This is a genomic window from Winogradskya humida (assembly GCF_016862215.1).
Lineage (GTDB): Bacteria > Actinomycetota > Actinomycetes > Mycobacteriales > Micromonosporaceae > Actinoplanes > Actinoplanes humidus.
The window spans coordinates 1-49,293 of record NZ_BOMN01000048.1 but is presented as its reverse complement, the minus strand read 5'-3'; the positions used below and the strand labels follow the sequence as shown (position 1 = coordinate 49,293).

The following is a 49,293-nucleotide window of genomic DNA, read 5'->3' as shown; positions in this document are numbered from 1 at the left end:
TTCAGTATGAGCCTCTTAGAGCAAGAGACCGATGGCGTCATCATGACGCCGGACAACATCCGGACCAAGAAGCTTCCGCTCGTCGCCGAACTCGGTGTCGCTGTCGTCGCCCTGGTCGTCTCGGCGGCGCTGGTCCTGGGCACCGGCATCGGCAACTGGGTGCTGGTCGTGTTCCTCGGCATCGTCTTCTACCTGGTCGGGCTCTTCTTCGCCGCGAGCCGGGTCGAGGGCAAGCGGTCCGCGAAGAACAAGATCTGGCGCACCATGATCTACGCGGCCTGCCTGCTGGCGATCCTGCCGCTGGCCTCGGTCGTGTGGACGCTGGTCTCCAAGGGTGCCGCCCGCCTCGACGGCGACTTCTTCGGCTCGTCGATGAACAACATCGGTGCCCGGGACGCCAACGGTGGCGCGTACCACGCCATCATCGGCACCCTGGAGCAGGTCGGCATCGCCACCCTGCTGGCCGTCCCGCTGGGCGTCCTCGGCGCGATCTACCTCGTCGAGTACGGCCGCGGCAAGTTCGCCCTGACGGTCCGCTTCTTCGTCGACGTCATGACGGGCATCCCGTCGATCGTCGCCGGCCTGTTCGTGCTGGCGTTCTGGGTGCTCATCGTCAGCCCCTGGTTCAACGACGGCACACCGCGGTTCTCCGGATTCGCGGCGTCACTCGCGCTGACGGTGCTGATGCTGCCGACGATCGTACGGTCGACCGAGGAGATGCTGCGCCTCGTGCCGGGGCCGCTTCGCGAAGGTGCGTACGCTCTGGGCGTACCCCAATGGAAGACGATCTTGAAGGTTGTCCTCCCCACCGCGTTGCCGGGCATCGTCACGGGCGTCATGCTCGCCGTCGCCCGTGCCGCCGGTGAGACCGCGCCGGTGCTGCTCGTCGCAGGCGGCGCGGCGGCGATCAACATGGACCCGTTCGCGGGCAACCAGTCGTCGCTGTCGCTCTTCGTCTACCAGCAGGCGGGCGACGCCTCCCGCTATGCCCCCGACCGCGCATGGACGGCGGCATTGACGCTGGTCGCCCTGGTCCTCATCCTGACCATCGCAGCGAAGCTGCTCGCCCGCCGCAACCGGCTGTCCTGAAGTAGAGGTGTCCCCCATGGCCAAGCGCATCGAGGCGAGCAACGTCTCGTCCTATTACGGTTCCTTCAAGGCGATCGACAGCATCTCGATGACCGTCGAGCCGAAGACGATCACGGCCCTCATCGGCCCGTCCGGCTGCGGCAAGTCGACGTTCCTGCGGTCCATCAACCGCATGCACGAGGTGCTGCCGAACGCCCGCATCGAGGGCCGGCTGACCATCGACGACCAGAACATCTACGACCCGGACGTCGACGTCACCGCGGTCCGCCGGATGATCGGCATGGTCTTCCAGCGCCCCAACCCGTTCCCGACGATGTCGATCTACGAGAACGCGGTCGCGGGCCTCAAGCTCAACGGCGTCAAGAAGAAGTCCCTGCTGGACGACGCGGCCGAGAAGTCGCTGCGTTCCGCGAACCTCTGGGACGAGGTCAAGGACCGGCTCAACCGCCCCGGCGCCGGCCTCTCCGGCGGCCAGCAGCAGCGTCTCTGCATCGCCCGCACCATCGCGGTCCAGCCGCAGGTCGTCCTCATGGACGAGCCCTGCTCGGCGCTCGACCCGATCTCCACGCTGGCGATCGAGGACCTGATGTTCAAACTGAAGGACCAGTTCACGATCATCATCGTGACGCACAACATGCAGCAGGCCGCCCGGGTCAGCGACAAGACCGGCTTCTTCTCGATCGACAAGACCGGCGAGCCCGGCCGCCTGATCGAATACGCCGACACGCAGAAGATCTTCTCCAACCCCACGGAGAAGAAGACCGAGGACTACATCACCGGCCGCTTCGGCTGAGCCTCACGGAATCGTCACCACGGCGCCGCCGTCATCGGTCAGCTCCACCAGGGGCATGACCGGGACGGCGGCGTTTCTGCTCGCGCTCGCTGCCACCAGATCTTCCATTTTTCGGTACGCCACCAGCTGGTTCAGAGTCACTCGGGTCGGCGGGAGCATCGCCAGGCCCGCGGCAGCGTCCAGACTCACCCAGGTCGTCCCCTCGGTCTCACCGGAAACGTCCCGTGCCGTCTGAGCCTGCGGCAGCAGCGCGACAAAGAACCACGTGTCGAACCGCTTCGGCTCGAACTCCGGCGTGATCCACCGCGACCACGGCAACAGCAGGTCGTCACGCAGCCGCAGCTCCCGCTTCGCCAGCAGCGCGTCCAGGGTCAGCTCCCGCGCCGCGACAGCCGCCCGATCGGCCTCCCACTCGGGCCCGCTCACATCCCCGACCGTACGGTCCGGCTCGCCCACCGGCCCGGCCAGCAGAACCCCCGCCTCCTCGAACAGCTCGCGGATCGCCGCACCGACCACGGCCCGCGCCTGCTCGCCGGGCACACCGAGCCGCTGCGCCCAGTCCCCGCGAATCGTCTCGGGCCGGTCAGCCGCATCCACGCGCCCACCAGGAAACGCGTAAACACCGCCGAAGACCATCGTCCCGGCTCGTTTCAGCAGGTAGACGTCACGGCTCGACGGATCCAGCAGCACCACGGTCGCCGCGGGCCGCGCCACCGCCGGCGGACCGGAAAACTCACGTGCGCGCTTGACCATGGCGTCCGGCAACGGCATCGAAAGACTCACCCCCCGATCCTCCCACCGCCCGGGCGATGCCTGCCCCTCGACCGCCACCGGGAGATACCGTGGCGATCATGACCGCTCAGACCACCCGCTGGGGCATCCTCGGCACCGGAGGCATCGCCGCCACGTTCGCGTCCGACCTCCCGCTCGTCCCCGGCGCCGAACTCGCCGCAGTCGGCTCCCGCACCCAGGAAGCCGCCGATGCCTTCGCCACCAAGCACGGCGCCGCCCGCGCCCACGGCTCCTGGGCCGCCCTCGCCGCCGACCCCGACGTCGACGTGATCTACGTGGCCACCCCGCACTCGTCCCACCACGCCGCCTCGATGGTCTGCCTCGAAGGCGGAAAATCGGTCCTCATCGAAAAGCCGATGACCCTCGACCTGGCCAGCTCCGCCCAGCTCGTCCAGGAAGCCCGCACCCGCGAACTCTTCCTCATGGAAGCCATGTGGATGCGCTGCAACCCCGCCATCCGCAAAATCCGCGACCTCATCACCGAGGGCGCCATCGGCGACATCGTCACCCTCCACGCCGACTTCGGCCTCCAGGGCCCGTTCGAACCCACCCACCGCCTGCGCGACCCCGCCCTCGGCGGCGGCGCCCTGCTCGACCTGGGTGTCTACCCCATCCACTTCGCCGACCTCATGCTCGGCGCCCCGGAAACAGTCCACAGCTGGGCCACCCTCACCCCGGAGAACGTGGACGAGACCACCGGCATCCTGCTCGGCTACGCCTCAGGCGCGGCCGCCACCCTGACCTGCAGCATCGCCGGCGAATCCCGCAACGCCGCGACCATCACCGGCACCCGGGGACGCATCGAGATCCCGCCGGGCTTCTTCAACGCCCGCACCTTCGATCTGATCCGGGGCGGCGAAGTCGAAACCTTCGACCTTGATTACGAGGGGAGCGGCTACCAGTTCGAGGCGATCGAGGTCCAGCGCTGCCTGGCCCACAACTTCCCCGAGAGCCCGCTGGTCCCGCACACCACCACGCTCGAAATCATGACCCTGATGGACACCATCCGTGCCGAGATCGGTGTCAGCTACTGACCTCCTCCCGCACCGCTCGCCCCTGTCCCGCCGCCCGGGACAGGGGCATCTTTGTGTCCACCGTCACCCTAGATCAAATCTAGTCACCCCGCTAGCCTAGTCGCGGAGCAACCGATGCCCTTCGATGCAGCTCAACAACGGAGTGACGCGCATGAACAAGCAGCCGGATCCCACCCCCGCGACCTGGACGATCGAAGTATGCAAAACCCGGGCCGGACGCGAACCCTTCACCACGTTTCTTAACTCACTCAATCCATACCAGCGAGCAATTGCCGCTACCGCGATCAGGACAGTCCTCGCCACCCGAGGCCATGCCGTATGCGAAACGGAATGGGGCAAGCCCCTCGGGAAAGGCCTCTACGAGTTCCGCGTGCGTCGAACCCTGGCAGCGATCTGCAGTGAGGCGGGAATCGATCCCCCCTCCGGCATCCCTGGCGGTGGACGAGTACTACTTCGCATCTTTTTTGTCGTCTACGGAGATCGGATCGTGCTTTTACTCGGCGGCTACAACAAGGGCAGAGATCCGTCGCGGTTCCGCCAGCTACGAGAGATCAGGCGAGCCCGCTCCATCCTCAAGGAGTTCAGGCAAGACCAGTGAACCGCACCCACATGCGGCGCTAGTCTCTTGACAACCACATGTGTTATAACCCATAATCCCAGCGGGAGGGTTACCCATGAACCGTTCTTTCGATGAGGTCATGCAGGACTTCGTCAGCACCGACCCAGACGTTCTGGCGTTCACGGCCGCAGCCGAGGTTCACTTCAAGGCTGCCGACGAGCGCACCTTCGGGATGGGGGAACGCATCGCCGCACGCCGCGAGGAACTCAACCTGACACAGGAGGAGGTTGCCGAACGGTCCGGCGTGCGGCAGTCGGAGATCTCGCGAATCGAGCGAGGCAAAGCTAATCCCACACAGGCAACGCTTGAGAAGATCGTCAGAGCGCTCGGTGCCAAGCTCGTGATCGCTCCGCTGCCCTGAACGGATGTGAGGCCGTCACCCGAGTCGGGTGACGGCCTCAATCATGTGACGTGTGTGGTCAGGCGTGGAACAGCGGCCGCACGCAGAAGTAGACGACGCAGCTGATTGCCGCGGCGGCTGGGAATGTGGTGATCCAGGCGATGACGATGTTGCCGGCGACGTTCCAGCGGACGGCGTTGAGGCGTTTGGTGGCGCCGACGCCCATGATGGCCGAGGTGATGGTGTGGGTGGTGGAGATCGGGGCGTGCAGGACCAGCGCGTTGAAGTACAGGATCGAGCTGGCGACCACCTCGGCGGCGAAGCCTTCCGCGGGGCCCAGGTCGATGATTTTGCGGCCCAGGGTGCGGATGATGCGCCAGCCACCGGCGTAGGTGCCGGCGGCGAGGACGGCGGCTGAGGTCCAGAAGACCCACCAGGGAATGTCGGTGGAGCTGTCCTGGAAGCCGCCGGTGTAGAGGGCGAGGACGATGATGCCCATGGTCTTGGCGGCGTCCTGCATGCCGTGGCCGACAGACATGAAGGCGGCGGAGACGGTCTGGGCGATGCGGAAGCCCCGGTTGAGTTTGCTGGGGTTGCCGCGGCGGAAGATCCAGAGGATGGCGAGCATGACGCCGAAGCCGAGGATCAGGCCGGCGACCGGCGAGATCACCATCGGGATGAGCACCTTGTCGGTGATGGTGCCCCACTCGATTTTCGCGTCGGCGGCGAAGAAGGTGGCGCCGACGAGACCGCCGAAGAGCGCGTGCGAGGAGCTGGACGGCAGGCCGAAGTACCAGGTGAGCAGGTTCCAGACGATGGCGCCGCAGACGCCGGCGAAGACCACGCCGAGGCTGGGTACGCCCTCGGGCAGCTTGACCAGGCCGTCGCCGACGGTTTTGGCGACGCCGGCGCCGAAGTGGGTGCCGATGAAGTTGCCGACCGCGGCCATGGCGAGGGCGACCCGGGGGGTCAGCGCGCGGGTGCTGACGCTGGTGGCGATGGCGTTGGCCGCGTCGTGGAAGCCGTTGGTGTAGTCGAAGGCCATCGCGGCGATGATCACCGCGAGGGTGGCGACGAGCTCGGGGGACAAGGTCTAGGACTCCTTGACCGTGATGGTCTCGACCGTGTTCGCGACGTGCTCGAACGCGTCGCAGGCGGCCTCGAGCTCGTCGGCGACCTCTTTCATCTTGAGCACGGTGAGAGCGTCGTACTCGCCGGAGAAGAGGCGGACGAGCAGCATCCGGTACGCCCGGTCGCCGTCGTTCTCGAGCCGGTTGATCTCGATCCAGTACTCCTCGAGGCCCTTCATCGAGCGCAGTTTCGGCATCGCGTCCGCGGTGATCTTCGCCTGCTGGTCGAGGACGTTGACCAGCTCGTGCATCTCGCGGGGCAGGGACGGCAGCTCGGTGAGGCCGTAGAGGTACAGCAGGTTGCCGACCGCTTCGAGGTGGTCCATCACGTCGTCGAGCTGGGAGCCCAGGGAGTAGATGTCCGCGCGGTCGAACGGGGTGATGAAGGTCGAGTTGATCTTCTTGTAGAGCGTGTGGGTGATCTCGTCGCTGTCGTGCTCGACGTCGGTCAGCCGATCGCTGACCGACTGCACGTCGACCCCGGGCAGAGCCAGCTCATTGAGCAGCTCGGTGCCGCGCACGAGGTTCTGGGCTGCCCGGGTGAACAGCTCGTAGAAGGCGCCCTCGGTGGGGCGGAAGGAGAACTTCACGGCGCGGACCTCGCTGAAGGGTGGGCGGATTCGAGGGAATGCTAGGAAACGCCTCCCCGGTTGCCGAGCCCGCCTACCCCCGCTCAGCACCCGTTCAGAGTTCGTTCATCTCCAGTTAACCTTGAACGGTCGCTTATGTGGATCTTTCAGGCAGGTTGCGCGCTACGGGTTAACGGCGGTGGCGCGTCCTGGCGTACGGGATGCCTGCGCAGTTGCCGCGCCAGACCACTGAGGTCCGCGTCGGCGATCACATCGACCCCCGCAGCGAGCAGTTCCTGCCAGATGGCCCGGCGGGCGGTTCTGGTCGCGCCCGGCACCCCACAGATCCGGACCGTACGGTCATCCTCGTGCGCGGCGGCGACAAGACCGTGCAGGTGGTGGCGTTCCTCTGCCGGCATGACCTCGCAGCCGTCCCAGCCGAAGCGGCGCGTCCACGATTCGCTGAGCATCGGCACCAGCTCGGGCGGGGCAGCCGGGTTGCCGATGTCGTCGAACGAGCCGTCCGCGAACGCGTACCTGTCGGTTTCGCCTGCCAGCAGCTGCCGCACGTCCACGATCCCGGTCACGGACACCGTCACGGCCCCCGGCTCGATCTGGCCGTCCAGGCACCGGCTGAGCAGGGGCGCATGGTCTTTCAACTGCTGATCAAGCATCCTGTACGCCCGGAGCAGCGCAACCGCGTCCCGCGTCGGCCCGGCAACCTCGACCACCAGCCGGAACGGCGCCCGCTGATCCCGGCAGAGTCGACCGCCGCGGGCCCGGGCACGCGCGAACAGGGGCGACAGGACCAGGCGGCGCAGCGTACGCCCAGGCTTCGGATCTCCCGCCCCCAGGAACAACTCGCCGTTGGGCCCGGGCCGCACGGGCACGGTCAGCCCGGCCAGCCCGCGCCGCAGCACTTCGGGCAGCGGATCGCCGTAGCGCGCGTCGACAACCGCGTGGCCCGCCGGCAGATAGGGGCGCGGACGGCGGGCCGCCGCGATCCCGAGGGTCGCCGCACCGGTCACACCGGCAACGCCGGCCACGCCGCCGAGCAGGGCTGCCACGTCCTGCGCCACTGTCGGTCCCCCCTTTCTCCCGTACACGAATCGGGTCAAAGCAGATATAGTGCCCACCACTGTGTCACATGTGACATCCGTGCACGGGCAACGTCGCGCAGAATTCAGCCATGGCCGCCGCATTGGTGAACGAGTTCGAGACCGAGCGACCGCACCTGCTCGCGGTCGCCTACCGGATGCTGGGCAGCCGGGCCGAGGCCGAGGATGTCGTGCAGGAGGCGTGGCTGCGCTACGACCGCGCCCGTGTGGGTGGTGACGAGATTCGCGACGTGCGGGGCTGGCTCACGACTGTCACCGGGCGGATCTGCCTCGACGTGCTCAAGTCGGCCCGGGTGCGGCGGGAGGCGTACCCCGGTCAATGGCTTCCCGAACCGATCGTCTCCCCGCAGGAGGACCCCGCGGAGCAGGTCGCGCAGCGACAGGAGGTCAGCCTCGCCCTGCTCGTGGTGCTGGAGAAGCTCACCCCCGAGCAGCGGGTCGCGGTGGTGCTGCACGACGTGTTCGCGGTGCCGTTCGAGGAGATCGCCGAGGTGCTCGGGACGACCGTCGCGGCGGCCCGGCAGCACGCCTCCCGGGGCCGCAGAGCCACCGCGGAGGGCCAGGCGCGGCACACCGCGGACGTGGCCGAGCAGCGACGGGTGCTGAACGCGTTCCTGGCGGCGGCCGCGTCCGGTGATCTGCGGGCGCTGGCGGCGGTGCTCGCGCCCGACGTGGTGGCGATCAGCGACGGCGGTGGCGTGGTCAGCGCGGGCCGCAACCCGGTCTACGGTGCGGACAAGGTCGCGCGTTTCGTGGTGGGTCTGCTCACCCGCAAGGCCCGCAACCTCACCGTCGAGCCGGTGCTGGTCAACGGGGCGGCGGGCGTCGTGGTCCGCGGCGACGCCTTCGCGGTGATCACGGCGGCGATCAGCGGCGACGGTCGCATCACCGCTCTCTACAGCCAGCTCAACCCGGCCAAACTCGCCTCAGTCGGCGACGGCCGATAGCCATTTTCGGTACGCCGTGGCGAACGGCTCGGTGCCGTCGCCGAGCGCCCCGAAAAGCCGCCCGGCCGCGGCGCGGGCCTCGGTGACGACCTCGTCGGTGTAGCCGAACAGAACCCGGTGCTCCTCGAACTCGTCCTCGTCGCGCAGCTCGACCAGCCCGGAGTCGCGACGGCGCGAGACGTCCAGATCGAGGTCGATCATGTGGACCGTGTCACCCTCCCAGCGCGCCGGGGTGGTGATGTCGCAGTAGACCTCGCTGGTGCGCGGTGGCGGGTTGAACATGCCGGTCCACCACGCGTGATGCGGGACGAGCAGCACGAACGGGATCTGCTCGACGGACGGGTGGCCGTGGTAGACCGACTTCGTCCCGCGCGTCACGCCGACCCAGATCCCCAGGTCATCCTCGTTGAGGCGGCGAGCTGGGTAATCCCGGTGAGCCGAACCGTCGTACTTCGTGTAGACGACCCGGACCATCTCACTCCGCATGACAAGACCCTACTGGTGCGACGCTTCTGTCGGTGGTCCCGGGTACGGTCTTCGCTGTGACTGCCCCCGCCAAGTCCCGCCGCAAGCGCGCCTCCGCCAAAGACCTGCTCACCGCCGCGGTCGGCGCCGTGCCCGGTGGTTCCACCCGACCCGGCCAGGAGCAGATGGCGGAGGCGATCGAGCGCGCCGTCAAGGAGCGGGAGCACCTGCTCGTCCAGGCCGGCACGGGCACCGGCAAGTCGCTCGCCTACCTGACACCGGCGCTGCTCGTGGACGGCCCCGTCGTGGTGTCGACGGCCACACTCGCGCTGCAGCACCAGCTGGTCGAGCGTGACCTGCCCCGGCTCGCCGACGCGGTGGAGCCGGTGCTGGGCCGCCGCCCCACCTTCGCCGTGCTCAAGGGCCGCCACCACTACCTCTGCGTGGCCAAGCTCGAACACGCCGATGAGGAAGCGCCGACCGACACGCTGTTCGACGACGCTCCGCCGCGCGCGACCCAGTGGCTCGGTGAGGCGGGCAAGCTCGGCAAGCAGATCCTGCGGATCCAGTCCTGGGCGGAGAAGACCGAGACCGGCGACCGGGACGAGCTGGACCCGGGCGTCGACGAGACCGCCTGGCGTCAGGTCTCGATGCCGTCGCGTGACTGCCCCGGGGTCGCGCGCTGCCCGTACGGTGCGGATTGTTTTGCGGAGGCCTCACGCGTACGCGCCCGCGAGGCCGACATCGTGGTGACGAACCACAGCCTGCTCGCGGTCGACATGCTCGCGGAGCGCAACATCGTCCCGCCGCACAAGCTCCTGATCGTCGACGAGGCGCACGAGCTCGCCGACCGGGTCTCCTCCGCCGCCCAGGCCGAGCTGACCCCCGAGGCGGTCGAGCGGGCCGCCAAACGGTCCCGCACGCTGCTCCCCCAGGACGTCGCGGATTCCCTGGCCGAAGCCGCCGACTCGCTCACCGTGGGGCTCGCCGACATCCCGGCCGGCCGGCTCACCACCGGGCTGCCCCCGCACCTGCACCAGGCCGTGCTCCTCATCGAGACGGCCACCCGCCGGGGCCTCGAGACCATCGGCGACATCAAGTCGGACGATCCCGACCCGGTGCGCAAACAGCAGGCCAAGGCCACCCTCGACGAGCTCTCGACCACCGCCCAGCGTCTTCTGGAAGAGTCCGAGTTCGACGTCGCCTGGGTGGAGAAGAGCGACCTCGGCAACGGCCGCCGCGCGATCGTGGTCGCCCCGCTCTCGGTCGCGGGCACCCTGGCCTCCCGGCTCTACGACGAGCGCACCGTGGTCGCGACCTCGGCGACCCTGACCCTGGGCGGCCGCTTCGACACCGTTGCCCGCGCCCTCGGCCTCCCGGCGGGTTCCCCCGCCCCGGCACCGCGCGCCGGCCTCACCCCCGACGCGACACCGGTCTCGGGCGACGGCTGGACCTCGATGGACGTCGGCTCGCCGTTCGACTACCCGAAACAGGGCATCCTCTATGTCGCGTCCCACCTGCCCCGCCCCGCCGCCTCCGGCCTGCCCGACCAGGCCGGCGAGGAGCTGCTGAAGCTCGTCGAGGCGCTCGGCGGGCGTACCCTCGGGCTCTTCTCCTCCCGCAAGGCCGCCACCCAGGCCGCCGAGCTGCTCCGCGCCCGCACCGACCTCCCGATCCTGGTCCAGGGCGAGGAGACCCTGCCGATCCTGGTCCGCAAGTTCAAGGAGCAGAAGGAAAGCTGCCTGTTCGGCGTCATGTCCCTCTGGCAGGGCGTCGACGTCCCCGGCGACGCCTGCCAGCTCGTGGTGATCGACCGGCTCCCGTTCCCCCGCCCCGACGAGCCCCTGGCCGCCGCCCGCGCCGCCGCGGTGGACGCCACGGGCGGCTCAGGCTTCTCGGCGGTCAGCGTGCCGATCGCGGCGATCCGGCTCGCACAGGGCGTCGGGCGCCTCATCCGCTCCACGGGCGACAAGGGCGTGGTCGCGGTCCTGGACTCCCGGCTGGAGACAGCCCGCGGTTACGGCGCTTTCCTGCGCAATTCGCTGCCACCGTTCTGGTACACAACCCGCCAGGAGGTCGCCCTCGGCGCCCTCCAACGCCTCGCCAAGTCCTGACCCGCCTGGCCCGGCTTTCCTGCCGGGTCAGGTTCTTTCGCCCGCGGTGACGACCACGGCGTCCGGGGGGATTTCGGGGCGGCGGCGGGCCAGGCGGCGGACGCCGGTGTTCAGGACGGCGATCAGTGGCACGGCGACCAGCGCGCCGATGATGCCGGCCAGCACCACGCCCGAGGCGATTCCGATGATCACGACCAGGGGATGGATCGCCACCGCGCGGCCCATGATCAGCGGCTGCAGGACGTGCCCCTCGACCTGCTGGACCAGGATCACCGCGCCGAGCACGATCACCGCCGCGATCCAGCCCTGATCGACGAGCGCCACCAGCACGGCCACCGCACCCGACACGCTCGCGCCCACGATCGGCACGAAAGCGCCCAGGAAGACGAGCGCCGCGAGCGGGAACGGGAACGGGACCTTCAGAATCACCAGGGCCAGCCCGATGCCGGTCGCGTCGATGAAGGCGACCAGGACGGTCGCGCGGACGTAGGCACCGAGCGTCGCCCACGAGGCGTCACCGGCGTCGGAGAGGCTCCAGCGGGCGTTGACCGGGAAGAGGCGTACCAGGAAGCGCCAGATCTTGCGGCCGTCCCGCAGGAAGAAGAACGTCGCGAAAAGCACCAGCAGCGCCCCGGTCAGCAACTCGAAAAGAGTCGCCGCGGTCGCCACACCGGTCGCCGTCAGCTGCGACGTGTTCGAGTTGATCCAATCCTGCGCCGAGTCGATAGCCTGGTTGACCTGCGCATCCGACAGATGCAGCGGCCCCGTACGCGCCCAGTCCTGGATCTGCCGGATACCCGCACTCGCCTTGTTCGTCAACTGCGGCAACCCGTCGACGAACTGGGTGACCACCAGCGTCAACGTCCCGGCGACCGCGGCGAGCCCGCAGATCAGCACCAGGAACGTCGCCAGCGAAGGTGGCAGACGAGCCTTCGACAACCACCCGACGGCCGGAGCCAGCAACGCGGAAAGCAGCAACGCGATGGCGAGCGGAATGACGACGATGCTGATGATGCCGATGAAGTGCAGCAACACCCAGCCGACCACCCCGACCACGATCAGCCGCCACGACCACGCCGCCGCGATCCGCAACGAATGCGGCACCTCGGCATCATCCTGACTGGCCGTCGAATGATGCTCGAAGGTCGCCGGCGGCGCGGGCAACTCGTACTCGACCTCGTCCACGGTCGCCGGCTCATCGGTGCGAGCCATCCGCACCGACTCCCGCCCCGACTCGTACGCCTTACGCAGGTTGGACCGGACCCGTTGCAAGCGGCTCAACCGCCCACCCCCTCGCCGTAGTCACCCCAGCCCCGCCTCGGGCCCAACCCACCGTAGTCGAGACCGGCACACGTACCCGGCAGGCGCGGGCGTACCGTCACAGCCGTGAGCACCGACACCCAGACCGAGGCCGGGCTGCCGGTCCGCATGCTGCACGACCGGGTCCTCGTCCGCCTCGACGGCGGCGAAGGCGAACGCCGCTCCAGCTCCGGCATCGTCATCCCGGCCACCGCCTCCATGGGCCGCCGCCTCTCCTGGGCCAAAGCCGTCGGCGTCGGCCCGAACGTCCGCTCCATCGTCGTCGGCGACCGGGTCCTCTTCGACCCTGAGGAACGCTCCGAGGTAGAACTCCACGGCCAGGAGTACGTCCTCCTCCGCGAACGCGACGTCCACGCCGTCGCCGCCGACCGCGTCGAATCGGACGGCACCGGCCTCTACCTCTGAGCCACGCTCAGGACTGCCGACCGCCCGTCCCAGGCCCGGGACTGCTCGGCCGGATATAACCCGGCTCCTGGCCCGCTTCCAGGCCCTGCCGCGCTTGGTCATGCTGCCCCTGGTCCTGCTGCGACTGGTCCTGCTGCGATTGGGGGTAGGACGACGGCTGCCCGTAGAACTGCTGGCCATAAGGCTGCTGACCTTGAGCAGGCTGGTCCCCGTAACCCGGCTGCGTCCCATAACCAGGCTGAGCGCTGTAACCAGGCGAGTTTCCGTAGCCCGGCTGAGTCCCATAATCGGGCTGAGCGCCGTAACCGGCTTGAGCGCCATACCCCGGTTGAGCGCCATAACCGGGCTGAGTGCCATACCCCGGCTGACCGCTATACCCGGGCGGAGTGCCATACCCCGGCTGAGTGCCATACCCCGGCTGAGCTCCGTAACCGGGCTGAGTGCCATACCCCGGCTGAGCTCCGTAGCCGGGCTGAGCTCCGTAACCGGCGTACACGGGCATGCGGGGAGCGAGTCTCACCGGGACCGGGACGACCGGTTCGTTCGGTGCGCCGACCGTGCGCGTGACACCGTCCGGGAATGCGATCTGATAGGCGTGACCGTCCCAGAATGCCTGCGGGGTCTGCGGATCGCGCCCGACGAACATCGACCTGTATCCCGAGATGTCCGTGAGCAGCTTCTGCTCCTCCGCCTGGGCGCGCTGCAGGTCCTGCGGGTCGCTGCGAAGCCCCCGCTGCATCCCGTCGCGCAGCAACGCCAGCTGGGTGGACGCGAGCTGGAAGCCCCGCATCGCCCGCACGCCGCCCTCGCCCGCAACCCGTTTCGCCCATTGCCGGGCCGAGTGCCGACGGCCGAGACTGCCGAGCGTGGCCACTTCCGGGGGCGACAACCAGCCCGCGCGTACGTAGAACGGGAGAATGCGCTCGCTGAGCCGGCCCTCGTACCCGCGAAGTGCGATCGCGAAGCCGACCGCGGCGAAGAAGAACGGGACCATGAAGCCGAGGTACCCGTACAGCATGATGATGCTCTGCCCGGTGGCCGCCGCAAGCGTGGGCAGCAGGTTGAACGTCCCGTGCAGCAGCATCGCGAGCAGCAGCCCGGCGATCGGGGCCAGCCACCGCACCCGCCGATCGGCCGAGCGCGAGGCAAGCCCGAGCCCGATGCCCGTCATCGACGTGAACAACGGATGCGCGAACCCGGTAAAAAGAATACGAACAATAAAAATCAGGAACAGGTTTTGTACGCCCGTAGCCGGCCCATACTGATCAGCCCCGGCCGCATACCCGTGCCCGCCCAGGTAAAGCACATTTTCCACCATGGCGAACCCGAGCGCCGACAACCCGCAGTACACAATCCCGTCGGTAATCCCGGACCACTCCCGACGCCGCCGCCAGAACAGCAAAATCGGCCCGAGCGCCTTCATCGACTCCTCGATGAACGGCGCGATAATCACAGCCACCAGCGCATCGGGAAGCCCCGCCTGCGCAAACAGCCAGGCGGTCCCGGTATTGACCCCGATGGCCACCAGCGTGGCAACCACCGCACCCCAGGCAAAACAGAATGCAAGATACCGAATAGGCTCGGGCTCATACCGGTCCAGCCACAAAAAACAACTGGCCAGCACAGGCACCGGCACAATCGCAGCGGTCAACCCCACAACCAACCCGGTCGGCCCGTTACTGAACCCCAGAATGACCAGCATCGCAATAGAGCAGGCCGCAAAGAACCCGATGATCAGGGTCAACGGCACCCACCGCCGCCACCCGGCCCGCCGCCCGGTCATAGGCGGCAGACCTTCACCCTGACCACCCGGCACCTGCGAAAAGTCCCCGGTTTGGCCCGGGCCTGCGCTCGCATCCCAGGACTGGGCCGGGCTCGGACCTAAGGCCGAAGAAGGGGCTGAGGTCGGAGAAAGGGCAGAGGCCGGAGAAGGAGTCGAGGCCGGAGTCGAGGCCGCTTCCCAAGGTCGGATTGCAGACGCGGCTTCCTGAGACGGCGCCGCCAAGGGCTCGCCCCACGGCTGAGCTGCAGCAGCGGCCGGGACCGGACCCCAAGGCTGAGCCGCAGGGGCGGCGCTCTGAGGCGACTCCGCCGGGACCGCATCCCAAGGCTGAGATGCAGGGGCAGCGCTCTGAGGCGACTCCGCCGGGGCGGCGTCCCAAGGCTGAGCGGCTGGCGCCGCGGTCTGGGGCGGCGGGGCCTGCTCCCAGGGCGGGGGTGCTGTCTCCCAGGACTGGGCGGCCGGCGCGTCCCAGGACTGGGCCGGAGCTGCGTCCCAGGGCCGGGCGGGCGTCCCTGCGGGCGGGTGCTGTTCCGGGTCGGGCGTGGTGCCCGGCGCTACGTCGGCCATGCCGCCAGCGTAGTCACCCGGCCGCACTCCGGCGGTCCCCCGCCCACGGAACCGATCATGACCCCGCTCCCGCGGACGGCCGGCCCGCCGAAGGTGGCTCAGCCACAGACGACGGATCAGCCACAGGCAAAGGCCCAGACGACGGCCCAGCCGAAGGCCCAGCCGACGGCCCAGCCACAGCCGAAGGCCCGGACGACGGCCCGGATGACGGCCCGGACGACGGCCCAGATAGAGGCTCAGACGAGGGCTCGGCCAAGGAGGACAGCGTGGCTGGTGATGGCGGGGTGAGGCCGGGGTCGGCGGGAGTGGCTGTGCGGGACTTGTGGCGGGGGGAGCGGGTTCGGCCTTGCCAGCCGACGGCTCGGCGGACGAGGCGGGGGGCTTCGGCGTAGTCGATGCCGGTGGCTCGGAGGAGGTCGGAGACTGTGGTTCGGACCTGGGCGACGACGACGCCGCCGGAGAAGCCGACTCCTTCTTTGTAGGCCCGGCCGGATTCTGCCGCCGCCCGCAGCGCCCGCGCCCGCGTGGCTTCCGGTTCGGCGCCGCGGGACCATTCCTGGCGGAGGAGGTCGATGGCGTCGCCGAGGAGTTCGGCGCTGGTGGGGAGGCAGGCGGGGATGGGTTCGTCGTCGTCGAGGGCGGTGATGACGCGGCGGGCGAGGACGCGGACGTTGCGGAGGGCGTACGTGAGGTGGGGTGCGCCTTCGACGTATTGGGCCAATGCTCCGCGGGAGCGCCAGCGGGCCGGTGCGAAGGCGATGTTTTCGCTGGCTGCGGCGGCGGCTGCGGCGAAAGCGGCGAAGTGTCCCTCGGCTGTGCGGAGTTGGGTGAGCGCCTCCCGGACGACGTCGGTGTCCTGGGCGGCCATGCCCCGGGCGACTCCGCGCAGGCCGGTGGCCATTTCTTCGAGGGCCGGGTCGGCTGCTCGGCGTACGACGGTGAGGGGGTTGAGGGGTAGCAGCAGGGTCATCACAGCGAGACCGACCGCGCCGCCGACGAGGGCGTCGAAGAAGCGGGTGTAGGGCAGGTTGGCGCTCGAGGTCAGGGTGGCGACCAGGACGGCCGAGGAGGCGGACTGGACGACGAGCGGGGTGCCGCCGCCGACCGCCGCGGCGACCAGGATCGCGAGGACGACGACCAGGCCGATCTGCCAGGGGCCGGAGCCGATCAGCAGGATGATGCCGTCGCCGAGGCCGATGCCGATCGCGACGCCGACGACCAGTTCGACCGTACGTTTCGCGCGCTGCCCGATCGAGGACGCCAGGGTGATCACCGCGGCGATGGGCGCGAAGAACGGGCTCGGGCGGCCGATCAGGTCGTGGGCTATGTACCACGCGATGCCCGCGGCCACACCGGCCTGGATGGCGAGGCCGAATCCGCCTCGGACCCGCCCCCAGCTGGCTCGGGCGCCGGACCGGGACCGCCCCTGCAGATCGGCGAGCACGCCGGCAAGCCCCCGCTGATCCGAAGTCACGAACAATCCTAACCAACGGGCGTGCCAGGATTGCGGCCGTGACTTCTCTTCTCGATCGGTGGGTGGCTGCCGCCCGTGGCGCCGGTGCGTCCGCCGAGGATCCGGATCTCGAGGCTTCCGGCGCGTACCTGCTGGGCCGCTGGTCCGAGCCGCAGCGCCAGTATCACGACGTCAGCCACCTGACCGCCGTGCTCGACGTCGTCGACGAGTACGCGGGTCTGGCCCGGCACGCGGACCGGGTGCGGCTCGCGGCCTGGATGCACGACGCCGTGTACGACCCGAAGGCGCTCGGCGACGCGAACGAGCGGGACAGCGCCGAGTTCGCGGAGGGGCTGCTGACGACGCTGGGGATGCCCGCTGCGGTCGCCGTGGAGGTCGCTCGGCTGGTGGGGCTGACCGCCGGGCACGCGACCGGGGACGACGATCCGGACGGCGAGCTGCTCTGCGACGCAGATCTGGCGATCCTCGCGGCCGACCCGGAGCGTTACGCCGCATATACAGCTGCCATCCGCCGGGAGTACGCCCACATCTCGGACGGCACGTTCCGGGCGGCCCGCGCGCAGGTGCTGGTCTCGCTGCTGGAGTTGCCGGCGATCTACCGGAACGCCCCGATCCGGGAGCGCTGGGAGAAGACGGCCCGCGAGAACCTCGAGGCCGAGCTAAAGGTCCTGGCGAAGGGCTAGATGTTTCGGGCGGCGCAGCCCGGCGGCCCGGAGCCGCGCGGAGATGTCCCGCGACGACACCAGCGTCGCACCGAGCGACAGCGCCGTGGGAACGAGCGACTCCGGGATGTCGTAGTGGTCCCGGTCGAAACCCCTGCGCGGGGCGCCGAGCCGGTCCGCGAAGTCGTGCAGCTCCTCGTATGAGACGTCGCTGACCAGGTGGGACCAGAGGCGGCCCCGGCCCGGCCAGCGCGGTTCGTCAACAAGGATCACGAGGCGAGCAGGATCACGAGGCGAGCAGATCCGAGCCCCGGTCGGCCGCGTAGCCACGGACGTCGGCCACGCCCAGGCGGGCAGCGTCCGCGGTGAGGTCGTCGGGCATCTTCTGCGACTGCCGTTCGGCCTCGACCCGGGCCAGGTAGTGCTCGACCTCGCGGTCGCGGACGGCTTTGTCCCAGCCCAGTGCGTCGCCCATGATGGCCGCCGCGTGCACGGCGGTCTCGCTGCCACGGTGGGTGGTCTCGAAGGAGATGCGGGTGCGGCGGGTCAGGACGTCGTCGAGGTGCAGGGCGCCTTCCGCGGTGGCCGCGTAGGCGATCTCGGCCGCGAGATATTCAGGGGCGCCGGCGAGCGGTTCGGCCAGCGCCGGGTCGGCCTCGATCATCGCGAGCAGGTGCACCGTGAGCGTGCCGTACCGCTCGAGCAGGTGCTCGATGACACCGGTGGTGACACCGTGACGGCGGGCGGCGTCCTGCCGGTCCCGCCAGGCCGAGGAGTAACCGTCGGCGCCGAGCAGTGGCAGCTGGTCGGTGACCGAGGGGCGGTCCACGCCGAGGCGGCGGACAGCCTGGTCGATCACGTCGGCGGCCATCACCCGGTAGGTCGTGTACTTGCCACCGGCGACCAGGAGCAGGCCGAGCATCGGCTCGACCACGGCGTGCTCGCGGGAGAGCTTGGACGTCGAGTCGGCCTCGCCGGAGAGCAGGGGACGCAGGCCTGCGTACACCCCTTCGATGTCGTCAGTGGTGAGCGGGCGCTCGAGGATGGTGTTGACCTGGTCGAGCAGGTAGCTGATGTCGCGCGCCGAGGCGGAGGGGTGGGAGCGGTCGAGCTCCCAGTCGGTGTCGGTGGTGCCGATGATCCAGTGCCCGCCCCAGGGGATGACGAAGAGCACCGAGGTCGGGGTCCGCAGGATCAGCCCGGCGTCGCCGGTGATGGCCGAGCGGGGCACCACGAGGTGTACGCCCTTCGAAGCCCGCACCCGCAGCCCCGGCCGCACGCCGACGTCGTCGAGCATCCGTGACATGTCATCGCTCCACACCCCGGTGGCGGCGACGACCGTGCGGGCGCGCACCTCGAACTCGGGGGAGCCGGGGGATTCCAGGTCGCGGATCTTCACGCCGACCACCTGGCGGGCCTCGCGCAGGAAGCCGGTGACCCGGGCGCTGGTGACGACGGCCGCGCCGAGGCTGGCCGCCGTGCGGGCGATGGTGACCACGAGCCGGGCGTCGTCGACCTGCCCGTCGTAGTAGCGGATCGCCCCGGTGATCTTGTCGGCGCGCAGGCTCGGGAAGAGGTGGCGGGCGCCGTCGCGGGTCAGGTGCTTGTGCAGCGGCATGCCCCGGCCGGTGCCGAAGACCCCGGCGAACACGTCGTACGCCGCGACGCCCAGCCCGTAGTAGAACCTGTTCCAGACGCGCGCGGGCGGCGAGGCCGGCTCCAGCGGCACCAGGATCGGCACCGGGCGGACGAGGTGCGGCGCGAGCCGGCTGGTGAGCAGCCCCCGCTCGGTGAGCGCCTCGTGCACCAGGTGCAGCTCGAGCTGCTCCAGGTAACGCAGGCCGCCGTGGATGAGTTTGCTGGACCGGCTGGAGGTGCCGGCCGCCAGATCGCGGGCCTCGACGAGGGCGACTTTCAGCCCGCGTGAGGCGGCGTCCAGGGCGGCACCGGCGCCGGTGACCCCACCACCGATGACGAGCACGTCGAACTGCTCGTCACGCAGCCGCCGGAGATCGGCGACACGACGCACCGGCGAGAGCCGACCGGCGGAATACCGGGAATCCGAAGGAGAACGCACGCCTCCACCGTAGCGCCGTCCTGCCCCTACCCGAATCGGTGTGCCGCGACGTACTCCAGCATCTCGGTGACGGAACCGGCTGGATCCGACACCGGGAACTGCACGGATCTGATGGTGGAGCCCGCGTCGGCCAGCAGGGTGAGGCGTTTGAAGCGGTCCGTGCCGCCGGCCCGGAACGTGGGTAGCCGCAGGCCGGCGGCGAGTTTGCCGTCCTGGTCGGAGAGGAGCGGGAAGGGCAGACCCGCATGCTGGGCGAAGGCCTCCAGCTGGTCGGGGCGCTGAGTGCTCACCCCCTTGACGAGTACGCCGTGAGCGCCGAAATCCGCACTCCGGGCCGCATATGTCGTCGCCTCGAGCGTGCACCCCGCAGCCCCCGGGATCTCCCCCCAGCCTGGCGGATAACCCTGTCTTCCGGGCGCGTACGCCCCCGGAAAGAAGAACAGCACCGTGGGCGATTCGAGGGTGAGCCCAGGGATCCGCCGGCCGACGAGGTCGTGCACGCGGTGCGCCTCGGCGGATGTCGGCGCGGCGGTGGCGGTGAGCGTGCCGTCCCCCATCACGTGCCGCGTCCCCCAGTCCTGCAGGGAGATCAGCACGGGGAGCAGGCCCTCGCCCTTCCCGGTGAGCAGGTAGTCGTGGCGGGGCGGATTGTCCTGGTAGGCGACGCGGCGCAGCACGCCCTGCTCGACGAGGGCGGCGAGCCGTTCGGTGAGCGCGCGCCGGCTCATGCCGAGCTCGCGCTGGAGGGCGTCGAAGCGGGTCACTCCCCCGGCGACGTCGCGCACGATCAGGAACGTCCACCAGTCGGTGAGCACGCTGAGGGCCTGCTCGATGCCGCAATCGGCATTTACCAGGTCGACTCGTCGCACGATCCCCACTATAGTCCGTTCCAGATTGGAACTCACTGGGAAGAGAACGGGGGTCGGGGACCGTGGACGTCTTCTGGCGGTGGTGGACGGCCGGGACCGTCAGCGGTCTGGGCTCGGCGGTCGGCGGCGTGGCGCTGCCCCTGACGGCGCTCGCGGTCCTCGACGCGACCCCGTTCCAGATGGGTCTGATCGCCGCGGCGCAGTACGCGGCGTGGATCGTCATCGGGCTGCCGTCCGGGGTGATCGTGCAGCGCCTGCCGCTGCGGGGCGCCCAGCTCGGCGCCGACCTGGCCCGGGCCGCGGCAGTCGGGTCGATCCCGCTCGCGTGGTGGCTCGGCGAGCTCACGGTCACCCATCTGGTGGTGACGGCGCTGGTGGTGAGCTTCGCCAACGTGATCTTCGACGTGGCGAACTCGACGTTCCTGCCCGAGATCGTCGACCGGGACCAGCTCCAGTCGCGCAACAGTCTCAGCTCTGGCACGCACGCCACGACCTCGCTCGCCGGGCCGTCGCTCGGCGGGATCGTCGTGCAGGCCGCGGGGTCCGTGCCGACCCTGCTGGTCGACGCGGCGAGCTATCTGGTCTCGGCGGCTTTTCTGCGTACGCTACCCGCGCGGCGCGTGCCCCGGCCCGATCGGTGGCCGCCGATGGGCGAGCTGATCCGCGAGGGCTTCACGTTCGTGGTGCGGCACCCGGCGATGGGCCCGGGCATGTGGGCGGCCACGGCGGTCAACTTCGTGTGCGGCGCCCAGTACGCCCTCTACCCGCTCTACCTGGTCCGCGAGCTGCACGCCCCGGCCGGCGTGGTCGGTGTGCTGCTGGCCGCGGACGGGGTCGGCACCCTGATCGGCGCCGCGCTGACGACCCGGTTCACCGACGCGGTGGGGACCGCCCGGGGGCTGATCGCTGCCGGGTTCGTGGCTGCCGCGGGTGCTGTTCTGGTTCCGTGGGGTGCGGGGCTCTGGGCGTACGCCATCTTCGTGGTCGGGAATTTGTTGTTCTCGGCGGGAGTGGTGGTGCTGAGCGTGACCACCCGCACGTACCGGCAGATCGCCAGCCCGCCGGAGCTGCTCAGCCGGGTCATGGCGACGGTCCGGTTCGTCTCCTGGGGTGCCATTCCGGTCGGCGGCCTGGCCGCGGGCGCTCTGGCCGGGGCGATCGGTGCTCGCGGCGCCCTGCTGGCGATCGGCGCGGTGGCCGCGTGCGCACCGCTGGTCTGGCTGGCCTCGCCCGCCCGCGGCGTCCGGGATCTGAGCGATCTGACCCCGGCGCCTGCCGCCGCGCGGCTATAGGGCTGCGCCTGCGCTGCACCTGAACAGCACTCTTCGGTTCCTAGCGTCAGTGGTGCCCGGACCATCAGGTCCGGGATCTCAGCGCGCCCCGCGGCGCCGACACCACTGAGGCTGGCATGCAAGCTCTGCGTTCCGCTCCGCACCGCGCGCTCGCCGTGCTCGTGGTCATCGCCGTCGGCGTTGCCATGACCTTCTACATGACCCGGGCCGAGGCGGTGATCACCAACCCGTTCAGCTCTGAATTCTCGACGGATGCCAACGGCGCCATCCTCCTGCGGGGCAACGCCAACCTCAGCTGTCCCGTGGCCACCGCCGGTTGCACGGACGGGCTCAACGGGGTGGGCTCCGGCGGCGAGACCCTGAACAACAACGGCTACGTCATGGAGAACATCGGCGCGGACGGCGGCCAGGGGATCTTCAACTCCAGCAGTTCCACGGTGACGATGCCGGCCAACAGCACCGTGCTCTGGGCGGGTCTCTACTGGAGCGCGGACACCAAGGCCGGCACGAGCGGCGTGGCCGCCACGACCCCGGCGGACATCAACAAGGTCAAGATCACCGTCCCGGGTACCGCCGGGTGGAGCACCGTCGCAGCTACCACGATGTTCAACCCCTCGTCACTGACGGCATATCAGGGCTTCGCGAACGTGACCTCGCTGGTCGCCGGCGCCGGCAACGGGCAGTACTCGGTGGGCAACATTCAGGCGGGCACCGGCAAGGACCGGTATGCCGGGTGGGCGCTCGTCATCGCTTATCAGAATGCGACCCTGCCGATGCGCAGCCTGCGCGTCTACGACGGCTTCGGCGTGGTCAGCAGCGCCTCGACCAGCGTCAACATCCCGATCACCGGATTCGAGACGCCGCACTCGGGCACGATCCACACGCAGATCGGCACCGTGGTCTACGAGGGTGACCTCGGCAAGACCGGCGACGTGCTGCAGCTCGACACCTCCTCGATGAGCGACGCCGTGAACCCGGTCGACAACTTCTTCAACAGCACCATCAGCGAGGGCGGCGCCCTGGTCACCGATCGCACGCCGGGCAACTCCAACACTCTTGGCCTCGACGTCGACCAGTTCGACGCGACCGACAAGCTCGCCCACGCCGCGACCAGCGCCTCGCTCACGCTGACCACCACCAGCGAGACCTTCTACCCGGGTGTGGTCACGTTCGCCACCGACCTGTACGCCCCCGACCTCACCACGACGCTGACAGGCACCGACAAGACCGGTAGTGCCTCCCGGCTGATGCCCGGTGACGAGATCGAGTATTCGATCAGCGTCGTCAACAAGGGCACCGACAACAGTGGCGGCACCGTGCTCACCGACGCGGTCCCTGCCGGCACCACCTACGTCCCGGGCTCGCTCAAGATCGGCAGCACCGCGATGACCGACACCGCCGCGGATGACACCGCCGAGTTCGTCACGGACTCCGCGCAGGGCAAGACCATCTTCCGGATCGGTACGGGCGCCACCTCCACCACCGGCGGCACGCTCGCCACCAACGCGACCGCGGCGGTGACCTACCGGGTCAAGGTCAAGGACAGCACCGCCTCCGGCACCACGATCACCAACGTCGCCGCGCTCGCCTACAGCGGCACGACCGGCCGCAACATCACCGGCACGAGCAACGTCGTCAACACCACCGTCGACAAGCCCGTCGCCGACCTCGCCGCGACGGTGACCGCGTCCACGAACACCGTGCAGCGCGACGCCCTCCCGGCCGCGATCGCCTACCAGCTGACGGTCACCAACAACGGCACCGACCGCGAGCCGCTCCCCGTCGCGAAGCTGACCCTGCCGACCGGTGTCACCGTGGCCACGCTGCCCGCCGGCTGCACCCAGTCGGGTCAGGACATCACCTGCGCCCTGGGCGCCCTCGCCAGCGGCACGGCCGCCACGGTCACCATCAACGCGACCGTCGGCGCCTCCGCGACCCTGAGCTCACCCGCCACCGCGACTGCCTCGGGCTCCGGCACCGACAACACCCCGGGCAACAACACCGCGACGGCCGCGCTGCGTGTCAACACCAAGCCGACGGCGGCCGACGACACGGTCAGCACCGCCACCGACGTCGCCAAGACGATCAACGTGCTCGGCAACGACAACGACCCGGACGCCGGCGACACCCTCACCGTCTCGATCGCCGCATCGCCGTCGCACGGTGGCGGCGCGGTGGTCAACGGCGACAACACCATCACCTACACCCCGCCGACCGGATGGGCCGGCACCGACACCTTCACGTACGCCGTGGGCGACGGCCACGGCGGCAGCGCCACGGCCACCGTCACCGTGAACGTCGACAACGCCCCGCCGGTCCCCGCCGACTACCAGGTCGCCACCGCGGCGAACACGCCGAAGGCGGTCGCCGTGCTGACCAACGTCACGGACCCGAACGGCGACCCGCTCTCGGTCTCCGCGGTCACCCAGCCCGCGAGCGGCGGCTCGGTCACCACCGACGGCACCACCGTGAAGTTCACGCCGAACGCGAGCTTCCGCGGCGTGGCGACGTTCAAGTACACCGCGTCCGACGGCCGGGGCGGCACGGCCAGCGGCAACGTCGAGGTAACCGTCGCCAACGCCGCCCCGGTCGCGCAGGACGACATCGTGACCACTCCGTACCACACGGACAAGGTCATCGACGTGCTCGCCAACGACACGGACGCCAACAACGACCCGCTGAGCATCACCGCGGTCGGTACGCCGTCCCATGGCACTGCGGACCTCATCGGCGGCAAGATCACCTACCGGCCGGCGGTGAAGTTCTCCGGCACGGACACGTTCACGTACACCATCTCCGACGGCAACGGCGGCACCGCGACCGGCACGGTCACCGTGACCGTCTCGAACGCCCCGCCGACCGTCACCGACTCGACCGTGACCACGCCCTACGGCACGCCGCTCAGCATCGACCTGGGCACGACCGCCAACGACCCGAACGACGACACGATCACCGTCATCGGCACCGTGAACGGTGCGCACGGCCTGGTCGGCGTCGACGCCGACGGAAACCCGGAGTACACGCCCGCCGCCGGCTGGTCCGGACCGGATTCCTTCAGCTACACGATCTCCGACGGCCATGGCGGCACCGCGACCGCCACGGTCACCGTCACCGTCGCCAACGGCAAGCCCGTGGCGGTCGACGACCCGGTCACCGCGCAGGCGAACATCCCGCTGGTCATCCCGGTGAAGGCGAACGACTCGGACCCCAACAACGACCCGCTGACCGTGACGGTCGACGTCGCGCCGGGGCACGGCACGGCCGTCGTCAACCCGGACGGGACCGTCACCTACACGCCGACGAGCCCCGGCTTCCGCGGCACCGACACATTCCACTACACGGTCAGCGACGACACGGACTCGGCGGGCGCGACCGTCACGGTCACCGTCGTCAACTCGGCCCCGGTCGCGCAGTCGGACGCGACCAGCACCGCGACCGACACCCCGGTCACGGTGACGGTGCTCGGCAACGACACCGACCCCAACGGCGACGCGATCGCGGTCAAGGGCTTCACCAACGGCGCGCACGGCACGGTCACCCTGACCGGCGGCAACCTGGTGTACGCCCCGAACACCGGGTTTGCGGGCACCGACACGTTCACCTACACGATCGAGGACCCCGAGCACCAGACCGCCACTGCGGTGGTCACCGTGACCGTGCTCAACGCGAACCCGATCGCGGTCCCGGACACCGCCCTGGGCCAGCCCGGCGTCCCGCTGATCCTGAAGGTGCTCGACAACGACACCGACCCGAACCTCGGCCAGGCGCTGCGGGTGATCTCGGTGACCCAGCCGGCCCACGGCACCGCGGTGCTGAACGCGAACGGCACGATCACGTACACGGCCGCCGCGGGCAGCTCCGGCATGGACACCTTCGACTACACGGTGACCGACGACGCCGGCGGCACCGACTCGGCAACCGTGGTGATCAGCATCGACTCGGCGCCGGTCGCGACCCCCGACACCGCCGCGGCGGGCGCGGGCACACCCGTGGACATCGACGTGCTCGCCAACGACACGGACGCCGAGAACGAGGCGCTGACCCTGGTCTCGGTGAGCCAGCCGAAGCACGGCACGGTGAAGATCGTCGACGGCAAGGTCCGCTACACCCCCGACGCCGGGTACGCCGGCACGGACTCCTTCACCTACGTGGTGCGCGACGCCGCGGGCGGCCAGTCCACCGGCCAGATCTCGGTGACCGTCGCCAACGCCGCCCCGGTGGCCGTGACCGACCAGGCCGCGGTGCTGAAGAACGGCACGGTCGACATCGACGTGCTGGCAAACGACACCGACGTCAACGCCGACCAGAAGCTGACCGTGACCTCCGTCGGAAAACCGGCGCACGGCACGGCCACGGTGACCGCCGACGGCAAGATCCGTTACGTGCCGGAGACGGGCTTCATCGGCACCGACCGTTTCGACTACGTGGTCAGCGACGGCAACGGCGGCACGGCCACCGGCACGGTCTCGGTGACCGTCACCGGCGGGTCGGCGGTCGCGCTGCCCGACAGCAAGACGACGCCGTACCAGCACGCGATCTCGGTGAAGGTGCTCGACAACGACCTGAACCCGTACGACGCCACGCTCCTGATCGTCGGGGTGACCCAGCCGGCCAACGGCACGGTGACGTTCACCGGGACCGAGGTCCGCTACGAGCCGCCGGCGGGCTTCTCCGGCACCGTCTCGTTCACGTACACGATCAGCGACGGCACCGACCGGTCCACCTCGACGGTGACCATCAAGGTCGGCGCGCCCCCGGCGGTGCCCGACAAGAGCGTGACCGCCAAGCCGGCCACGCCGGTCACCGTGACCCTGCCCAAGGTGGACAAGAACAACAACGCGGTCACCGTGGTCAAGGTCGGCAAGCCCGCCCACGGCACGGCCAAACTCAACGCCGACGGCACCGTCACCTACACCCCGGAGGCGGGCTTCGCGGGAGCGGACAGCTTCTCGTACTCCGCAGTCGACGAGGACGGCAACATGGCGTACGGCACGATCAAGGTCAAGGTCGACGGCCCGAACAGCGCGCCCACGGCCAAGGACGACACGGCCACGGTCGACGCCGGCAAGTCCGTCGTGATCAAGGTGCGCGCCAACGACAGCGACGCCAACGAGGACACCCTCAAGGTGATCAGCGTGGCCAAGCCCAAGCACGGCCACGCCGTCATCAACGCGGGCGGCACCATCACGTACGCCCCGGACGACTCGTACCAGGGTGGCAAAGACAGCTTCACCTACACGGTCAGCGACGGCCACGGCGGTTACGCCAAGGCCACCGTCACGGTCACGGTGAAGCAGGTCGCCGACGCCACCACCGGCACGGTGATCAAGCTGCCGAAGACCGGTGCGGACATCATGTCGGTGGGCGGCGTGGGCGTGCTGACGCTGATCGTGGGCGCCGCGTTGTTCTTCTTCGGCGGGCGTACCCCCAGCTGGTTGGTCCTCGCCGGTGGCCGTGACCGCGGCCCGGGCCGGCACCGGCCCGGGAAGCACGCGCTGCGGATGTAGGGGTCAGCCTTTGATGCCCGTCTGGGCGATGCCCTGGATGAACTGGCGCTGCAGGAACACGAAGACCGCGATCACGGGTACGGACGCCAGCAGCGAACCGGCCATCAGGATCGGATAGTCGGTCTGGTACTGCCCCTGCAGCGAGGCCAGCCCCGCGGAGAGCGTCATCTTCTCGGGGTCGGTGTTGACGACCAGTGGCCAGAACAGGTCGTTCCAGGACCAGAGCAGCACCAGCACGGCCAGGGCCACCATCCCGGGCCGGGCCAGCGGAAGCACGATGGACCAGTAGATCCGCCACGGCCCGGCCCCGTCGATGCGGGCGGCCTCCTCCAACTCGATCGGCAGTCCCAGGAAGAACTGCCGCAGCAGGAAGACGCCGAACGCGCTGAACAGCCCCGGCACGATCAGCGCCGGCAGGCTGTTCAGCCAGCCCAGGTCGGCCATGATCTGGTACTGCGGAATGATGAACAGCTGCGGCGGGACCATCAGCACGGACAGGAAGATGGCGAAGAGCGCGTTGCGGCCGGGAAAGCGCAGCCGGGCGAACGCGTAGGCCGCCATCGAGCAGAACAGCACCTGGCCGGCCGTGCGAGCCACCGCGGTGATGGCGGTGTTGAGGAACTGCGTGCCGAACGGCAGCAGCTCGAAGACCTTGCCGAAGTTGGCCCAGTGCCCCTCCGGCAGCAGCGTCGGGGGCACGGCGGTGGCACTGCTCAGCGTCTTCAGCGACGTGACGATCTGCCAGAGGAACGGCAGGACCATCAGGATCGAAGCGACGATGAGTACGGCGTGCAGACCTGCTCTACGCATAGTGCACCCACTTCCGCTGGAGCCGGAACTGCAGAGCGGTCAGCACCGTGATGATCAGCAGCAGCATGATGACGATCGCCGCGCCGTACCCACGGTCGTTGGTGACGAATGCCCGGTCGTAGAAGAGCTGGACCACCGTCTCCAGCCGCGGGTACGCCGGGTTCGCCCGCGCCGCGTTGCCGGACCCGGCGATGATGAAGACCAGGTCGAAGAGCTGCAGCGACCCGATCACCGACACCACCGAGACGAAGAACGCGGTGGGTGAGAGCAGCGGCAGCGTGATCCGCAGGAATTGCCGCAGCGGCCCGGCGCCGTCCAGCTCGGCGGCCTCGTAGTAGTCGGCCGGGATCGCCTGCATGCCCGCCAGGAAGATGATCAGGTTGTAGCCGACGCTGGTCCACACCCCGATGACCACCAGCGCGTAGAGCGCGGTGTCCGGGTCGGCGATCCAGTTCGGACCGTCGATGCCGACCAGCGACAACACGTAGTTGATCAGGCCGTAGTCACCGTTGTAGAGCCAGCGCCAGACCATCGCCACGGCGACCGGCATGGTCACCACGGGCAGGAAGAAGAAGGTCCGGTAGATGCCGACACCGCGCATCTTGCGGTTCAGCAGGGCGGCGAAGACGATCGCCAGCGGGATCGAGAGCAGGCCCAGGAACGTGTACGCGAACGTGTTGACCAGCGCGCGACCGACCTCGGGGTCGTGGATCAGGCGCACGTAGTTGTCGGTGCCCGTCCAGGTGTGCCCGCCGAACGCGCCCCACTCGGTGAACGAGTAGTACGCCGTCTGCAGCACCGGCCAGAGGTAGAAGACGGCCAGCCCGAGGGCCGTGGGGGCGATGAACGCGTACCCCCACAGCGCCTCGGTCACGCGATGCCTCTGCATCTTCGCTCTCTCGCTCATTCTTTTGCGAGCAGGTCGTTCATCGCAGCTGCGAGCTCGGTGGCCGCCGCGTCGACCGGCTGCTCGCCGCTCCACGCCTTGGTCAGGTGGGTGAGCTCGGCCTCGTTCCACGCCGCGGTGTTCTTCGAGACCGGGTAGGGCACTGCGTAGGCGACCTCGTCGAGGAAGGTCTGCAGCTTCAGCTCCGGGTGCGCGGCGACCCAGGCCGTCTGGGTGCCGTTGTACGCGGGGATGGGCCCCGTCTTCCCGAGGATCTCCGCGGCCGGCTGCGACCCGAGGAACTTCACGAACTCCCACGCCTGCTTCGAGTGCTCGGACTTGCCGCCGACCTGGTTGGAGACACCGTGGATGATCGTCGCCTGCTTCTCACCCTTCGGCAGCGGCGCGACGTCCACCTTGCCCTTGGTGTAGTCGTTGCCGGTGAACTCGGAGACGTTCCACGAGCCGCCCCAGTACATCGCGACCTTCCCGGCCTCGAAGAGCTGGATCGGCGTGGTGTCGGTCATCGTCTTCAGATCCGGCGACTGCTTACCGGCGATGAGGTCGGTCCAGAACTTCAGCCCGGCGATCGTCTTCGGGTCGGCGTACCCGGAGGTCTTGCCGTCCGGTGAGATCACGTAACCGCCGGCCTGCGCGATCGTGTCGTACTGGTACTCCTGGAAGCTGCTCAGCGGCGCCGCCGTGCCGAAGATGCCCTTGGCGGGGTCGGTCAGCTTGGCGGCTGCGGCCTGGAAGTCGGCCCAGGTCCAGTCATCCTTCGGGTACGCCACCTTGGCAGCGTCGAAGAGCGTCTTGTTGTACCAGACGCCGACGGTGTCCATGTCCTTCGGCAGCCCGTAGCTCTTGCCCTCGAACGTGTACAGGTCCGCGAGCGCCTTCGGGTAGACGCTCGTGTCCACCTGCTCGGGGTTGGGGCTGATCACGCCGTTGGACGCGTACAGCTGGAAGTTGGGCCCGTTCATCCAGAAGACGTCCGGGGCCGCACCACCGGTGGCCGCCGCCTTGAGCTTGGTCCAGTAGCCCTCCCACGGGGTCAGCTGGACGTCGACGGCGATGTTCGGGTGGGTCTTGGTGAACTCCGCGGCGAGCGACTCCATCGCGGGCTTCTGGTTCTGGTCCCACACCGCGTAGGACAGCGTGACCTTCTCGTTGCCCGACTCGTCGTCCCCGCCGCCCGAACAGGCCGCGGTCAGTGCCAGGGCAGCTATCCCCAGCAGTGCCGTTCCGATTCTCGTTGTCCCGCGCATCCGCATGGTCCCCTCAGACTCCGCCGCGGCCCGGCGGCCCAGCGCTATGGGGAATTATCATGGGAACCCTGAAAATTAAATCAAGACCGCACTTGGTTACGACTTTGTCAACCTTTGGCCGGCGACCCACTCAGGCCCGGGCGAATTGGTCGATCGAGGTCAGCCCGGAGCCGGACGCCAGGACCGTGCCGACGTGATCCGCGGCCAGTTTGACGGCGCCGAGCGCCACGCCCTGGTCGGCCAGGGTCGAGACGCGGATCTCCGGCGTCCGGATGCACCAGCGGTCCAGCTCGGCGCGGAGCGGGCCGATCAGCAGGTCGGCCGAGCCGGCGAACCCGCCGCCGACGACCACCAGCTCCGGGTCCAGGGTCAGGACCAGCGCCGAGACGCCGACCGCCAGGTCCTTCACGTAACGCCTGATCGCCGCCGCCGCGCGCCGGTCACCGTCCCGGGCCGCCGCGAAGATGTCACCCTCGCCCGGCCAGTCGCGCAGGTGCTCGGGCGCTCTCGTCCAGCCCACCGCGGGCAGCGCGCCGATCTCGCCGGCCGCGTTGCCGAAGCCGCGGTGCAGCTTGCCGTCGATGATCAGGCCGGCACCCGTGGCCACGCCCGAGAGGATGAACACCACGTCCCGGGAGTGCCGGGCGACGCCCTGCCAGTTCTCGGCGAGCGCCGCCAGCTTGCTGTCGTTCTCGACCAGGACGCGACCCGCGACCAGCCGGCCCAGGTGCGCGGCGAGGTCCACGCCGGTCCACTCGTGCAGCGCCTCGGAGAGCATCACCTTGCCGGTGCCGTCGACCAGGCCGGTGGTCGCCACCCCGCTGGCCCACAGCCGGTCGCCGCTCAGAGCGCCCGCGCGCAGCACCCCGCGCACGGCGTCGTCGGTCGCGGCCAGCCGCTCGACGCGGCCCAGCCCGGGGGCGGCCTCGACCCGATGGCTGTGCAGCACCTTGCCGTCCAGATCGGTGAGCAGGGCGAGCACCCGGTGCCGGCCGATGTCGACGCCGAGCAGGTGCCCGGCGTCCGCCCGGAAGCGGTAACGCCGTGCCGGCCGGCCCACCCCGCCCGCGGTCTTCTCCGCCTCCGCGACCCAGCCGCGCTCCGTCAGATCCCGCACCACGTCCTCGGTCGAAGCCCGGGACAGCCCTGTGCGCCGGGCCAGCTCGGTCAGTGTGAACCCGGCCTCGTCGGCACGCAGCACCCGGATCGCGGTGAGCGCGTTGAGGTGACGTAGCCGGGAGAGATCGCCACCCGTGGTCTCCGCGGTCAACGCCGCCCCCCTTGACTTCAGCCGTCAGTCGCCTTTAATGATGGTCTCCATCATAATGAAGCCCGGAGGCTCCATGTCCGCAGTGACTCTAGCTCTCGCCGGGGCCGGTCTCCGGGGTCAGGCATACGCCCGGCACGCCGTCGCCTCGGGTCACGCCCGGGTCGTCGCGGTCGCCGAACCCGACCGGCACCGCCGGGAGAGCATCGCGGCCGAGTTCGGCATAGCCCCCGAGCACGTGCACGAGGACTGGCGCGACCTCGCCGCCGGACCCCGCCTCGCCGACGCCGCGATCGTCGCCACCCAGGACCGCATGCACGTCGGCCCGGCGGTGGCGTACGCCGACCTCGGCTATCACATCCTTCTCGAGAAACCGATGGCACCGACCGACGCCGAGGCCACCGAGATCGCCGACGCGGCCCTGCGCAACAAGGTGATCTTCGCGGTCTGCCACGTCCTGCGATACACGCCGTACACGCAGATGCTCAAGGGCCTGCTCGACGAGGGCCGCATCGGGCGCCTGGTGAGCGTCCAGCACCTCGAACCGGTCGGCTGGTGGCACCACGCCCACTCGTTCGTACGAGGCAACTGGAACAGCTCCGTCACCTCGGGCCCGATGCTGCTCACCAAGAGCTGCCACGACATCGACTGGCTCGTCCACCTCTTCGGCCGCACCCCGCAGCGGGTCAGCTCCTTCGGCAGCCTCACCCACTTCCGCGCCTCGGAACGCCCGCCGGAGGCCGCGGACCGCTGCCTGGACTGCCCCCTGAAACAGACCTGCCCCTACGACGCGGAGAAGTTCTACCTCGACGCCCTCGCCGACGAGGAGCAGCACTTCTGGCCCCTGGGCGCGATCACCGCGGAGTTCACCGAGTCCGCCGTCCGCGCCGCGCTGCGAACGGGCCCCTACGGCCGCTGCGTCTACGCCAGCGACAACGACGTGGTCGACCACCAGGTCGTGAACATGGAGTTCGAGGACGGAGCGACCTGCTCCTTCACGATGAGCGCCTTCACCCCGATGGAACACCGCCGCACCCGGCTGATGGGCACCCACGGCTACCTCGACGGCGACGGCCACTCGGTCCGCTACGTCAACTTCCGCACCGGCGCGGAGGAGACCCTCACCGCCCAGGGTGTGAGCGGCCCGGACGCCGGCGACGGCCACGGCGGGGGCGACGAGGCCCTGGTCGAGGCGTTCCTGGCGGCGGTGGCCTCCAACGACCCGGCCCTGCTCTCCTCGGACGCCACCCAGAGCCTCGCCACCCACCGCGTCGTCTGGGCCGCCGAGGAGGCCCGCCTGACCGGCACGGTCGTCCGCCTGGCCCCGTGACCGGCGCTGTCATGCACCTAGCCCCCTGACCGGCGCTGTCGTTCACCTAACCCCCTGACCGGGTCGCGGTCTGCGAACGGCCTTCCTGTCGCAGCTCCACGCCGGCCGACACGAACCGGATCTCCAGGTCGAGCCCCGGATGCACGTGGTGACCGTCCGGGTGTGCCACCAGCGCCACCGGGGGCTGACCTGCGGCGGAAAGGGCCAGCTGTCCATCGGCCACCGTGATGTCGATCGGGTAGTCGTCACGCAGGAGATAGCGGCCGGCCACGTCACCCAGCGGCGCGGCCGGGACGGCGGTGGCGTACAGGCGGTCAGCGGCGGCGCGGATGCTGGCCAGCACCTCCCACCCGTCCTCGGAATTCGTCATGGCAGCGACGCCGGTGCCGCGGTCGGGCCACACGAACGAGAAGCAGGTGTAACCCACGTTCAACCCGGTGTGCCCGAACCGCCGGCGCCCGGCGCTGTCGTCGACCTCCGTGCCGAGCCCGAAGCCACCGGGCACCTGCGGCGTCACCATCTGGGTGGCCAGGCCATGGCTGAGCAGTTTCGAGTCCCCCGCGACCGCCCGGGCGATCTCGAGCTCGAGCAGCAGCAGGTCGGTGGGCGTACTCCACAATCCGGCCGCGGCCATCTCCGGCAGCGTCCGCCACCCGCCGGTGATCATGGCCCCGCCGCCGTGATGCCCCCGGGCCACCGGATGCCGATGCGGGAATCCCTGGTCGAAGCTGCCCCCGGTCATGGCCACCGGCTCCAGCACGAGGGTGCGCATGAGCTCGTCGAACGAGGACCCTGTCGCGTCCACCATCACCTGCTGCAGGACGGAGTAGTGACTGCCCGAGTAGCGGAACCGGCTCCCCGGCAGCAGCGCCGGGCGCACCGGCGGGGTGCTCGCCGGACCGCTGCCCTCCAGGACCTGCAGCAGCGACGGCGCGTCGCCGTCCGGGGCATAACCTCGGTACCAGGTGTCGGACAGCCCCGCGGTGTGCGCCAGAAGCTGTCGCACCGTCACGCCGCGCAGGTGCCACGAGGTCAGGTACTCGGCGACATCAGCATCCAGATCCAGCACACCGCTGTCGACCAGCCGCAACGCGCCGAACGCCGTCACGTGCTTGCTGATGGAACAGGCCTGGAACGCGGTGTCCGCGGTCACAGCGGCCTCAGCACCCGTACTGCCGTACCCCGCCGCCCACACCGTCCCGCTCACGTCCCCGACAGCGATGCTGACCCCCGGCACACGGTAGCCGTCCATCAACTCGGCCAGCGTCACCACATCCGGCGAGAGCCGCCCGGACGTCACCTGCCGGTCGAGCCGATCCAGCACCTGGCCAAAATCCACGTCTGCCATGGCATCGATCTTCCACCAGCCGCAAGCCGTCTGCTACGCGCGGGCGGCGATGCGGACGAACGACTGGACCAGGGCCGCCGGCCGGTCGTCGCGCCAGGTGACGACCAGCCGGCTCGGCGCCCGGTCGTCCACCGGGACGATGGCCAGACCGGACGGCAACGGCTGACCGAGCGGCGCCAGGGCGGAGGCACCGTTCCAGAGCACGGACTGCAGACACTCCTGAATGGTCCGCAGGACGGGCGCGTCCTGGCTCGGCTGCCCGGTCCAGTACGCCGCCCACCGCGGATCGGTGCCCTCGGGCAGCCGGATCCAGCGGCGCCCGGTCAGCACCGCGACCGACACAGCCTGCTGCCCGGCGAGCGGATCGTCGGCGCGGACCACGAGACCGACGGGTTCTGAACTCAGGTCGAGAGTGCGCAGTCCGGTCTCGTCGAACGGTGTCCGGGTGAGGGCCACGTCGACCAGGTCAGCGCGCAACCCGGCGGTCGGATCGCTCAGGTCCGCCTCGTGCACGGCGATGTCGACGTGCGGGTGCTCCCGGCGAAACGCGTCGACCACCCGGTTGCTGACCAGCTCCGCGGTGTCGGCGAGCGTGCCGATGGTCAGGGTGGGGTTGCCCGCCTCGGCGCGTACCCGGGTCCGGATCCGATCGACCTGCTCGAACAGCGCGCGGGCCTCCTCGGCGAGCGCCGCACCGGCAGCCGTCGGCGTGACCCCGCGTGGCGTGCGGTCGAGCAGGGTGGCCCCGAGGTCGGACTCCAACTGCTGGATCGCGCGACTCAACGGTGGCTGGGTGATGTGCAGCCGGGCCGCCGCCCGGCCGATGTGCCGCTCCTCGACCACGACCACGAAGTACCGGAGTAATCGCAGGTCCACCAGCACACGATACCTACAGGGTATGGAGCGGGTGGAAAAGGTCTTGGACGCCCCCGGCCGGGCCGGGCGACGCTGGCGAGATGCAGAACCTCGACGTGCGCATCGCCGCCGGCAGGTACGACACCACGGAGGCCCTGTTCGACGGCTCGGTCACGGTGGACGGGGTGCGGTCGGTCACGATGTCGACCGCACCGACCCTGCCGGAGATCTTCCAGAAGCTGATCCGCGGCGACGTGGACGTTGCCGAGTTCGGGCTGACGTTCTATCTGCGGTCGCTGGAGGCCGGGGCGCCGTTTTTGGCGATCCCCGCGTTCCCGAACCGGGTGTTCCGGCACTCGTGCGTCTACGTGCACGCCGGCAGCGGCATCACGGGACCCGATGATCTGATTGACCGGACGATCGGCGAGTTCGGCGTCTACGGTCAGGACTCCGGTGTGTGGGCCAAGGGCATCCTGATGGACGAGTACGGCTTCCGGCCGGAGAAGAACCGCTGGGTGATCGGCGGGCTCGACCGTCCCATGACGCCGTTCGGCTTCACCACCCATCCCCACCCGGCCGACGTCGACGTGACCACCGCACCGGAAGGCTCCACGCTCAGCGACATGCTGGTGGCCGGGGAGATCGACGCGTTGTTCACCGCCAACGTCCCGCAGCCGGTCCTCGACGGGTCACCGGCGATCCGACGGCTGTTCCCCGATTACGAAGCGGTTGAACGCGACTATTTCCGCCGCACCGGGATCTTCCCGATGATGCACGCGATCGCCGCGCCCCGTGGCCTGCTCGCCGCCGAACCCGATCTCGCCGGCGCCGTCTACCGCGCGTTCCTGGCGGCCAAGGACGCCGCCGCTCAGCGCTACCGCGACAGCCAGCGGCTCTACCAGGTGCATCACATGCTGCCCTGGACCAACGCCCTCTTCGAGGAGAACAGCCGGCAGCTGCCGTACGACTGGTGGCCGTACGGAACAGCCGCCAACCGGAAGGCGCTGGACACCTTTCTCCGCTACCACCACGAGCAGGGTCTGTCCTCCCGCCGGTGGACGGTCGAGGAGATCTTCGGACCCGGCGTGGCATGACGCAGCGCGGGCCGCCCCCGGAGGGACGGCCCGCGTCGTGGAACTGGTGGTGCAGGGTGGGGCTGGACTCAGAAGTCCATGTCCCCGCCGCCGGGGGCGCCGGCCGGGGCCGGGTTCTTCTCCGGCTTGTCGGCCACGACGGCCTCGGTGGTGAGGAAGAGCGCCGCGATGGAGGCGGCGTTCTGCAGGGCGGAGCGCGTGACCTTGGCCGGGTCGATGATGCCCGCGGCCAGGAGGTCGACGTACTCGCCGTTGGCGGCGTTCAGGCCGTAGCCCGGCTCGAGGTTGCGCACCTTCTCGACGACGACGCCACCCTCAAGGCCGGCGTTGACGGCGATCTGACGCAGCGGGGCGTCGAGGGCGACCTTGACGATGTTCGCACCGGTGGCCTCGTCGCCCACCAGGTCGAGCTTGTCGAACGCGGTCTTGCCGGCCTGGACCAGCGCCACGCCACCGCCGGGGACGATGCCCTCTTCGACGGCCGCCTTCGCGTTGCGAACGGCGTCCTCGATGCGGTGCTTGCGCTCCTTGAGCTCGACCTCGGTGGCCGCGCCGACCTTGATGACCGCAACGCCGCCGGCCAGCTTGGCCAGGCGCTCCTGCAGCTTCTCGCGGTCGTAGTCGGAGTCCGACTTCTCGATCTCGGCGCGGATCTGGTTGACCCGGCCCTGGATCTGCTCGGCGTTGCCGGCACCGTCGACGATGGTGGTCTCGTCCTTGGTGATGACGATCTTGCGGGCCGAGCCGAGCAGGCTCAGGTCGGCGGTGTCGAGCTTGAGGCCGACTTCCTCGCTGATGACCGTGCCACCGGTGAGGATGGCGATGTCGTCCAGCATGGCCTTGCGGCGGTCACCGAAGCCCGGGGCCTTGACGGCGACGGACTTGAAGGTGCCACGGACCTTGTTGACGACCAGGGTGGCCAGGGCCTCGCCCTCGACGTCCTCGGCGATGATCACGAGGGGCTTGCCGCCCTGCATGACCTTCTCCAGGACGGGGAGCAGGTCCTTGACCGCGGAGATCTTGCTGTTGGCGATGAGGATGTAGGGGTCGTCGAAGACGGCCTCCATGCGCTCAGCGTCGGTCATGAAGTAGGCCGAGACGTAGCCCTTGTCGAAGCGCATGCCCTCGGTGAGCTCAAGCTCGAGCCCGAAGGTGTTGCTCTCCTCGACGGTGATGACGCCTTCCTTGCCGACCTTGTCCATCGCCTCGGCGATGATCTCGCCGACCGTGGAGTCACCGGCGGAGATGGAGGCGGTGGAGGCGATCTGCTCCTTGGTCTCCACATCCTTGGCAAGCGCCGACAGGGCCTCGGACACGGCAGAGACAGCAGCCTCGATGCCCCGCTTGAGGGCCATCGGGTTCGCACCCGCGGCGACGTTGCGCAGGCCCTCGCGGACCAGCGCCTGGGCCAGGACGGTCGCCGTCGTCGTGCCGTCGCCGGCCACGTCGTCGGTCTTCTTGGCGACCTCCTTGACCAGCTCGGCGCCGATCTTCTCGAAGGTGCCCTCGAGCTCGATCTCCTTGGCGATCGACACACCATCGTTGGTGATGGTGGGAGCGCCCCACTTCTTTTCGAGGACGACGTTGCGGCCCTTGGGACCGAGCGTCACCTTGACGGCGTCGGCGAGCTGGTTCATACCACTCTCGAGGCCGCGACGAGCTTCCTCGTCAAATGCGATGATCTTGGCCATACGGCTGTGTCCTCCTGGACATTCGCGGTGCCGGGCCTCCTCGGCCCGCTCTCCGCTGGTTGCGGAACGCTTTGGACGTCGCCACCTGGCGATGCGACGTCCTCAGGTCGAGCCGGATAAGCCCGCGACGACCGGTCCCGCACCCCGGCGCCGATGGCGGCACCGCGGCCAGGGACCCCACCGTCCCGACCTGATTGGCACTCACGCGTCGCGAGTGCCAATGACCTGTTTAGCACTCTGCCAGGGCGAGTGCAAGCACAACGGCCATGCCCAGGGGCCCCATCCGACCGCCCCACCGCCCCCCTGGCCGGACCGAAGGCCCACCCTCTTGATCACGATGCGTGAACAATCCCCGGCCCAGGGACCAACGACGCCGCCAGCCGTGACGGCGGTCACTCCATTCAGCGATGGACCGATCGGCCGGTGAGCCGTAATGCAACCGGTCCATACCTCGCAGGGTGTTCCGGAATACGTTTTTTGCCCGTTTCAATCCGGGCAGATCAATGCTAAATTCCGCGTTGCCGCAGGTTGACGCGGAGTGGGCGGCAAGTTGACGTTGCCTGTACGGTGCGGGTGCGGCTGGCATGCCGCGGGACTACGGACGATCCGGTTATGCCCGGATTGAGGAGTGAGCGGAGTGGACAACCGTATCGTCGGCGCCGGCAAGAGCGCCCACCTACGGGAGCCGGACAGCAAGCGGATTCCGGCACAGCGATCACCCAGCGTCACCGACTCGGTCACCGAGTCGCCACAGTCCCCGAGCCCCGGCGCCAAGCCCCTGCTCAGCGTCGTGGTGCCGGCTCACGACATCGACGCCTATCTCGATGAGTGCCTCTCCTCGATCGCCGCGCAGACCTACCACAACCTCGAGGTCGTGGTGGTCGACGACGGCTCGGTCGACGGCACCGGCGCGATCGCCGACGAGTGGGCCGCGAAGGACTCCCGGTTCAAGGCCGTGCACCAGAGCGAGGCCGGTCCCGGCAAGGCGCGCAACGTGGGCATCGCCATCGCCCGGGGGACGTTCCTCACCTTCGCCGACGGCGACGACGTGGTTCCGCCGTATGCGTACGAGATGATGATGACCACCCTGGAGCACAGCGGCTCCGACTTCGCCTGTGGCGCGGTCCGGTCGCTGACGTCCCGGGGTGCGAACGCCTCGCACATGCACACCCCGATCTTCGGCAGGACCGTGCTGCGTACCCATGTCAGCCAGCGGCTCACCCTGCTCAAGGACCGCACGGTCTGGAACAAGGTCTACCGCCGCAAGTTCTGGGACGAGCACGGCCTGACCTTCCCCGAGGGCGTCGTCTTCGAGGACGTGCCGGTCGCGCTGACCGCGCACGCCATGGCCACCGCCGTCGACGTGGTCAACGTGCCGGTCTACTACTGGCGCAAGCGCGAGAGCGGCGAGAAGTCGATCACGCAGCGCCGCACCGACTGGGAGACCACCGCCGACCGGCTGCGCGCGGTCGACCGGGTCAGCCGTTTCCTCGGCGAGCACCACCAGGGCGAGGTCAAGCAGGCGTACGACGCCAACGTCCTGGTCGACGACTTCGCGATCGTGCTGGGCGCGCTGCCCGACGCCGACCCGGAGTTCCAGGCGAAGTTCATGCGCGAGGTCAATCTCTTCCTCGCCCGGGTCCGTCCCGGCACGATCGAGAGCCTGCCGCCGAAGTTCGCGGTCTGCTGGTCGCTCATCCGCGCGGGCAAGCTCCAGGAAGTCATCGAGGTCCTGCTCGCGAGCCGGCCCGGCATGCCGATCGAGACCAAGAACGAGGGCAGCCGCCGCTTCGCCGACCTGCCGTTCCTGGACGACCCGTCGGCCGGCGTCCCGCGCGATCTCTACGACATGGGCAAGCCCGCCGTCCGCAGCCGGGTCACCAACGTGTTCTGGCGTGACGGCAAGCTCGTCATCCAGGCGTATGCCTACATCGACGGCACCGCCGCCAACTCGCGCTGGACGTCGGCGCGCATCGTCCGGCTGCGCGAGCGCAAGTCCGGGCGCACGCTCACGCTGGCGGCCAGCCCGCGCCGCGACCCCGAGGCGACTGCGACCTCCACCCACCCCGACAAGTCCTACGACTGGTCCGGCTTCGAGGTCACGGTCGACCCCGCGCAGCTGCAGTCCGGCGGCGGCTGGGAAGAGGGCCGCTGGCAGATCGCCGTCGGCATCATCGCCGGCACCAAGCTGCGCAAGGGCCGGCTGAAGCTGGGTGCGCACCCGACCCGGCTGAACCTCGTCCCGCAGTACATCGACGCCACCACCCAGCTCACGCCGGTGGCCGACGGCTCCTACATCCTGCTGCGCGTCGACAAGGTCACCGCCAAGGCCACGGCCATCTCGTTCGACGACGACAAGATGGTCATCGACGGCCTCGTGATCGGTGCCACACCGAGCGCCGGCAAGCTACGCCTGTGCCGGGTCACCGACGTGGCGGAGACGACCGCGGCGGTCGAGTTCGGCGCGACGAAGAACGGCGCCACCTCGTTCCGTGCCGTCGTGCGCCTCGGCGAGCTGTTCGAGCACGCCGGTCCCCCGGTCATGCCCCCGCCGGGCGGCCCGATGGACCGCTGGCGCATCCAGATGACGTTCTCCAGCGGTGGCAAGCAGTCCGTGCACCTGCTCAGCGACGAGCTCGACACCGCCCGCTCGGAGGTCTACGACCGGCACATCTTCGTCCGGCGTACGGCCGCGGGCTTCCTCTGGCTCTGCGCCCGCGCACAGGGTCCGGTGGCCGACACCGCCGCGTGGTCCGCCGACGGCACGCTGACGCTGACCGGCGACTTCCGGCCGGTCGACGGGGCCCCCGAGATCAAGCTGCGGATGCGCGGTGCGGCCGAGGAGCGCGCGCTCGACGTCGCTGTCGACGGCAACCGGTGGACCGCGAAGATCAACCCGAGCCGGGTGCCGTCCTGGGGCGACGCCGTCGAGCTGCGCCCGGGCCTCTGGGACCTGCTGGTCAGCCATCGGGCCGGCGGCTCCTACGAGGTCACCAACCTCGTCGTGGCCAACGCCGTCCGCGCGATCTGCCCGGCCTACTCCCCCGACGAGCACCGCGAGTTCAGGCTGGAGCTGTCCGAGGGCGACTTCGTGGCGCTGCGGGCCGGTTCGGTGCTGCAGGTCGAGGAGCGCGGGGCGTACGCCCGTACCCAGCTGCGGCAGAAGCGCATCGCGACCCTGCGCCGCAGTCCGCTGCGCGACGCGGTGCTCTTCGAGAGCTTCGGTGGCCGGCAGTATTCCGACAGCCCCAAGGCGATGCACGAGGAGCTCGTCCGCCGGGGGCTCCCGCTGGAGGCTCAGTATCTGACGGTCCGCGACGGCCAGGCCGCCACCCCGGAGACGCTGTCGACCGCCCGCCTCGGCGGCACCGAGTGGTACGACGCGCTCGCCACCAGCCGTTACATCGTCACCAACTCGCACCTGCCGGACTGGTTCGAGCGCCGTCCCGGCCAGATCGTGGTGCAGACCTGGCACGGCACCCCGCTGAAGCGGATCGGGTTCGACGTCACCGACATCCGCCACGCGGACCGCAACTACCTGCAGCGGGTCGAGAAGGAGACGCCCAACTGGACGTTCCTCGTCTCGCCCAACCGCTTCAGCACCCCGATCCTGCAGCGGGCGTTCCGCTACGGCGGGGAGATGCTGGAGTCCGGCTACCCGCGTAACGACGTGCTGTTCCACAACGACCCGGTCGCCACGGCGGCCATCGGCAAGCGCATCGGCCTCCCCGCGGGCAAGCGCGTCATCCTGTACGCCCCGACCTGGCGCGACGACGAGTTCTACGGTCAGGGCCGCTACAAGATGTCGATGCAGCTCGACCTCGCCGCCGCCCGCCGGATGCTCGGCGACGACCACGTGCTGCTGGTCCGCCGGCACCCCAACGTCGTCGACCCCATCCCCGACGACGGCTCCGGCTTCGTGATCGACGTCTCGACGTACCCGGACATGGCCGACCTGCTCTCGGTGACCGACGTGCTGATCACCGACTACTCCTCGGTGATGTTCGACTTCGCCAACACCGGCCGGCCGATCCTGCTGTTCACGTACGACCTCGAGCACTACCGCGACAAGTTGCGTGGCTTCTACTTCGACTTCGAGCGTGAGGCCCCCGGCCCGCTGCTGATGACCTCGGAGGACGTCGTCAAGACGCTGGCCGAGATCGCGGTGGACCCGGGTGCGTATTCCGACGAACGCGCCGCGTTCCAGGCCCGGTTCTGTGACCTGGACGACGGCTCGGCGACCAAGCGCGTGGTCGATCGGATGCTCGAGCTGGGCTCCTGAGCCTTTCCGGCACGCGGCAATCCGGCCATCCGGGTTGCCGCGTTCTGTTTCAGGGGGTAGGCAAGGCAGCATGACCAGCGTTCTGGCACCGCCGATGACCGTGCACCGGGTCACGCCCGAGGATGCGGCACGGATGCGCGCCCTGCGGCTGGAGATGCTCGCCGACAGCCCCCTGGCGTTCCTGGAAACCCTGGCGCAGGCCGCCGCGCGCTCGCACGCCGACTACCGGCGCCGGATCGTGCAGGCGTCCCAGGGCATGCACCTCGCCCAGTTCGTCGCGGATCCGGCGGGCGGGCGGCTCATCGGGCACGCCGGCGGCACGGTGCTGCCGGAGCACCCGCGGGCCACGGTCATCTTCGCGGTCTACATCACCCCCGCACGGCGCGGCACGGGTGTGCTCGGGGCGCTCGTCGACGCGGTCGCGCAGTGGTCGGTGGAGGCCGGGCGGCACGAGCTGATGCTCGAGGTCGTGGTCGGCAACGACCGGGCGGTCCGGGCTTACGAGCGGCTGGGCTTCGAGGACACGGGCGTGCGCGTCCCGCACCCCGCCGTGCACGGCCTGCAGGAGCTCCAGATGCGCCGCCGCGCGTGAGCACGGCCGGGCGCGTGACGCGAAAGCCGGGCTGCTCATGAAGCGCAACGCCGTCAACGGGACCACCGCGGTGGGGCTCGCCGTGGCGGTCCTCGGTGGGGCGAAGCTGCGGCGCGGGCGGGACGGCATCCTCGTCGCCGAGGGGTATCGGCGCCGGGTCCCGCCGGCCACGTGTTTCACGGTCGGGTCGGTGATCATCACCCGGCGCAGCGCGGATTGGCTCCTGCATGAGGACCGCGCGGGGCTGTTCGACCACGAGCGCGCGCACGCCCGTCAGTACGCCCTGCTCGGTCCGCTCTTCTGGCCCGCCTACTGGGTTGCGTGCGGGTATTCGTGGGCGCTGACCGGCTGCTACGGCACCCGTAACGTCTTCGAGCGGCGTGCGGGACTGGCCCGGGGTGGTTACGCGGAGCGGCCGCTGCGACCGCGGTTCACACGGTCACCTGCCACTGGCTCCAGGTCTCGCGACGCTGGAAGCCCATCGCCTCGTTGACGCGGAGCATCGCGGCGTTGTCCGCGGCGTTGAACGTGTCGATGGCTCGGAGTTCGGGGCGGGTGCTCCGGGCGTACCTGAGATTGGCGACCTTGATCGTCAGGCCGAGGCCGTGGCCGCGGTGGGTGGGGTCGACGATGGTGATCTGCTGCCAGGCCTGCCAGCGATCGTCGTTCGGGCAGGTGATCTGGGTCCAGGCGATCAGGCGGCCGGTCCCGATGTGTACGGCGGCGCTGCTGTAGCCGGTGCGGTTGCGCGCGACGATCGCGGCCTCGGACTCGCGGACCCGGGCGGCGTCGATCTTCTCGGCCTCCCAGTTGAGGTCGCCGCTGGGCGCCTCCGTCATGAGACTGCTGTCCAGCAGGGCGACATCGTCGATCAGGTCGTCGGGTGCGTGATCGGTCCACTGCACGAGCCGGTAACCGTCCGCGATCGGCACGTCGAGATTCAGGATGTCAAAATCCGCGACGTCGAGGCGGCTGCGCAGCTCGGCCAGCCCGGCCCTGGCGCCCATCGCGGTGGCGAACGCCGGGCCGTCCGGGCGCCGGTCGACGGTCGGGCCGATGAGGTGGCTGCGGCCGTGGGCACGGGCCCGCTCCACGGCGAGGGTGTAGAGCGCCCGGCCGATGCCCTTGCGGCGCCGGTCGGGGTGGACCGTCACCTGCAGGTTGACGTTGCTCAGATTGTCGAGCTGGGGCAGGCCGAGCTCGACATAGCCGGCCACCTGGCCGTCGTCGTCGTGAGCCACGTGGAACTCGAAGTTGTGGCCGGGCCACGGGTCATGGATCCGGGCCAGGAACGCCGCCCTCGACCAGGGCGGGACGTCCGGGGTGTCGGCCTCGGCGGAGGCCTTGGCGACGAGGTAGACAGCTTCCTCGTCGGCGGTGCTCAGAGCGGAGATGTCCATCCGGCGGATGGTCCTCGGTCCGCGTCTGGAGCACGACTGGTTTTTGGCCGTGAGGCCGCAAGGGTTTTTGGTCGAGAGGGCGCGCGCACGATGCCTCCGGCACCGGGTCGTTGGGCCCCTAGGAGATTGTCACCAAGCTCATAAGGTGGGGCCTCGTACGGCGTCGCGCCCTCCCGCGTAGAGCATCCTGCCGACCCTGGAACCCCCGCGCAAGACCTCGCCGGGGTTATTTCTCCACGGTGGGCAGGACGACCACTACGGACGGTTAGCCCAACAGGCCGGCCTCGCGGGCGCCGCGCAGCGACGGCTTGATCGTGTGGGTCGGTCCGACCAGGCCGGCGACCGCGTCGATCGTCTTCAGGCCCTCGCCGGTGTTGTAGACGACGGTCTCCTTCTCGGGGTCGAGCTTGCCGCTCTCGACCAGCTTCTTGAGCACGGCGACCGTCGTACCGCCCGCGGTCTCGGCGAAGACGCCGGTGGTACGGGCCAGCAGCCGGATGCCCTCGCGGATCTCGTCGTCGTCGGCGTAGTCCATCCAGCCGCCGGTGCGCTTGACCGCCTCGATGGCGTACGCCCCCGCGGCCGGGTCGCCGATGTTCAGCGACTTAGCGATGCCGGTCGGCTTGACGGGGATGATCGTGTCGGTGTCGTTGTGCAGCGCGGTCGCGATCGGGTTGCAGCCCGCGGACTGCGCGCCGTAGACCGTCCAGCCGCCCTCGGGCGCCTCGACGAGGCCGATCTCGATCAGCTCACTGAACGCCTTGTCCACCTTGGTCAGCAGCTCGCCGGAGGCCATCGGGATGACGACCTGCGCCGGGATGCGCCAGCCGAGCTGCTCCGCGACCTCGTAGCCCAGCGTCTTGGAGCCCTCGGCGTAGAACGGGCGCACGTTGACGTTGACGAACGCGGTGTCCTCGAACTCGTCGGTCTCCACGAGCTCGCCGCAGAGCCGGTTCACGTCGTCGTACGAGCCTTCGATGGCGACCAGCTCCCCGCCGTACACAGCGGTGGTGATGATCTTGCCTGGCTCGAGGTCGCTCGGGATGAAGGTGATGGACGGTACGCCGGCCCGCGCTGCGTGAGCGGCGACCGAGTTGGCCAGGTTGCCGGTGGAGGCGCACGCGAACCGGGTGAAGCCGAGCTCGCGGGCGGCCGTGAGAGCCACCGAGACGACCCGGTCTTTGAACGAGTGGGTCGGGTTGGCGGAGTCGTCCTTGACCCACAGCGGGGCGCGCAGCCCGATCTCGGCGGCGAGGGCCGGGGCGCTGACCAGCGGGGTCATGCCGGGGTCGAGGGTGACCCGGGTGGCGGGGTCCTGACCGGCGGGCAACAGGGCGGCGTAACGCCAGATGTTGTTCGGGCCGGCCTCGATCTGCTCACGGGTCACCGCGGCGAGGGCGGCCTGGTCGTACGCGACTTCCAGCGGGCCGAAACACTCGTAACACGCGTGCTGCGCGGCGAGGGGAAATTCGGTCCCGCAACCGCGGCAGACCAAGGCACGGGCGGGGCTTGTGGACGTGGTGGGGGCGGCAACGGCCGTCATGACGAGGCTCCTTCTCATCTTCCCCGGACGCGGAATCTCCGCGAAACGGGACGGAATTAGCACCTGCCGCGCGCCACACTCTGTGATTGCTCGTCGTCAGTGACGAGCAGAGTGCGGACACGGTGGTTGCCGGGGCGTCATCGGGCCGTATCCCTCAGCCCCTCTGGATGAGGTATTCAGTTGTTTCCTCCACCTTACGTGCAGGCGCCGGGAAGCCAACCCTGCCGTCCCGAGGTGTGAGCGAGTCCTCTCCTTCCGTAAGGACAGCTAATCGATATCTGTCTATGGATTCACAGCTGATTCTTAGGTTGGAAACGCTCCCAGACCTCTAGCCTCCATTGAAAGTCATGGATTGTTTGCCGCTCGTTCACCGGGCGGCCACCGCACTGGAGGCGCCGATGGCCCGGCTCACGCTGTTCCTGATCGACCTGGTCGCTGTGAGCGTCCTGGTCTTCGGCCTCTACTTCCCACGGCACCGGCGCCGCGACCTGATCACCGCGTTCCTCGGCGTCAACGTCGGCGTGCTCGCGGTGGCCGGGTCGCTGACCTCCAGCACCGTCGGGGCCGGGCTCGGGCTGGGCCTGTTCGGGGTGCTGTCGATCATCCGGCTCCGCTCGACGGAGCTGGACCAGCACGAGGTCGCGTACTACTTCTCCGCGCTGGCGCTGGGCATCCTGGGACCACTCGGCGGCGACTCGTTATGGCTCGCCCCATCGCTGATGGCGCTCGTCATCGTGGTCATGTACGTCGGCGACCACCCCCGCGTCTTCCGGAGCTACCGGCGGCAGACGGTGGTGCTCGACGAAGCCATCACGGACGAGACCGCCCTGGTGGCGCGGCTCGAACAACTCCTCGGCGGGCGGGTCCACGCCGCCACGGTCGAGCGGGTCGACCTGGTCACCGAGACCACCGTCGTCGAGGTCCGCTACTCCCTCCCGGCCCGGTCGGCCCTTCCGGTCCGGGAGAAGGCGGTGGTGAAGTGATCGCCGAGACCCTCGACCGGCTGTCCCCGATCGGGCTCGCCGAGCTCACCGACCGGGCCGCGCTGATGACCCGGCGCGACCGCAAGTACGTGCTCCGCCGCGCCGACCTGCACGCGCTGCTGCCCGAGCTGACCCGGGGCGCCCGGGCGCTGGACATCGGGGGGCTGCGGCTCTTCCGCTACGCCTCGGTCTACTTCGACACCCCGGAGCTGACCAGCTACCGGCTCACCGCGCTGCGCCGGCGCCGCCGGTTCAAGGTGCGCACCCGGACGTACGTCGACTCCGGCGCGTGCTGGCTGGAGGTCAAGACCGAGGCGGGCCGGGGCGGCACGGCGAAATCCCGGCTCCCGCATCCCCCGGACGATCATCACGACGTGACCCCGGGCCGCTGGTTCGTGGACGGACTGCTCGGCGCAGAACCGGGTGCCCTCGGCCCGGTGCTGGCCACCGACTACCACCGGGCAACGCTGTTCATGCCCAGGTCACAGAGCCGCCTGACGATCGACGTCGGCCTCAACTGGGCCGACCTGGGCGGCACCGCGGAGCTCAGCCTGCCCGATCTCGTCGTGGTCGAGACCAAGACCCTCGCGGCGGCGGCCGAGGCCGACCGGCTGCTCTGGGCGCACGGCCACCGGCCCATCGCGATCTCGAAGTACGCGACCGGCCTCGCCGCGCTGCGCCCGCACCTCCCCTCAGGACCGTGGCGCCGCCTCCTCCGGCGTCACTTCACCCCCACCGAGTAGGAGTAATGATGCGCAAGACCCTCGTCCCCATGGCCGTCCTCCTGGCCACCCTCGTGGCAGTCCCCACGACGGCCGCCCAGGCCGCCGTCGGACCGGCCGCCGCCCAGGCGCTCGCGGCGAACGCCCCGGATCACGACGACCCGGCGGACCACACCTGGAACACCGCGGACGAAGTGGCGGTCACGCTCACCGGCACGGGCGCCACGTCCGCGGGCCCCGGCGTCACGATCAGCGGCAGCACCGTGACGGTCACCGCCGCCGGCACCTACCGCTTCGCGGGCTCCCTCACCAACGGGCGCATCGTCGTGAACAGCACGGGCACCGGCATCGTGCGGCTGATCCTCAACAACGCGAGCATCACCAGCTCCACCGCGGCACCCCTGGCGGTCACGGCAGCCGACGAGGTCATGGTGGTGCTGCCCGACGGCACGACCAACAGCCTCACCGACGCGGCCGGGCAGAGCCAGACCGCGGCTCTGTTCAGCGAGGCGGACCTCACCCTCACAGGCAACGGCGCCTTGACCGTACGCGGAAACGCCGCCGACGGCATCGCCACCGAGGACGGCCTGGTCATCGATGCCGGGGCGCTCACCGTCACCGCCACCGACGACGGCATCCGAGGCCAGGACTACGTCGTACTGACCGGCGGCACCCAGCGCATCACCGCCGGGGGCGACGCCATCAAGTCGAACGATGCCACCGACACCACCAAGGGGTACGTCTACCTCGGCGCCGGCACCCGCACCCTCACCGCCACCGGGGACGGCGTTGACGCCACCACCGACGTGATCGTGGCCGGCGGCGCGCTCACCGCCACCACGGGCGGGGGTAGCGGCACCACCCCGGGCACCGCCTCGACCAAGGGCGTCAAGGGCGGCGTCCTCGTCGTGGTCAGCGACGGCTCCGTCAACGTGAACTCCTCGGACGACGGCATCCACTCCAACGCGAACATCACCATCGACGGCGGCACGGTGACCGCGGCAAGCGGCGACGACGCGGTACACGCCGACACCGCGCTGACCGTCTCGGCGGGCACGGTCACCGTCACCAAGTCGTACGAGGGCCTGGAAGCCATGCAGACCACCCTCGCCGGCGGAACGATCACGGTCACCGCAACCGACGACGCCGTCAACGCGGCGGAGGAGGGCGTACCCGAAATGCAGAACGCCCCCAACGCCTTCATCAGGGTGACCGGCGGCGTCGTCACGGTGAACGGCGGCACGGACGGCCTGGACAGCAACGGCGTCCTCACCATCTCCGGCGGCGTCGTGATCGCCAACGGCTCCCCGACCCGCGGCGGCGGCGAAGGCGGCCTCGACTCCAACGGCGCCCTCACGATGACCGGCGGCACGATCGTGGCCACCGGACTGACCGCCTCAACCAGCACCCTCCCGACAAGCGGCCAGGCCTGGGTGGCGTACTCCTTCTCCGCCAACCAGCCCGCCGGCACGGTCTTCCACCTGGCCACCACATCCGGCACCCAGCTCGCGTCCTTCACCTCGACCCGCGTCCTCAAAGGCGTGATCTTCGACCTGCCCACCATCACCCGCGGCACCCAGTACAGGATCTACACCGGCGGCTCGGTCAGCGGCACGGCCGTCGGCGGCGGCCTCTACACCGGAGGCACCCTCTCCGGCACCCTGATCGCCACGGTCACAGCCGGCTCCGGCCGCGCCTGACACCGACTGCGGCTGCGGCTGCGGCTGCGGCTGCGGCTGCGGCTGCGGCTGCGGCTATCGGAACCCCGGGCGGGAGCAGTGAGCAGGCACGGGTCCACTGACCATGGGAGTTCTCCACGCGTCCCGACCGATGGAGTCCCGTGCCTGCGCCCGGCAACCGCGATCGTCACGACCTGTCACCTCAGCCAGGCATATATGTCATGCGCTGAACAATAATTGCCCCGGGCTTGACACCATTTCCACCAAAAATTGCAGCGTCCAAGGCTTTAACGCAATATCCATCGAGGTTCCACCGCCCTGGCGGACCACCGCCGACTTGGTTCACATGACGGAGGACACGGGGAGTTACCGGGTCGCACCGGTGCCTGGGGCTACGAATACCCACCCCGGCCGATACCCCTCACCACTCACGTGATCTCCGGCTAGCCGTTTGGTTGTGCACAATTAAGTTGTGTGCAATTAAGTTGTGCACAATTTAATTGCACACAACTTAATCGCTTCGGGAGAACTTGCCCGAGTTGGCGTAAACCACCGGCCGGGACGCTTCCACCGGCCG

At 69.6% G+C, this 49,293-nt stretch carries 38 protein-coding genes, 1 pseudogene and 1 riboswitch; of the genes and pseudogenes, 19 read left to right on the top strand and 20 right to left on the bottom strand.

Annotation, left to right across the window (positions count from 1 at the left end; genetic code table 11):
* The first annotated feature begins 42 nt into the window (after positions 1–42).
* Entirely contained in the window at positions 43–1,089 is a 1,047-nt protein-coding gene (gene pstA, locus Ahu01nite_RS19910; RefSeq protein WP_438874797.1) for a phosphate ABC transporter permease PstA, read from the top strand.
* 16 nt (positions 1,090–1,105) lie between these two features.
* A complete protein-coding gene (gene pstB, locus Ahu01nite_RS19905) occupies positions 1,106–1,882 on the top strand; it encodes a phosphate ABC transporter ATP-binding protein PstB (RefSeq protein ID WP_203838069.1) in 777 nt (258 codons plus the stop codon).
* Between the two features lie 3 nt (positions 1,883–1,885).
* Here pstB and Ahu01nite_RS19900 read toward each other — a convergent pair whose 3' ends face one another.
* On the bottom strand, positions 1,886–2,653 hold the full coding sequence (locus tag Ahu01nite_RS19900) for an NUDIX hydrolase (protein ID WP_203838074.1): 768 nt from the start codon (positions 2,651–2,653) through the stop codon (positions 1,886–1,888).
* 80 nt (positions 2,654–2,733) lie between these two features.
* Here Ahu01nite_RS19900 and Ahu01nite_RS19895 point away from each other — a divergent pair, with 80 nt between their 5' ends.
* The 3 genes from Ahu01nite_RS19895 (at position 2,734) to Ahu01nite_RS19885 (ending at position 4,688) form a co-directional block, all read left to right on the top strand.
* Entirely contained in the window at positions 2,734–3,708 is a 975-nt protein-coding gene (locus Ahu01nite_RS19895; protein WP_203838068.1) for a Gfo/Idh/MocA family protein, read from the top strand.
* Positions 3,709–3,832: 124 nt separating this feature from the next.
* Positions 3,833–4,306: a hypothetical protein gene (locus Ahu01nite_RS19890; RefSeq protein ID WP_203838067.1), complete on the top strand. Its 474-nt coding sequence runs from the start codon at positions 3,833–3,835 to the stop codon at positions 4,304–4,306.
* 76 nt (positions 4,307–4,382) lie between these two features.
* Positions 4,383–4,688: a helix-turn-helix domain-containing protein gene (locus tag Ahu01nite_RS19885; RefSeq protein WP_203838066.1), complete on the top strand. Its 306-nt coding sequence runs from the start codon at positions 4,383–4,385 to the stop codon at positions 4,686–4,688.
* Between the two features lie 58 nt (positions 4,689–4,746).
* Here the strand turns inward: Ahu01nite_RS19885 and Ahu01nite_RS19880 are convergent, their stop codons facing one another.
* The 3 genes from Ahu01nite_RS19880 to Ahu01nite_RS19870 form a co-directional block, all read right to left on the bottom strand.
* On the bottom strand, positions 4,747–5,757 hold the full coding sequence (locus Ahu01nite_RS19880; RefSeq protein WP_203838065.1) for an inorganic phosphate transporter: 1,011 nt from the start codon (positions 5,755–5,757) through the stop codon (positions 4,747–4,749).
* Between the two features lie 3 nt (positions 5,758–5,760).
* Complete coding sequence (locus Ahu01nite_RS19875) at positions 5,761–6,387, bottom strand: DUF47 domain-containing protein (RefSeq protein WP_203838064.1); 627 nt, start codon at positions 6,385–6,387, stop codon at positions 5,761–5,763.
* A 146-nt stretch (positions 6,388–6,533) separates the two neighbouring features.
* On the bottom strand, positions 6,534–7,445 hold the full coding sequence (locus tag Ahu01nite_RS19870; RefSeq protein ID WP_203838063.1) for a PI-PLC domain-containing protein: 912 nt from the start codon (positions 7,443–7,445) through the stop codon (positions 6,534–6,536).
* A gap of 110 nt (positions 7,446–7,555) precedes the next feature.
* On the opposite strand from Ahu01nite_RS19870, the gene sigJ reads away from it, so the two are divergent.
* The gene (sigJ, locus tag Ahu01nite_RS19865) at positions 7,556–8,431 is read left to right on the top strand and encodes an RNA polymerase sigma factor SigJ (protein WP_203838062.1); all 876 of its coding nucleotides are present in this window, start codon (positions 7,556–7,558) and stop codon (positions 8,429–8,431) included.
* Here the strand turns inward: sigJ and Ahu01nite_RS19860 are convergent.
* Positions 8,411–8,917 (bottom strand): DUF402 domain-containing protein, encoded by a 507-nt coding sequence (locus tag Ahu01nite_RS19860; RefSeq protein ID WP_203838061.1) that lies wholly within the window; start codon positions 8,915–8,917, stop codon positions 8,411–8,413. The genes sigJ and Ahu01nite_RS19860 overlap by 21 nt on opposite strands.
* Positions 8,918–9,081: 164 nt before the next feature.
* Between Ahu01nite_RS19860 and Ahu01nite_RS19855 the strand changes: the two genes are divergently transcribed.
* Complete coding sequence (locus Ahu01nite_RS19855) at positions 9,082–11,010, top strand: ATP-dependent DNA helicase (protein ID WP_239158987.1); 1,929 nt, start codon at positions 9,082–9,084, stop codon at positions 11,008–11,010.
* 27 nt (positions 11,011–11,037) lie between these two features.
* Here the strand turns inward: Ahu01nite_RS19855 and Ahu01nite_RS19850 are convergent, their stop codons facing one another.
* Positions 11,038–12,282: an AI-2E family transporter gene (locus tag Ahu01nite_RS19850; RefSeq protein WP_203838073.1), complete on the bottom strand. Its 1,245-nt coding sequence runs from the start codon at positions 12,280–12,282 to the stop codon at positions 11,038–11,040.
* A 156-nt stretch (positions 12,283–12,438) separates the two neighbouring features.
* Here Ahu01nite_RS19850 and Ahu01nite_RS19845 point away from each other — a divergent pair, with 156 nt between their 5' ends.
* Entirely contained in the window at positions 12,439–12,735 is a 297-nt protein-coding gene (locus Ahu01nite_RS19845; protein ID WP_203838072.1) for a GroES family chaperonin, read from the top strand.
* A 169-nt stretch (positions 12,736–12,904) separates the two neighbouring features.
* Here Ahu01nite_RS19845 and Ahu01nite_RS19840 read toward each other — a convergent pair.
* Together Ahu01nite_RS19840 and Ahu01nite_RS19835 are read right to left on the bottom strand one after the other, a co-directional pair.
* Positions 12,905–14,740 (bottom strand): annotated as a pseudogene (locus Ahu01nite_RS19840) (PrsW family intramembrane metalloprotease); the annotation flags it as partial.
* A gap of 400 nt (positions 14,741–15,140) precedes the next feature.
* Positions 15,141–16,559 (bottom strand): FUSC family protein, encoded by a 1,419-nt coding sequence (locus Ahu01nite_RS19835; protein ID WP_239158985.1) that lies wholly within the window; start codon positions 16,557–16,559, stop codon positions 15,141–15,143.
* 38 nt (positions 16,560–16,597) lie between these two features.
* On the opposite strand from Ahu01nite_RS19835, the gene Ahu01nite_RS19830 reads away from it, so the two are divergent.
* A complete protein-coding gene (locus tag Ahu01nite_RS19830; protein WP_203838058.1) occupies positions 16,598–17,242 on the top strand; it encodes an HD domain-containing protein in 645 nt (214 codons plus the stop codon).
* Here Ahu01nite_RS19830 and Ahu01nite_RS19825 read toward each other — a convergent pair.
* The 3 genes from Ahu01nite_RS19825 to Ahu01nite_RS19815 are packed head-to-tail and all read right to left on the bottom strand — an operon-like array spanning position 17,219 to position 20,167.
* Positions 17,219–17,494, bottom strand: a complete 276-nt coding sequence (locus Ahu01nite_RS19825) for a DUF4031 domain-containing protein (RefSeq protein WP_203838057.1) — start codon at positions 17,492–17,494, stop codon at positions 17,219–17,221. The genes Ahu01nite_RS19830 and Ahu01nite_RS19825 overlap by 24 nt on opposite strands.
* Positions 17,495–17,507: 13 nt before the next feature.
* Entirely contained in the window at positions 17,508–19,298 is a 1,791-nt protein-coding gene (locus Ahu01nite_RS19820) for a glycerol-3-phosphate dehydrogenase/oxidase (protein ID WP_203838056.1), read from the bottom strand.
* Between the two features lie 26 nt (positions 19,299–19,324).
* Positions 19,325–20,167 carry a winged helix-turn-helix transcriptional regulator gene (locus tag Ahu01nite_RS19815; protein WP_203838055.1) on the bottom strand — a complete coding sequence of 281 codons (843 nt, stop codon included), beginning with the start codon at positions 20,165–20,167 and terminating at the stop codon, positions 19,325–19,327.
* Between the two features lie 62 nt (positions 20,168–20,229).
* Between Ahu01nite_RS19815 and Ahu01nite_RS19810 the strand changes: the two genes are divergently transcribed.
* Positions 20,230–21,459, top strand: a complete 1,230-nt coding sequence (locus Ahu01nite_RS19810; protein WP_203838054.1) for an MFS transporter — start codon at positions 20,230–20,232, stop codon at positions 21,457–21,459.
* A gap of 116 nt (positions 21,460–21,575) precedes the next feature.
* Positions 21,576–26,966: an Ig-like domain-containing protein gene (locus Ahu01nite_RS19805; protein ID WP_203838053.1), complete on the top strand. Its 5,391-nt coding sequence runs from the start codon at positions 21,576–21,578 to the stop codon at positions 26,964–26,966.
* A 3-nt stretch (positions 26,967–26,969) separates the two neighbouring features.
* Here Ahu01nite_RS19805 and Ahu01nite_RS19800 read toward each other — a convergent pair whose 3' ends face one another.
* The 4 genes from Ahu01nite_RS19800 to Ahu01nite_RS19785 all read right to left on the bottom strand — a co-directional run bounded on the left by Ahu01nite_RS19800 (position 26,970) and on the right by Ahu01nite_RS19785 (position 31,200).
* Positions 26,970–27,776: a carbohydrate ABC transporter permease gene (locus Ahu01nite_RS19800; RefSeq protein WP_203838052.1), complete on the bottom strand. Its 807-nt coding sequence runs from the start codon at positions 27,774–27,776 to the stop codon at positions 26,970–26,972.
* Positions 27,769–28,665 (bottom strand): carbohydrate ABC transporter permease, encoded by an 897-nt coding sequence (locus tag Ahu01nite_RS19795; RefSeq protein WP_203838051.1) that lies wholly within the window; start codon positions 28,663–28,665, stop codon positions 27,769–27,771. The genes Ahu01nite_RS19800 and Ahu01nite_RS19795 overlap by 8 nt, the downstream gene beginning before the upstream one ends.
* A 14-nt stretch (positions 28,666–28,679) precedes the next feature.
* Positions 28,680–29,930, bottom strand: a complete 1,251-nt coding sequence (locus Ahu01nite_RS19790; RefSeq protein WP_239158984.1) for an ABC transporter substrate-binding protein — start codon at positions 29,928–29,930, stop codon at positions 28,680–28,682.
* Between the two features lie 130 nt (positions 29,931–30,060).
* The gene (locus tag Ahu01nite_RS19785; protein ID WP_203838049.1) at positions 30,061–31,200 is read right to left on the bottom strand and encodes an ROK family transcriptional regulator; all 1,140 of its coding nucleotides are present in this window, start codon (positions 31,198–31,200) and stop codon (positions 30,061–30,063) included.
* 73 nt (positions 31,201–31,273) lie between these two features.
* Here Ahu01nite_RS19785 and Ahu01nite_RS19780 point away from each other — a divergent pair, with 73 nt between their 5' ends.
* The gene (locus tag Ahu01nite_RS19780) at positions 31,274–32,527 is read left to right on the top strand and encodes a Gfo/Idh/MocA family protein (RefSeq protein WP_203838048.1); all 1,254 of its coding nucleotides are present in this window, start codon (positions 31,274–31,276) and stop codon (positions 32,525–32,527) included.
* A gap of 46 nt (positions 32,528–32,573) precedes the next feature.
* Here the strand turns inward: Ahu01nite_RS19780 and Ahu01nite_RS19775 are convergent, their stop codons facing one another.
* Together Ahu01nite_RS19775 and Ahu01nite_RS19770 are read right to left on the bottom strand one after the other, a co-directional pair.
* Positions 32,574–33,875: a serine hydrolase domain-containing protein gene (locus tag Ahu01nite_RS19775; RefSeq protein ID WP_203838047.1), complete on the bottom strand. Its 1,302-nt coding sequence runs from the start codon at positions 33,873–33,875 to the stop codon at positions 32,574–32,576.
* A 33-nt stretch (positions 33,876–33,908) separates the two neighbouring features.
* Entirely contained in the window at positions 33,909–34,751 is an 843-nt protein-coding gene (locus tag Ahu01nite_RS19770) for a LysR family transcriptional regulator (RefSeq protein WP_203838046.1), read from the bottom strand.
* A gap of 80 nt (positions 34,752–34,831) precedes the next feature.
* Between Ahu01nite_RS19770 and Ahu01nite_RS19765 the strand changes: the two genes are divergently transcribed.
* On the top strand, positions 34,832–35,824 hold the full coding sequence (locus Ahu01nite_RS19765) for a substrate-binding domain-containing protein (protein WP_203838045.1): 993 nt from the start codon (positions 34,832–34,834) through the stop codon (positions 35,822–35,824).
* Positions 35,825–35,892: 68 nt separating this feature from the next.
* Here the strand turns inward: Ahu01nite_RS19765 and groL are convergent, their stop codons facing one another.
* Positions 35,893–37,515 (bottom strand): chaperonin GroEL, encoded by a 1,623-nt coding sequence (gene groL / locus Ahu01nite_RS19760; RefSeq protein ID WP_203838044.1) that lies wholly within the window; start codon positions 37,513–37,515, stop codon positions 35,893–35,895.
* Between the two features lie 637 nt (positions 37,516–38,152).
* On the opposite strand from groL, the gene Ahu01nite_RS19755 reads away from it, so the two are divergent.
* The 3 genes from Ahu01nite_RS19755 to Ahu01nite_RS19745 all read left to right on the top strand — a co-directional run bounded on the left by Ahu01nite_RS19755 (position 38,153) and on the right by Ahu01nite_RS19745 (position 42,882).
* Entirely contained in the window at positions 38,153–41,797 is a 3,645-nt protein-coding gene (locus Ahu01nite_RS19755; protein ID WP_203838043.1) for a bifunctional glycosyltransferase/CDP-glycerol:glycerophosphate glycerophosphotransferase, read from the top strand.
* A 70-nt stretch (positions 41,798–41,867) separates the two neighbouring features.
* Complete coding sequence (locus tag Ahu01nite_RS19750) at positions 41,868–42,389, top strand: GNAT family N-acetyltransferase (protein WP_203838042.1); 522 nt, start codon at positions 41,868–41,870, stop codon at positions 42,387–42,389.
* Between the two features lie 37 nt (positions 42,390–42,426).
* The gene (locus tag Ahu01nite_RS19745) at positions 42,427–42,882 is read left to right on the top strand and encodes a hypothetical protein (RefSeq protein WP_203838041.1); all 456 of its coding nucleotides are present in this window, start codon (positions 42,427–42,429) and stop codon (positions 42,880–42,882) included.
* Here the strand turns inward: Ahu01nite_RS19745 and Ahu01nite_RS19740 are convergent.
* Positions 42,821–43,789 (bottom strand): GNAT family N-acetyltransferase, encoded by a 969-nt coding sequence (locus Ahu01nite_RS19740; protein ID WP_203838040.1) that lies wholly within the window; start codon positions 43,787–43,789, stop codon positions 42,821–42,823. The genes Ahu01nite_RS19745 and Ahu01nite_RS19740 overlap by 62 nt on opposite strands.
* Before the next feature lie 265 nt (positions 43,790–44,054).
* Positions 44,055–45,332: a threonine synthase gene (thrC, locus tag Ahu01nite_RS19735; RefSeq protein ID WP_203838039.1), complete on the bottom strand. Its 1,278-nt coding sequence runs from the start codon at positions 45,330–45,332 to the stop codon at positions 44,055–44,057.
* 11 nt (positions 45,333–45,343) lie between these two features.
* A riboswitch (SAM riboswitch) is annotated at positions 45,344–45,506 on the bottom strand.
* A gap of 173 nt (positions 45,507–45,679) precedes the next feature.
* Here thrC and Ahu01nite_RS19730 point away from each other — a divergent pair.
* The 3 genes from Ahu01nite_RS19730 to Ahu01nite_RS19720 are packed head-to-tail and all read left to right on the top strand — an operon-like array spanning position 45,680 to position 48,737.
* A complete protein-coding gene (locus tag Ahu01nite_RS19730; protein WP_239158983.1) occupies positions 45,680–46,315 on the top strand; it encodes a DUF4956 domain-containing protein in 636 nt (211 codons plus the stop codon).
* Positions 46,312–47,058: a polyphosphate polymerase domain-containing protein gene (locus tag Ahu01nite_RS19725; RefSeq protein WP_239158982.1), complete on the top strand. Its 747-nt coding sequence runs from the start codon at positions 46,312–46,314 to the stop codon at positions 47,056–47,058. The genes Ahu01nite_RS19730 and Ahu01nite_RS19725 overlap by 4 nt, the downstream gene beginning before the upstream one ends.
* Positions 47,059–47,066: 8 nt before the next feature.
* Positions 47,067–48,737 carry a carbohydrate-binding domain-containing protein gene (locus Ahu01nite_RS19720; protein ID WP_203838038.1) on the top strand — a complete coding sequence of 557 codons (1,671 nt, stop codon included), beginning with the start codon at positions 47,067–47,069 and terminating at the stop codon, positions 48,735–48,737.
* Positions 48,738–49,293 lie beyond the last annotated feature (556 nt).

What these genes read in the sequence shown, in the direction of transcription:
- Ahu01nite_RS19885 (WP_203838066.1), top strand. Translation starts at nt 4,383, where the DNA reads ATGAACCGTTCTTTCGATGAGGTCATGCAGGACTTCGTCAGCACCGAC.
- Ahu01nite_RS19750 (WP_203838042.1), top strand. Translation starts at nt 41,868, where the DNA reads ATGACCAGCGTTCTGGCACCGCCGATGACCGTGCACCGGGTCACGCCC.
- pstB (WP_203838069.1), top strand. Translation starts at nt 1,106, where the DNA reads ATGGCCAAGCGCATCGAGGCGAGCAACGTCTCGTCCTATTACGGTTCC.
- Ahu01nite_RS19795 (WP_203838051.1), bottom strand. Translation starts at nt 28,665, where the DNA reads ATGCAGAGGCATCGCGTGACCGAGGCGCTGTGGGGGTACGCGTTCATC.
- Ahu01nite_RS19900 (WP_203838074.1), bottom strand. Translation starts at nt 2,653, where the DNA reads ATGCCGTTGCCGGACGCCATGGTCAAGCGCGCACGTGAGTTTTCCGGT.
- Ahu01nite_RS19800 (WP_203838052.1), bottom strand. Translation starts at nt 27,776, where the DNA reads ATGCGTAGAGCAGGTCTGCACGCCGTACTCATCGTCGCTTCGATCCTG.
- Ahu01nite_RS19730 (WP_239158983.1), top strand. Translation starts at nt 45,680, where the DNA reads ATGGATTGTTTGCCGCTCGTTCACCGGGCGGCCACCGCACTGGAGGCG.
- thrC (WP_203838039.1), bottom strand. Translation starts at nt 45,332, where the DNA reads ATGACGGCCGTTGCCGCCCCCACCACGTCCACAAGCCCCGCCCGTGCC.
- Ahu01nite_RS19740 (WP_203838040.1), bottom strand. Translation starts at nt 43,789, where the DNA reads ATGGACATCTCCGCTCTGAGCACCGCCGACGAGGAAGCTGTCTACCTC.
- Ahu01nite_RS19775 (WP_203838047.1), bottom strand. Translation starts at nt 33,875, where the DNA reads ATGGCAGACGTGGATTTTGGCCAGGTGCTGGATCGGCTCGACCGGCAG.
- Ahu01nite_RS19805 (WP_203838053.1), top strand. Translation starts at nt 21,576, where the DNA reads ATGCAAGCTCTGCGTTCCGCTCCGCACCGCGCGCTCGCCGTGCTCGTG.
- Ahu01nite_RS19855 (WP_239158987.1), top strand. Translation starts at nt 9,082, where the DNA reads ATGGCGGAGGCGATCGAGCGCGCCGTCAAGGAGCGGGAGCACCTGCTC.
- Ahu01nite_RS19860 (WP_203838061.1), bottom strand. Translation starts at nt 8,917, where the DNA reads ATGCGGAGTGAGATGGTCCGGGTCGTCTACACGAAGTACGACGGTTCG.
- Ahu01nite_RS19790 (WP_239158984.1), bottom strand. Translation starts at nt 29,930, where the DNA reads ATGCGCGGGACAACGAGAATCGGAACGGCACTGCTGGGGATAGCTGCC.
- Ahu01nite_RS19780 (WP_203838048.1), top strand. Translation starts at nt 31,274, where the DNA reads ATGTCCGCAGTGACTCTAGCTCTCGCCGGGGCCGGTCTCCGGGGTCAG.
- Ahu01nite_RS19895 (WP_203838068.1), top strand. Translation starts at nt 2,734, where the DNA reads ATGACCGCTCAGACCACCCGCTGGGGCATCCTCGGCACCGGAGGCATC.
- Ahu01nite_RS19720 (WP_203838038.1), top strand. Translation starts at nt 47,067, where the DNA reads ATGCGCAAGACCCTCGTCCCCATGGCCGTCCTCCTGGCCACCCTCGTG.
- Ahu01nite_RS19890 (WP_203838067.1), top strand. Translation starts at nt 3,833, where the DNA reads ATGCAGCTCAACAACGGAGTGACGCGCATGAACAAGCAGCCGGATCCC.
- Ahu01nite_RS19845 (WP_203838072.1), top strand. Translation starts at nt 12,439, where the DNA reads ATGCTGCACGACCGGGTCCTCGTCCGCCTCGACGGCGGCGAAGGCGAA.
- Ahu01nite_RS19765 (WP_203838045.1), top strand. Translation starts at nt 34,832, where the DNA reads ATGCAGAACCTCGACGTGCGCATCGCCGCCGGCAGGTACGACACCACG.
- sigJ (WP_203838062.1), top strand. Translation starts at nt 7,556, where the DNA reads ATGGCCGCCGCATTGGTGAACGAGTTCGAGACCGAGCGACCGCACCTG.
- Ahu01nite_RS19745 (WP_203838041.1), top strand. Translation starts at nt 42,427, where the DNA reads ATGAAGCGCAACGCCGTCAACGGGACCACCGCGGTGGGGCTCGCCGTG.
- pstA (WP_438874797.1), top strand. Translation starts at nt 43, where the DNA reads ATGACGCCGGACAACATCCGGACCAAGAAGCTTCCGCTCGTCGCCGAA.
- groL (WP_203838044.1), bottom strand. Translation starts at nt 37,515, where the DNA reads ATGGCCAAGATCATCGCATTTGACGAGGAAGCTCGTCGCGGCCTCGAG.